Source organism: Micromonospora sp. DT233, assembly GCF_049841815.1.
GTDB lineage: Bacteria > Actinomycetota > Actinomycetes > Mycobacteriales > Micromonosporaceae > Micromonospora.
In genome coordinates this window covers 547,120-589,786 of sequence record NZ_JBNCLB010000004.1, presented here as the reverse complement: position 1 = coordinate 589,786, position 42,667 = coordinate 547,120, and the positions used below count along the sequence as shown (strand labels likewise).

The following is a 42,667-nucleotide window of genomic DNA, read 5'->3' as shown; positions in this document are numbered from 1 at the left end:
GGAGCGGGAGCGGGAGCGGGAGCGGGAGCGGGAGCGGGAGCGGGAGCGGGAGCGGGAGCGGGAGCGGGAGCGGGAGCGGGAGCGGGGTGGGAACGAGCGCCTCGACAAGCTGCTCGTCGGGCCGGCGAGGGCGCGGTCTGTCGGGGCTCACCTACGCCCCGCCAGCACGAAGGCGACGGCGTCAGCGCAGGTTGCAGCTACCCTCTGAGCTGGTTGCGCACCCAGAGGCCCCGCAGCTCGCGTCCCCACGCGAGAGGGAGTTGATCTCGCGTGGCTATCCACGAGAAGTGGTGTCCGAGGGGGGACTTGAACCCCCACGCCCTATACGGGCACTAGCACCTCAAGCTAGCGCGTCTGCCATTCCGCCACCCGGACTTACTGAAGCTCGTGCAGTCTATCGTGTCGGCCGTAGGTGACCCAACCACCCTCCGGCCGCCCCGTAGGGCCGCACGGGGCATTACTGTACACGGCCGAGATGGATCATGCACATCACCTTCCGACCCGCACGTTTTCCCAGCTCAGAGGCCATTTGACTCGACCGAGACCTCCACCACCTCGATCATGATCGACACAGCGGGTGGCGGCGGCCCGCCCAGCCGGGCAGCATTGCTGGCGTGTCCCAGCCCTCTCCCCTGGCCGACCTCCAGCACCGGGTCCTCGCCCAACGCTCCGCCGGCGATCTCGCCGGGGCGCGCCAGCTGCTGGAGTACGCGCTCGACTCCTTCCGGGCCGGCTACCCCGAGGACCATCCGGAGATGCTGCGCGGCGCTCACCTGCTGGCCCGCCTGCACCGCGAGGCCGACGACCTGACCGCCGCGCGGCGCGTGCTGGAGGAGGCCCTCGCGGCCGGCGAGCGGCGGTGGCATCCGGCGGACCCGCTGATGCTCGCGCTCTCGGCCGATCTCGCCTCGCTCTCCGCGGAACTGGGCAACCGGCACGAGGCCCGCCGCCACTACTCCCACGTCGCCAGCGCCGGGCCCGCCGTGCTCGGGGCGGACCATCCAGCGGTACGCGAGGCGCGGCACTACCTGGGCGGCGACGCGCCCACCCTGGCGGCACCCATCCCGCCGCCATCCGCACCGCCAAGACCGACACCCGCACCGCAGCCACCGCCGCCGGCGCCGCACCAGCCGACCATGGCGCCCCCGCCTCCGGCACCGGTCGTGTCACCTGCGCCGCCGAGCCCCGCGCCGTCGCCACGTCAGGCACCGGTCTCGCCGACCCCGCCGCCGAGCGCCGCACCGGCACCGCCCCCGCAGGTCGCCCCATTCGCCGCACGGCCGGTCTCCGCCCCGCCACCACCCGCCCCGCCCACCACGCCCGCACCGATCGACCCGAGACCACAGCCGTCGCCCCCGCCCACCCCGGCCGGCGGCTGGGACAAGCCCACCATTCAGGTACGACAGATCGACGCGCTGCTGCGCGAGGAGACCGGGCAACCGACCGGCACGCGGGCCGCGCCGGTCAGCAGTTCCCCAACCGCCCCCACCGCCAGAACGCCGGTGAGCGGCCTCCCCTCCAACGCCCACGCCCCGGTCAGCGGGCCACCCGTGAGCGCGCCACCCGCCACCAGGCCCCCGGTGAGCGGCGTGCCTTCGGCCCACGCCCCCGCGAGCGCCCCGCCAACCAGCACCCCGCCGGCAAGCGCCCCACCCTTCACCCCTCCGCCGCCGGCCAGCGCCCCACCGTTCAATCCCCCACCGACCAGCACCCCGCCGTTCAGCGCGCCGCCGACCGGCGCGTCGCCGTTCAGCGGCCCGCAGGTGCCGCCCGGTGGGCTGACAATCCCCCCGTGGGACGGCAGCGCGCCCCCACCACAGCCACCGCTCCCGGCCGCCGACCCCACCCCATACCGCCCGCGCGGCCTGCCCACCCCGCAACCGCCGACGGCCGACCCCGCCACGGTCTACGGGTCGCCGCGTCCGTCCGCCGAGGAGCCGCAGCGGTGGGGCGACGACGACGGCTACCCGTCCCCGCAGGAGGCGTGGCAGACGACGTACCCCGAGGAGAAGGGCGGCGGGCGCGGCCGGCTGGTGGTCGGCGTCGCGGTGGTGGTGGCCCTGGTGGTCCTCGCGGTCATGGTCGTGGTGGCCGTGCTGGTCTTCGGCGGCGACGGGGCGGCGCCCCCGGCGGCCACGGCACCGGCCTCGGCGACGCCCGGCCCGAAGCTGAGCGGGGCCCCGCCGGGTGACCTGAAGCTGCGCGACGACGGCAGCTCCATCACGCTGACCTGGACGGATCCGTCCTCCGGCGCGGTGCCGGTGATGGTGGCCGGCGGCCGGGCGGGCAAGCAGTTGGGCGCGATGGCCACGGTGGACCCGGGGCACACCAGCTACACGGTCAACGGCCTCAACGCGCGGGTGGACTACTGCTTCACGGTGCTCGCGGTCTACTCGACCGACACCTTCGCCACCTCGGGGCAGGTCTGCACGCGGCGCGAGCCGGGTGAGTCACCGAGCTGACCGGTCGTCCACAGCGCACACGCTGGGTGTCCACAGCTTCGCGGCGCGGGTTTCCCCTGTCACAGCGTGGCCATATGATGGCAGCCGGCTCTGGGGAGGGTCGCCGGTGACCGGCGCGTCGCCTGGCACGACGACACAGGAGGCAGCCGCTTGTGACCACCATCGACGACGCCGTGAGCACCGAGCCTGCCGTGCCACGCCGCCGCTGGCGGGGTGGTCTGGTCACGATCGGCACGGTGGCGGCGTTGGTGGCCGCGATGGGGCTCACCGTCCTGGGGCTGGGCGCCGCCGACAACGCGGTGGCCAACTACGATTCCAGCAGTTGGCTGTGGAGCGCGACGCGCAGCGAGATGTCCCGGGTCAACGGCCTGACCGCCCGGGTGGACACCCGGGTGGAGATCCCCGGGGCCCGGCAGCACCCGATGCAGGTCACCCAGACCGACCGGCTGCTGATCCTGCGCGACCTGAACACCGGGCAGGTCAGCTCACTGGACCTGGCCACCCTCCAGATCACCGCGACCACCCGCACCACCCCCGGCCTGGGCGTCAACGTGGCGTTGCACGAGGACGCCGCCTTCGTGGTCGACGCCGTGCAGGGCGTGGTGCGGCAGCTCGACCCGCGTTCGCTGACGCCGGTCGGCCAGCCGGTGCGCTACCCGCCGGGCATCACCGGCGGGGCGTTCGACGGCAAGGGCCGGCTCTGGGTGGCGGTCCCGGCGGAGGGCACCGTCTCTGCGCTCACGGCGGCGAAGCTGTCGGCCGAGCCCGCCTCGGCCGCCCCGGCCGACGGCGGCGTCGACCCTCGGAAGATCGAGACGTACGAGGTCGCCGAGCCCAGCCACGAGTTGGTGGTCTCCACCCTCGACGACGGGGTGGCGGTGCTCGACCGCACCGCCGGGTCGCTGGTGCGGGTGCGTGGCGGCGAGGTCACCCGGACGCCGCTGACGACCGCCGGGCCGGGCACCCTGCCGACGCGCACCAGTGGGGCGAAGGTGCCGGTGACGGTGCCCAGCGACCGTACGGTGCACGTGATCGGCGCCGGTGGCGAGGAGCGGGTCTTCACGGTGCCGGGTCGGGGCGAGCGGCTCAGCGCCGCCGTGGCCTGGGCCGGCCGCTACTACTGCGCCGACGAGACCACCGGCACGATCTACGCCTTCGACGCCGGCGGGCAGCTCGTCGACACCATCGGCGGCAAGGGCTCGACCGGCCCGCTGGAGCTGGAGGTGCGGGAGAACCACCTCTTCATCAACGCGCCGGGCTCGTCGACCGCGCGGGTGGTCGACGACAAGCACCAGGTGCGCGAGGTCGACAAGTACGCCAACGACGTGCTCGGCGGCGACCCGCCGCCGGTGCCCCCGCCGCCGCCCCCGCCGAAGAAGCCGAAGGTGGGCAAGCCGGGCGCGCCCCGCGCCGTGACCGCGTCGGCCGGCAACGGGCAGGCGCGGGTGACCTGGCGGCCGGCCGCCGCGAACGGCGCGGCGATCGTCCGGTACGTGGTGCAGGGCGCCGGGCAGCGTCGGGAGGTGGGTGCCAACCAGCGGTCGGTGGAGATCACCGGCCTGACCAACGGTGAGACGTACCGCTTCTCGGTGCACGCGGTCAACGCCAAGGGCGACGGCCCGGCGCGCACCAGCAACCCGGTCACGCCGACGGCGGCGGTGCCGGACGCTCCGGCCGGTGTCACGGCCGAGGCCCGGCCGGACGGCACGGTGCTGGTGCGCTGGCCGGCCGCGAACGGCCAGGGCAACACCATCGCGGCGTACGCGGTGACGGCGACCTCGGCGGGCGCGAACGCCCCGGCCGGGCAGTCGCGCAAGACGGAGCTGGTGGTGCCGGCCGGCGAGCTGGAGTACGGCACGCAGTACGCCTTCACAGTGGTGGCGGTCAGCGACCGGGGTGCCGGTTCGAAGTCCTCCCCGGTGAGCAACAGCGTGGTGCCGTTCGCCGCGCCGGAGCGGCCGGTGCAGTTGCGGGCGGCGACGGTGCCGGACCGTCCGGGTGCCGTGGCGGCGCAGTGGTCCCCGGCGCCGGCCAACGGCCGGCCGGTGACGAAGTACCTGGTGGACGTGGGTGGCCGCACGAGTGAGGTGACCGACACCCGGGCCACGGTGGACGGCCTGGGCGACGGGCAGAACGTCACCGTGACGGTGAAGGCGGTCAACGAGGCCGGTCCCGGTCCGGAGGCCACCGCCACCGCGCGCACGGTCGCCGAGCCCCGGGTGACCGTCACCGGCTCGTCGGCGACGGCCACGGCGGTCACGGTGCGCTTCACCGTGGACGCCGGCGGCGGGGAGGCGGCCTGCACGGTCAGCGTGCCGGGTGAGTCGCCGGTGCGGGCGCGCGACTGCGAAAGCGCGACCGTGTCGGGGCTGACCCCGGGCACCGCCTACACGGCCACGGTGACGGCCAGCAACGCCGCCGGCAAGGGCAGCGTGACCCGACGGCAGGAGACCGACCCGTTGTACGGGATCGCGACCTGCCACAACGGCACCGGTGACGACCAGCGGACGTACTGCAACAAGGAGATCCCGGGCGAGCGCAACGGCAACGAGGTCTTCCGGGTTCCCCGGCAGGACAACGACGAGCAGGCCGGGTGGGCCAAGCCGGGCCGGCGACTGAAGGCGTTCTGCCGGGTGCGGGGCGATGATGTGGACTCCTACGTCTACAACGACGGCAAGCGGAGCACCTGGTGGGTGCGGGTGGAGTTCGACGGCCGGAACTACATTCCCTGGGCCTGGCTGAACCTCGAGGGCGGCGACGACATCGACGTCCTGCCCACCTGCTGACCACGCCCACCAGGCAAGGAGCACCACCGTGAACAGCCACGAACCGCTCACCCAGCCGGAGGTGCAGGGCTTCGCCGCCCTCGCCGCCCGGCTGGCGGAGAACGTCAACTCGGTGGTGCTGGGCAAGCCGCAGGTGATCCGGCTGGCGCTGACCGCGCTCTTCGCGCAGGGGCACGTGTTGCTGGAGGACGTGCCGGGGGTGGGCAAGACCACCCTGGCCCGGGCGATCGCCGCGACGGTCGAGGGGCGGTGGCGGCGCATCCAGTTCACCCCGGACCTGCTCCCCTCCGACGTCTCCGGCGTGACGATCTTCAACCAGGCCACCCGGGGTTTCGAGTTCCACCCCGGCCCGGTCTTCGCCAACATCGTCATCGCCGACGAGATCAACCGGGCGTCGCCGAAGACCCAGTCGGCGCTGCTGGAGGTGATGGAGGAGCGCACCGTCACCGTCGACGGGGTGCGGCACCCGGTGCCGCAGCCGTTCCTGGTGGTGGCGACGCAGAACCCGGTGGAGATGGACGGCACCTACCGGCTGCCGGAGGCGCAGCTCGACCGCTTCCTGATGAAGCTCTCCGTCGGGTACCCGGACGAGGCGGTCGAGGTTGAGGTGCTGCGCGGGGCCACGGTCCGCTCCCCCGAGGCGCTGACGGCGGTCACCGACACCGAGACGATCGGCGAGCTGGTGCGGGTGGCCCGCCGGGTGCACATCGCCGAGCCGCTGTACGCGTACGCGGTCCGGCTGGCCGCCGCGACCCGCAGCCATCCGCAGGTGCGGGTGGGGGTGAGTCCCCGGGGGGTGATCGCGCTGACCCGGGCGGCCTGCGCGTACGCGCTGATCGACGGGCGGGGTTGGATCATGCCGGAGGACCTGAAGGCCCTGGCCGAGCCGGTCTTCGCGCACCGGCTGCTGCTCACCTCCGACGCGCAGGTGCGCGGGGTCTCCGCCGCCGAGGTGCTGCGCCAGGCCGTCGCCTCGGTGCCGGTGCCGCTGCCCTCGGGTCAGGTCGTACCCGCCCCGGCCCGGGGCTGAGGCGGGCCACAGAGACGTGGGGATCACCGCCCGGGGCGCCGGGCTGCTCGTCGCCGCCGTGGCGCTGCTCGGCGCCGGGTTCCGGTTCGCGTACCCGGAGCTGACGCTGCTCGGCGCGGCGGCGGCCGTGGCGGTGGGGTACGCCCTGCTGGTGGCGCTCTGGCGGCCCCGGTTGGCGGTGACCCGGCACGCCGACCCGGACCGGGTATCCCGGGGGGAGCCGGCCCGGATGACGGTGACGGTGCGCAACACCGGGCGGCTGCGGGCGGCGAACCTGCTGGCCGAGGACCGCTGCGGCGAGCGGCGCGTGCCGGTGCCGGTGCTGCGGCTGCGCCCGGGGCGGGACACCACGGTCGGCTACGACGTGCCGACCGACCGGCGGGGGGTGGTGCCGGTCGGGCCGCTGCGGGTGACCCGGCGGGATCCGCTGGGGCTGGTGGCGCTGGGTCGGTCGTACGCGGGGACGGTGCCGGTGTGGGTGCACCCACGCATCCACCCGCTGACGGCGGTGCCGACCGGGGCGGGGCGCAGCCTCGACGGCCAGGTGGACGCCGTGCCGCAGGGGTCGATCACCTTCGACTCGCTGCGCCAGTACGTGGTCGGCGACGAGCTGCGCCGGGTGCACTGGCGCACCAGCGCCCGGGTGGGCGAGCTGATGGTGCGGGAGAACGTGGACACCAGCCTGCCCCGGATCGTGGTGCTGTTGGACGACCGGGCCGCCGCCCACCCCGACCCGGAGTCGTTCGAGTCGGCCTGCGAGGCGGCGGCGTCGGTGCTCGCGGCGGCGCTGCGCGCCGCCCTGCCGGTGACGTTGCTGCTGGTCGCGGCGGATCGGCCCGCCGAGGCGGAGGCGGGCACGCCGGGCGGTCGGTTCGCGGGCGCACTGCCCGGCCGGTTTGCGGGCGCACTGCGTCGCCGGCTCGCGGGCCGGCTGCCCGCCCCGATCGCGGAACGGCTGCGCGGCCCGGGTGACGCGTCGGGGACGGGTCACGCGTCGGGGCCGGGGCACGCGTCGGGGCCGGGGCAGCCGGACGAGGCCGGCAGCGGGCCGCTGGACCGGCTCGCCGCCGCGCGGCTGGCCGCCGGGGACGCCGATTCGGCGCTGCGGGCGGCGACGACCCGGCTGCGCCAGCAGCGCCTCGGCGACACGCTGGTCTTCCTCACCGGGCCCGGTGGCCGGAGCGACCTGGGGCAGTTGGGCGCGCTGCGCGGGGCGTACCCGTCGATCCTGGTCGGGGTCTTCGGGGCTGCGGAGCCGACGCCGGCCGACGCGACCGGGATGCGGGTGGTGGACGCCGCCGACGGGGCGGCGTTCGCGGCCGAGTGGGACGGGGTGCGCCGGTGGTGAGGGTGCTGCGGGCGGCGCCGCTGCCGTTGGCGCTGGTCGCGTCGGTCGCGCTGGTCGGGATGGTGCTGGGCCGGGTGTACGCCGGGAGCACGCTGGCCTGGCTGGTGGCCGGGGCGGCGGCCGGCTCGGTGCTGGTCAGCGTGGCCGCCCGGCGGCTGCGGTCCTGGCTGGTGGCGCCGCTGTCGGTGGCCGCCCTGGCGGGCTACGTGGCGTGGTCGCTGCGGCTGACCGCCGACGCGGCCGGGCTGCCGGGGTCGCTGGCCGAGGTGTCGGCGGACGCGGCGCGCAACGCCATCCCCCGGCTGTTGACGGCGATGATCCCGGTCGAGCCGACCCCGGACACGGTGCTGGTGCCGCTGGTCGCGGCGTGGTTGGCCGGGTTGGCGGCGGCGGAGGTGGCGCTGCGGGCCGGCCGGGTGCTGCTGGGTTTCGTCGCCCCGGCGCTGCTCTACGCCGGGGCGGTGTACGTGGTCGGGCCGAACGCCGACCCGGCGGTCTGGCCGACGGTGGCGTTCGCGGCGGTCGTCGCGGTCGGGCTGGCGGTGCCCGCCAAGGGGCCGGGTCCGTCGGCCCCGGACCCGACCGCCGGGCTCGCGCCGGGGGTGCGGGCGGCGGTGCGGGTACGTCTCGCGGCGAGCGCCGCCGCCGGGCTGGCCGTGGTGGTGGGGCTGGCCGCCCTGCTCGGCCCGGCGGTGGCCGCCCGGGTCGACGACCGGCCGGTGGACCCCCGGCGGTACGTGGAGCCACCCCGGGTGGAGTCGCTGGACGAGAACCCGCTGATCCGGATCTCCGGCTGGGCGCTGCGCCCGGAGCAGAAGCTGCTGGAGGTGACGACACAGCGTCCCGACGGCGGTGCCGGACCCGGTGACCAGGGCCGGTCGGTGCGGATCCGGCTGGCGGTGCTCAGCGACTACGACGGGGTGACCTGGCGGGTCGGGGCGACCTACCGCAACGCCGGGCGGATCCTGCCGGCGGAGGTGCCCGAGCCGGGCGCGAGGGTGCAGACGGTCCGGCAGGAGATCACCGTCGCCGAGCTGAGCGGTCGACTGCTGCCGGCGGTGGCCACCCCCCGCGAGGTCAGCGGCGCTCGGGTGGCGTACGACCCGCAGACGGGGACGCTGATCCGGCCGGAGGGGCTGACGCCGGGGCTGCGGTACACGGTCACCTCGGCGGAGCAGCGGCCGGACGACACCCTCCTCGCCATGGCCGACGTGCCGGCCGGTGCGGAGGTGGCCCGGGTGCTGCGGGTGGCCGACGGGGTGCCGGACCCGGTGCGCCGGTTGGCCGCCCAGCTCGCCGAGGAGAACGGGGCCCCGTACGCGCGGGCGGCGGCGATCGAGCAGTTCCTCGCCGAGCACTACCGGATGGTGGCGGACGCGCCGAGCGGACACGCGTACCCGAATCTGAACTTCTTCCTGTTCGGGCCGCGCAACGGCGGCGGGCAGCGCGGCACGTCGGAGCAGTTCGCGGCGGCGTTCGCGGTGCTGGGCCGGCTCACCGGGCTGCCCACCCGGGTGGTGGTCGGGTTCTCCACGGCCGGGGACGGGCCGGTCCGCGCGGCCGACGCATTCGCCTGGCCGGAGGTGTTCTTCTCGGAACTGGGTTGGGTGCCGTTCGATCCGCTGCCCCGCCCGGACGACGAGCCGCGCCCGGTGGAGGAGGACTTCCGCCCCAAGCCGGAGGATCCGCCGCCGTCGGAGGTGCCGGAGCCGACCGTCGAGCCGACCGCGACGCCGCAGCCGGTGGCCGGGCCGGCGCGGCCGGTCGCCTCCGCCGGGCCGTCGACGGCGCTGCTGGTGACGATCGGTGCGGGCGGGGCGGTGCTGCTGGTGGTGGCCGTGCTGCTCACGCTGCTGTCGTTGCGCCGGGCGCGCAGTCGGGCCCGGCTGGAGCGGGGTGACCCCGGCCAGCGGATCGCCGGCGCCTGGCGGGAGGTCACCGACGCGCTGCGGCTGGCGGGCCGGCCGGCCGGCGGCGACCTCTCCGCCTCCGAGGTCGCCGCCGACGCCCACCGGGCCGTCGCCGGCACCGGCCCCCCGTTCACCCCGGCTGCCGGCGCTGGCCCCCCACTCGCCCCGGCCACCGGGACAGAGGCCGAGGATCTCGGCGCCCGGCTTGAGGAGTTGGCCGGTCTGCTCAACCGGACGGCGTTCGCCCCGGGCACGTCCACCGCCGAGCAGGCCGAGCGGGCCGTCGCGACCGCCAACAACTACGTTGCTGCGCTGCGCGCCGGCCGCCCCTGGTGGGGCCGCCTGTTCTGGTCGGTTCGGCCCGGTCCCCTGCGCTGGCCCCGCTGAGCGCCCAACGCCCAGGGCCCGTCCAGGGCCCATCAGGGATTAGTCACCACAGCGGCGTGCCGGTGATGTTCCACGTAGCGGAACCCTTGCCATCGTTGTTGATGTCGTAGGTGATCTTCGCGTCGGCCGACCAGTGGCCCTGCCAGCTGTAGCTGATCCACGGCGTCCAGCAGACCTCATTGGGCAAGTTGGCTGGCCGCGGACCGTTGACGTACGCCTTCAGGTCGCAGGTCCACCGAGACATCACCTGGTCTGCGCTGGTCTCGGTGTCACGCCGCTCGATAGTCACTTCGATGCTGTAGGCGTCGAACCGGACACCGGCCACGGGAGGGACAAGGTCCTCGAAGTCCCAGTAATTCAATGACCTGGCGTCGGCCTTGCCGTCATCGAATGACCGGAAGCAAAGCATCACGTGGTGGACCACATCCGGTTTACCCGGCAGGGCAAACGTCTTGCTCTGCACATTTTCATTGCACCGCTGGCCGTTGTCAGCCGCTGCGGGCGAGGCGGGAACCAGGGACACGACCGCGACCGTCAAGCTGGCGGCCAGCGTGGTCAAGATCATTTTCGTCAGTCTCCTACGCACATCAGCTCCTTGTGGGGGTGGTTCGACACATTTCGGTATCGACAGGGCCGGCCCCGTACTGTCGCTACGGCGGCGGGCCGGTGACGACACTAATTTCCGGATAAACGGGGTGCGTCATCTTGGCGACTGATTCTCTTCCGCAACCACAGCGGCAACCACCTCGGGCGCCTACTGCAGTGGTTGCACGGGTCCACCCCCCAGACGCCCTTCGTTCCGGGCGCGGTCACCGCGGAGCAGGCCGTTCCAGCCGCGAGTGGGAATTTGCACTCGCAGTGCACTTGCCCCCGGGGCCCAGGCTGCTTAGCGTCGCACCATGCCTGATTCCTGGACCTTCGCCGTGACACGCGACGACCTGCGCCGGACCACGCTCGTCGAGGGCGTCACACCCACCCTGGTCGGGGGCGAGGCACTGTTGCGGGTGGACCGCGTCGGCCTCACCGCCAACAACGTCACCTACGCGGTGCTCGGCGACTCGATGCGATACTGGGAGTTCTTTCCGCCCGCCCCCCGTGGACTCGGGCCGGAGTGGGGTCTCCCGCCGCTGTGGGGCTTCGCCGAGGTGGTCGCGTCGACGGTCGCGGGGGTTCCGGTGGGGCAGCGGGTCTACGGCTACCTCCCGCCGGCCGGCCACCTCGTGGTGCGTCCGTGCCGGGTGGACGCCTCCGGGTTCCGTGACGCCAGCGAACACCGGGCCGACCTGCCCTCGCCGTACAACGGATACCGGTCGACCACGGGCGATCCGGCGTACCGGGCGGACCAGGAGGACCTGTTGGTCCTGTTCCGGCCGCTCTTCTTCACCTCGTTCATGCTCGCCGACCAGGTTGTCGACAACGACTTCTACGCGGCGACGTCCCTGGTGGTGTCGTCGGCCTCCAGCAAGACCGCGTACGCCGCCGCGTACGAACTGCACGGCCGGGGCGCGCGTCTGGTCGGGCTCACCTCGCCGGGCAACCTCGCCTTCACCCGGTCCCTCGGCTGCTACGACGAGGTCGTCTCCTACGCGGACATCGGCGCCCTCGACGTCGTGCCGACCGCCTATCTCGACCTCTCCGGTGCCCCCGCCACCCGCGCCGCCCTGCGGCGGCACCTCGGCGACCGCCTGGTGCGGGACATCGCCATCGGCCTCACCACGCAGACTCCGAACGCCGACGCCGCCGACGAGGTGTTCTTCGCCCCGGTGCAGATGCGCAAGCGGCGCCTCGACTGGGGCCGGGAAGGGCTCGATCGGCGGTTCACCGACGCGTGGCGGCGCTTCACCGGGTCAGTAGGCGGCTGGCTCGACGTCCGAATCGATGTCGGGCCCGCCGCCCTGCAACGCGCCTGGCCGGAGGTGCTAGCGGGTCGCACGCCTCCGCGCGTGGGTCAGATCATCCAGTACTGACAGTGGTGTCTCCGCGGTCGCCTACCGCACTGGTCGGGCGGCGCCACCGGCAGGGCACCGGCCCCGTCCCCGCCGCCCGCCGTCGCACCGGCTGACTACGATCGACCGATGGCACCCCGTGAGCAGCTCCGGCGACGACTGCCCGAGGCGCCCGCGATGGTGGTCGACGCCGCCGTCGCCTGCGGGATCATCGTGGTCACGGCGTGGATGGGCCGCGACTACCAGATGCCCGGGTTCCGCGAGTTCGACGGCACCGCCCTGGCCGTGACCTGCCTGGCCAACTCTCCGCTCACGCTGCGCCGCCGGGCCCCGATGGCCGTTCTACTGGCCTGCTGCGCTGGCGTCGCATGGTTCCTCGCCATGGGCTACGTGCCCAGCCTGAACCTCTTCGGACCCCTGCTCGCGATGTACACCGTGGCGGCTACCCGCCCCATCGGCAAGATCCTGCCGGGGGCTGCCGCCACCGCCGCAGTGGTCCTCTACAGCGGCGTGGTGGTCGGGGTCTACACGCCGTGGGCGGCGCTCGCCCAAGCGGTCGTGGCGACCATGGTGGCCTGGCTCTTCGGCGCTGGGGCCCGACGGCTGGCCGACCGCAACAGGCAGCTGATCGCCCTGGCCGAGGAACTCCGCCAGGAACGCGAGGCTCGGGCCCACAGCGCGGTCGTGGCGGAGCGGGTCCGGATCGCCCGCGAGCTGCACGACGTGGTCGCCCACCACATGTCGGTCATCTCGGTGCAGGCCGGCCTCGCCCGGTACGTGCTTACCACCGATACGACGACGGTGGGTACGGCGCTGGACACCATCGCCGGCAGCAGCCACGAGGCGTTGGAGGAAATGCGCCGGATGCTCGCCCTGCTTCGGGTCTCCGACACCGATGTGTGCGACGAAACCAGCGCCCACGACCCCGCACCGGGGCTGGGCCGGCTCGGCGATTTGGTCGAGCGGGTCAGGGCCGCCGGCATCGAGGTCGGGGTGACGGTCGCCGGGTCACCCCGCCCCCTCCCGCCAGGGGTCGACCTCTGCGCCTACCGGGTGGTGCAGGAGTCCCTGACGAACGTCCTCAAGCACGCGCACGGTGCCCAGGTGTACGTGACGCTCGACTACGGCCAACCGGGGAAGTTGGCCATTGGGATCGCCGACGACGGGCCGGGTGCTGCTGCGGGGCAGGTGAGCGGGCATGGTCTCGCCGGCATGCGCGAGCGGGCCAGAATCTACGGCGGAACCGTGCACGCCGGCACCGCCCCGGGTGGCGGCTTCGCCGTCACCCTCATCCTGCCCGTCGGAGTCGTCCCGGCCGACAGGCATGAGGTGGCTCTCACCGACCACGGTCACCGGCCTCGACCCGGCCGGCCGGGTCGCCCTGGCCGGGGCGGACCAACCCCGACTCGTACGCCAGGACCACCGCCTGCGCCCGGCTGGTCAGGTCGAGCTTCGCCATAATTCGGTTCAGGTGAGTCTTGACGGTCGCCTCGGCGATCACCAGGCGCTCGGTGATCTCCGAGTTGGTCAGGCCCGTGCCGACCAGCCGCAGCACCTCCCGCTCCCGTCCGGTGAGGACGTCGAGCTCCGGCAGCGCCCGGGGCCGCGACGCGGCGGAACCGGCGAAGGCCTCGACGAGGCGGTGGGCGACTCGGGGCGTGAAGAGCATCTCCCCGCGCGCCACGGTCGTGACGGCGGCGAGCAGGCGTTCCGGTGGGGTGTCCTTGAGCAGGAAGCCGGAAGCCCCGGCCCGGAGCGCTTCGTAGACGTACTCGTCGGTGTCGAACGTGGTCAGCACGAGGACGCGGGGCGGATCGTCGCCGCCCGCCGCGATGATCTCGCGGGTGGCCTCGACTCCGCCGACACCGGGCATCCGGAGGTCCATCAGGACCACCTGGGGCCGGGTCGCGGCAGCCACGGCCACCGCCTCGCGGCCCTCCGCAGCCTCCCCCACCACCCGGATTCCTGGTGCCGCCCGCAGCAGGGCGACCAGGCCGGCGCGGATCAGCACCTGGTCATCGACGACGAGAACCTCGACCGACGCACCGCTGTGCACCATGAGCCCCCTGCCCTTTTGGTTCGACGCCAAAAATCGGCAGGCATGAGCGTACGGCCACCGAGCTCGCCGAGGTCGGGCCAGCCGTGACGCCGACCGGCGGCGCGCTGGCCACGCGAACACGATCCGCTCGATCATGACCGCTATGCCGAAGTCCTCAGGAGCGCAGGCGGCGGACGAGCTTGCGCAGGCCGGACTGCCAGCCGTCGGGATCCTCCGCCCGGCGTCGGGCGTAGTCGGCGACCTCCGGGTGCGGCAGGATCAGGAAGCGCTCCTCGGCGAGGCCGGCGACCACGGTGTCGGCGACCTGGTCGGCGGTGAGCACCGGCCCGGACGCGGCGATCACCCGGGCAGCCAGGTGGCCGGTGGCCAGCCCCTCGCTGAGCATCGGCGTGTCCACCCCCTGCGGGCAGAGCGCGCTGATGCGGATGCCCTGGTCGCGGTAGGTGATGGAGAGCCACTCGGCGAAGCCGACGGCCGCGTGCTTGGTGGTCGCGTACGGGGCGTCGCCGACGGAGGTCAGCACGCCCGCCGCCGAGCAGGTGTGCAGCAGGTAGCCACCGCCCCGGGCCAGCATCGCCGGGAGCACCGCGCGGGCGGCGTAGACGTGGGAGAGCACGTTCACCCGCCAGAGCCGGTCCCAGCCGGCGTCGTCGACCTCCAACCCACCGGCGGAGGCGACGCCCGCGTTGGCGCAGAACAGATCGATCCGCCCGTACCGCCGCTCTGTGTCGGCGACCAGCGCGCGGACCTGCTCCTCGTCGGCCACGTCCAGCTCGACGGGGTGGGCCACCGGGCCGATGCCCTCGGCGACCGCGCGGGCCGCCGCGACGTCGAGGTCGGCCACCACCACGGCGGCGGCGCCCTCGGCGGCGAACCGGCGGGCCATGGCGGAGCCGATGCCGCCGGCCCCACCGGTGATCACCACGATCCGGTCGGTCAGGTTCACCTCGGCTCGCCTCCGCCCAGGCGCGTGATCAGGTCACCGAGCGCCGCCGCGCCGCCGGCCGCCAGCTCGGGGGTGGGGAGCAGGGCCAGCACCGGCACGTCCACACCCGCGTCGGCGTAGCGGCGCACCTGGTCGCGGCATTCCTCGGGCGATCCGTGCAGCACCAGCGCGTCGACGATCTCGTCGGGCACGGCGGCCCCCGCGCCGCGCCGGTCACCGGCCGCCCAGGCCCGCCACATCGGATCCAGCGCCTCCGCGCGCCCCAGCCAGCGGTGGAACTGCGCGTACGCGGGGACGGAGAGGTAGCTGGTGATCAGCCGGCGGCCGAGGGCGCGGGCGTGCCCGGCGTCGGAGGTCGGGCAGACGAAGAGCCGGGCCACCACCTCGAACCCGTCGCGCCGCTCGCCCAGCTCGGCCAGGACGGTCGGCACGTCGGCGGCGGCGAGCCAGTTGAGGATCACCCCGTCGGCCTCGGCGGCGGCCAACCGCAGCATCCCCGGGCGCAGCGCGGCCAGCAGCAGCGCCGGCGGCACGGCGGGCGGCCGGTCCAGGGTGAACCGGCGCACCGCGAAGGTGTCGTACGCGCCGTCGACGGTCTGCCCGGACAGCGCGGCCCGCAGGAAGCGCAGCACGTCCCGGGTGCGCTTGAACGGCTCGTCGAAGGACACGGCGTTCCAGTCCCGCACCACCACCGGCGAGGACGCGCCGATGCCGAGGGCGAACCGGCCGGGGGCGGTCTCGGCGAGCGCGGCGGCGCTCATCGCCAGCAGCCCCGGCCCCCGGGTGAAGGCGGGGGTGATGGCGGTGCCCAGGCGAAGCTCCGGTTGCCACGCCGCGGCGAGCGCCAGCGGGGTGAACGCGTCGGTCCCGTTGACCTCCGACGACCAGACGTCGGTGAAGCCCGCCCGGTGCAGGGCCGCGTAGACGGTGGCGTGCTCTGCCAACGGAATGCCGCTGAGCGGCACGGTCATGCCCCATCGGTTCGTCATCGGTCGATCCTGACGGCTGCCCGCCTCCCCGGCAAGCCCTCCAGCCCCCGGACCGGCGTCACGCCCGACCCACCGGGCCGGGCGTCGCGCTCACCCGCCGAAGGTCGGCCAGCGGATTCCGGCGGACTCGGTCACGGTCCGTTCCCGGTCGATGAGCGGCACCCGGCCGGTGGCCTTGCCGACCAGCGTCAGCCGGTCCCAGCCGAGTTCCGTCGGGACGACCCGACCACCGGTGAGCAGCGGAGCGACGGCCTCGGCCGCCGCAGGCGTCAGCCACGGCTCGCGGCCCAGGGCGGCGGCCAGGTCCAGGCCGTGCACGCCGACCTCCACCACCCGGGTCACCAGGAAGTCGGTCAGGGTCATGGCGTCGCCGTGCCGGGTGCGGACCAGGCGACCGGCGGGCTGCCGGGCCACCGCCTCGTCGGTCGAACGCCAGGCCCGGTCGAATCCGGCGGCGACCGCCGCCGGGTCGGGCAGTTCGCGGGCGGACCGGCGGGCGCTGTCGATGCGCGCCCGGTCGACCTCGGGGGCGAACTTGGCCGCGCCAAAATAGCCGGCGGCGTCCACCTCGGCGCGGGGCGGGGCCGGCGCGGCGAGCATGTCGACGAGCCGCCCCGCACCGGTGGCAACGTGCGCGACGAGGTCCCGTACGGCCCACGGTGGGCAGTCGGTCGGCCGGTCCAGGTCGGCCGGCTCGAGGCCCCGCAGGACCCCGCCCAGGGTCGCGCACTCCGCGCGAAACGCCGCCCGTATCGACACCACGATCCTCCCCCACCCAGCCACCGTCACCTTCTCACGACCGACCATCTCTCCACCCCGGCTCCGACCCAGCATCTTCGGGGAAGATGCGCGGATCTTGACCATTCGACGCGTGGGGATGCAGGGACGGGGGTGAGAGCCGGCGGTGTACGGGGAGGCGGCATGTCAGAGATCCGGGGTGGGCGAGGGCTCAGCCCTTGATGCGGGGCACCAGGCGGTGCACCATGACCAGCACCAGCGCCGCGACGATGGCCATGGTGCCGGCGATGCCGGCGGCGCTGCCGGCGTAGCCGATGAAGAGCGGGCGGCGGCCCATGCTCTCCGGGGCCAGCCGGGGCAGGTCGACCAGCCAGGACAGGGCCAGCGCCGACGCGACCACGGCGAGGGTGCCGCCCAGGCCGAGCACGATGGCGGCGACGCGATGGGCGTCGGCGCTTTCGACCTGTGCCTGTTCCCGTTGGGTCACCAGCAGCAGCAGGCCGGCCAGCGCCGCCCAGACCCCGACCACCAGGAAGGCCGCCACGGCGTCGCTCGGGCGGTGCCAGCCGGCGGAGAGGGTCGCCACGCCGGCGATGGCCGCGTACGCGGCGCCGATGAACGCGCCGAGGACCCGGACCTTGCGCGGGAGCACCAGGATCAGCGCGAGGGCCACGGAGGCCGCCACGGCGGTGTGCCCGCTGGGCAGGCTGTTGCCGGCGCCGGTCCGCTCGGGGTCGATGCCGAACTCGGGGCGGATGAGGAAGTGTTTCAGCAACTGGGTGGTGACGTTCGCGCCGGCGATCAGCAGGGTGGCGGTGATGGCCAGCGCCAACCGGCGGCGGATCAGCGCGATGAAGCCGATCACCGCGGTCGCCACCACCAGCGACAACACCGACATGGTGTTGAGGATGCGGTTGACCGGCGCGGCGACGGTGTCCTGACCGATCTGGTTGCCCGTCAGGGCGACCGTGTCGAGCCACTGGCCCAGCTCGGTGTGCAGGGCGGCACGCCACACCACGATGAAGGCGGCCGTCTGGGCCAGGGCCAGTACGACCAACCAGACTGCCGTCCAACCTCTCGCCGTCGCGCGCACCCGCACACCGTAGCGGCCTGCCCCGGAGCGTCTCCCGGTGGCCCACCGACATTCTGGCGTTAGTTTCTGACATCCTCTCCGCCCTGAAGCTGAACGACGGCGGTTCCCTCCACGCTGCGCGTGGAACACGCAACGTCCGGGTGGGTTACCGCTTCACGGCGCGGTGCCGGGACGAGTCCCGGTCTTACCTGCGCCCCACGGTCGTTGAGGTCCGCCCGTCCGGCGGCCCTGATGTTCTTCGCGGCGTTGACGTCCCGGTCGTGGTGGCTGCCGCACGGGCAACTCCACGACCGGACGTTCAGCGCCAGCTTGTCGCCGACCCGGCCGCAGTCGGAGCACATCCGGGTGGACGGGAAGAACCGGTCCACCCGGGCGAACGTGCGCCCGTACCTCGCGGCCTTGTACTCCACCATGGCGGTGAAGCTGGCCCACCCGGCGTCGTGCACGCTCTTGGCCAGCCGGGTCCGATCGAGACCGCTCACAAACTGTGGTCAGGCTCGTACTTCGCCCGCTCCCCGGGCGGGGCACCGCCGAGTATCGTGCGTCAGTACATCGAACAGCAGAACCGCCCGGCCTAAGGCACCGCTCAGGCCTTGGCGGCCCGCACAGCGCGGGCCTTCACCCCGGCCTGAAGACCGGAGCACTGGCCCACATCCCGGTAGCGGATTCACAGGAGGTTGCCGGTGACCGCCACCCCTGGGCCCGAGGGGCCGCCCACCTGTCCACCGCCGCCCACCTGTCCACCGCCGCCCGCCAGTGCGCCGCCGCCCGCCAGTGCGCCGTCGCCGACGGGCTCCCCGGAGTCGCTGGCGGATCTGCTCGGCGGCCGGCGGGGCGCGATCGACGCCACGCTGCCGCCGGTGGCGTTCGCGGTCGGCTGGTTGTCCACAGGCAACTCGCTGGTCGCCGGGGTCGCCGCCGCCGTGCTGACCGGCACCGCCGTGGCGCTATGGCGGCTGCGCCGGGGGCACCGGCCGCGCTCGGTGCTGGTCGGCCTGCTCGCGGTCTGCGTGGCCGCGCTGATCGCGCTGCGCACCGGACGGGCCACCGACTTCTTCCTGCTCCAGGTGCTCTCGAACGCGGCCAGCGCGCTGGCCTGGGTGGTCAGCATCGTGCTCCGTTGGCCGCTGCTCGGCGTGGTGGTGGGCACCGTGCTGCGCCAGCGGGGGCGGTGGCGGCGTGACCGGGCGCTGCTGCGGGCGTACTCGCGGGCGAGTTGGGTGTGGGCGGCGACGTACGTGCTGCGGGTGGCGGTCTTCGTGCCGCTCTACCTCGGCGGGCAGGTGGTGGCGCTGGTGGTGGCGCGGGTCGCGCTGACCTGGCCGCTGGTGGCGGCGGCGCTGGCGGTGAGCTGGCCGGTGATCCGCCGGTCGCTGCCCGCCGGGCACCCGGGGCTGCGACACCCGGTGACCGCGCCCGGCACCCATCATGACCAGCACGCATAAGGAGAGGCCGCCACGGGGGGAGCGGCCTCTCTGGTGACGTACGTTACTCCGTGGACGAGCGTCTCGTGATCCCTCGACTGTCACTTTTTCCGGCACGTTTTCGCGGCAAGTTCGGCTTCGGGCGGTAGGGCGGTAGGGCTCTGAGACGGTAGGGCGGGCCGACCACCGTCGACCGGTGGCCGGCCCGCCCCGGCCCGACCGTGGGGGTCGGGCCGTCCGCCGGCCGGGCTCTGACGTTCCCCCGGGCCCGGCCGGGCTCCGGGTGGGCGGGCCGCGCCGCCCACCCGGAGGATCGGGTCACCCGTTCGGGAAGAGGTTTCCGTAGTCGGCGTACGCCATGGCTACGTCGGCCTGCGCCCAGAACCGGTGGTAGTTGAACGTCGGCTCCGCGCCGCCGTCGAGGTAGGCCTGCACCTTCGGCCAGTCGGGGTCGTTCTTGTAGAAGGACCGGATGTCGAGGAAGCTCTTGCCGGCGGCGATGGCGTCACCGTTGGGCATCTTCCCGGTCCAGCCCGGCGGGACGTAGAGCCCCTGGCCGTCGGCGGCGTTGTAGACGTCGTCGAAGCGCTTGTAGTCGCCGCGCTTCTCCGGCATCGAGACGCCCTTGGCGTCGGTCGCCGCGTAGAGCGCGTCGAGCAGGCCCTTGGCGGTGGTCTTGGCCGCCGCGTTGCCGGACTTCGCCGCGTACGCGATCAGGGTCCGGGCGTAGGCGGCGGCGACGCCGACGTCCTGGCCCTTCACGGTGACCTCGACGTGCAGGTTGGTGTTGGGCTGCGGGTCGCTCGGGTTCCAGTTGGTGGGCTGGCCGGTCCACTTCATGTCCGACGGGATGGACCAGTTGGTGCCCACGGTGGTGTTGGCGATGGCCCACGGCACCCACTTGTCGAGCAGCGCCTTGGCCTTGGCGTTGCCGGTCTGCAGGTACAGCTCGGCGATGCGCTGCATCGACCAGGCCTGCATGCCGAACCACTGGTTCGACGGCGGGTCGTTGTAGACCGGGTCGACGTCGTAGAACATGCCGTAGAAGGTGGCGGTGCCCGACGGGGGCTGGGCGTAGCTGCCGTCCCAGCTGTTGGTGGCGCCGCCGGCGATGCCACCCTCGGCGGACTGCAGCCAGGTGTAGAACTCCAGCTGCCGGTCGAAGCTCTTCTGCCAGTCCGTCACCGCGGTCGCCGACTGCGGCTTGAGCTCGGGCACGTTGGTCAGCGCCCAGGCCGCGAACGGGTTCTGGTAACCGAAGTGGTTGTGGCTGGAGCCGATGCGCCACGACCAGTTCTGGCTGGTGTCGTACGCGCCGCCCCAGGCGTAGTACCAGGACATCAGGTAGTGCGCCGAGTCCTTGCCGGTGCCGGCGGGGCAGGTGGAGGCCCCGACGCAGTTGCCGATCTTCTTGAAGTACTTGTCGAACATCGCGTACCGCAGGTAGTCACCCATCTTCGCGGCCTTGGCCACGGTGGCGGCGACGTCGGCCTGCTTGCCCTGCTCCTTGGCCCAGGTCAGGGCCCAGTACGCGGCCTGCACGGCGCGAGCGTCCGCGTCGGGGGCGTTGGTGTACTTCCACTGCTTGGCGGGGGCGCCGGAGTCCTTGACGAAGAGGTCGAGGTAGCCGTACTGGCCGCCGTGCTTGAAGGTGTCGCAGGACGGCTGCGGGATGGTCTCCCAGACCGACTCCTGGGTGCCGCGCTGGAAGGTGTTGATGTACGCCGGCTTGGTGGTGCCGTCGCCGCAGCGGCCGAAGCCGTAGGTGTTGTCGACGTCCATCAGCCAGTGCATGCCGTAGATGTCGCCGGTGCCGTAGGTGGACTGCAGCTCCGAGCGGAGCGGGTCCTGCCCCACCGGGACGCTTCCGTTGAGCGCCGAGGGGTACTGGCTGGGCAGGTTGTACTCCGCGGCGTACTGCGGGGTGCCGGCGGAGCCGGCGGTGGGCTGGTCGGCGTGCGACGGGATGATGTACTTCTCCATCACCGTCCAGGCGTTGTTGAACGGGGCCCAGTTCTGGGTGACCCGGCCGTACTGGGCCTCCAGCCACAGCCAGAAGCTGAACGCCTCGGAGGTGGTCTCGTGGCCGTGGTCGGGCGCCTCGACGATCAGCGTCTCGATCGAGTGGTAGGGCACCCCCTCGGGGCTGAAGTACCCCGAGTTCTTGATCTTGCCGTACTGGTCGAGGAAGCGCTTGATGTAGGTGTTGTCCCCGCCGGGGGCGTCGTTGTCGATCTCCGTGGCGGCGACGGCCAGGGAGGCCAGGCCGGTGCCGGTGGCGGTGATCGTGGCGGTGCCGCCGGTGGTGTCGGAGTCCTCGGCCGCGGCGACCGTGACGGTGACCCCGGTGTTCCAGTTGGCCGAGGTCAGCGTGGCCGTGGCCGGGCTGACCGTGATGTCGGTGTCACCGGTGCGGGTCAGCGTGACCGGCACGCTGGCGGTGGGGGCCGCGCTGAGCTTCAGGTTGAAGGTGGCGGTGCCGCCCTCGTTCACGCTCACGGCCGACGGGGTGGCCACCAGCTGGGGCCCGGAGGCGGCCGCGACGGTGAACGCCTTCTCGGCCACGCCGATGCCGTTGGCGTTGTCGTAGGCCTTGGCCTGGACGGTGTAGCTGCCGGCCGGCAGGTCCTCCAGGGTGTAGGCGTACGGCGCGCTGGTGTCGGTGTTGACCAGCAGGCCGTTGCGGTAGAACTCGACCTTGGCGATCGTGCCGTCGGGGTCGCTGGCGGTGGCGGTCAGCGGCACGTCCGCCGGGGCCTCGAACGGCCCGGTCGGCACGCCGAGGGAGACCGTGGGCGGCTGGTTGGAGGGGGTGCCGTTGCAGGTCACGCCGTTGAGGGTGAACGCGGTCGGCTTCGGGTTGCTGCCGGAGTAGCTGCCGTTGAAGCCGATGGTGGTCGACGCCCCGGTGCCGAGGTTGCCGTTGTACGACTCGTTGGTCGCGGTCACCTCGCTGCCGGACTGGCTGAACTTGGCCTGCCAGCCCTGGCTCACCCGCTGGGTGCTGTTGGGGAACGTCCACTTCAGCGACCAGCCGTTGATGGCGTCGCCCAGGTTCTTGATGGTGACATTGGCGGTGAAGCCGCTGCCCCAGTCGTTGGTGGCGTAGACCACGTCGCAGGCCGGTGCGGCCTGCGCGGCGCTCGCCGGCAGGGCTACCCCGCCGACGACCAACGTGGCGGCGGCGAGTAACGCCGTCCGGCGACGTCTTGCCAGGAGTCTCATGTGCGCGGTGTCTCCTCGGACCAGGCCGGGGCCGTGGGGCCCCGGCGGGGCGCCTCCACGTGCGGGTCGCACGGGGGGACGGAGGCGCTCGGAATGGTGGTCGATCCGGCCCGGTCGGGGTGCGGCGGGGCGGGCGTCGAGACCCGACGTCCGTCCTGCTGGGGTGCCGTCCGGATGGACCGGATGCCCTCGGCGACCCGCGCTCACGCGAGCTGGCTCCTCGTCGCGGTGTTCGACAGTGTGGCATGGAAGCGCTCCCACAACAAGCCGCGCCAACAGAGAAGCAGCTAGATGTTTCGATCTCGTTCGGGGTCTTTCACAAACCCGTGACGGGCGTTACAGTCGCAACATCGGCCGATGGGAGCGCTTCCATCGACGATGGTTCACAGAGTTTGTCAACCGGGGGCGTCGTGCCCGCGACGTCCCCGGTGCACCACCCCGAGGGCTGACGGCGGGCCAGCCCGGACGCCGCCGCCAGCCACCACCCACCGGCAATGGAGGGAGGTGGAACCAGAGCCACTCGCGTGGCCCGGCTCCCGCGCGACACGCACGACAGGACGCCAATTCCATCCGTGCGTGTGTGCAACCAAAGGTGGGGACGGGGGTTGCCCTCCCCCGTCCCCACACTAAACCCCCTTCCATGATGGGAAAAGAGGCCGACGGGTCAGGCGTCGCACGCCACCCGGCCGGCCTCGCTCGCTGTTGGCGCACGGCGGCGCAGCCTCACACCCCCGCCGACCGCGTCCCATCACCCCCGCCGCACCCGGCCCCGCCGGACCTTCCCGCCCCGCAGAGCCGACCGCGCCGCGGTCACGGTCGGCCGCTCCCGCCTGCCTTATGATGGGAGCGCTCCCGGCCGGTTGCGGCGGGCACCCACCACAAGGAGAACGCCCCATGTCGATGCTCACCCCGCGGCGGCCCAACAGCCACGCCGCACCCTCCGCCAGCGCCAGCGCCGCCGACGCGGGCCTGCACTCCGGCACCCCCGCGACCGTCGGCGACCCGGCCGCCGGCGGCGGGACCGGGTCGGACCCCGACACCGCGCCCACCGGCGGGTCCGAGGGTCCGCTGCGCTTCCCCGCCGGCTTCGGCTGGGGCGCGGCCACCTCGGCGTACCAGGTCGAGGGCGGCGCCAAGGAGGACGGCCGGGGCGAATCGGTCTGGGACACCTTCAGCCGTGCCCCCGGCCGGACCCGCAACGGCGACACCGGCGACGTGGCCGCCGACCACTACCACCGCTACGTCGAGGATCTCGACCTGATGCGCGACCTCGGGCTGCGCAGCTACCGCTTCTCCATCGCCTGGCCGCGCGTGCAGCCGGACGGCACCGGAGCCCCCAACCAGCGCGGCCTGGACTTCTACCGCCGGCTGGTCGACGGGCTGCACGAGCGGGGCATCTCCCCCATGGCCACCCTGTTCCACTGGGACCTGCCGCAGGCGTTGCAGGACGCCGGCGGGTGGGAGAACCGGGACACCGCCTACCGCTTCGCCGAGTACGCCGAGGCGGTCTTCCGCAGCCTCGGCGAGGCCGTGCCGGTCTGGCTGACCATCAACGAGCCGAAGACCGTGGTGCAGAACGGCTACCTGATGGGCCACCACGCCCCGGGCTTCCAGGACCCGCAGGCGGCGTACCTGGTCGCCCACCACCTCCAGCTGGCCCACGGCCTGGCCGTGCAGGCGCTGCGCGCCACCGGCCCGGGCCGGATCGGCCCCGCGCTCAACCTGCACCCCAGCTACCCGGCCGACGACAGCGCCGAGGCCGCCCGCGCCGCACACCTACACGACGGGTACGAGAACCGCCTCTACCTCGACTCGATCCTGCGGGGCAGCTACCCGGCCGACGTGCTCGCCGACCTCGGCGGCGACAGCCGGATGGTCCGGGGCATCGCCGACGGCGACCTGGAGATCATCTCCTCGCCCATCGACCTGCTCGCCGTGCAGTACTACACGCCGTACTACGTCACCGGCGACGGCGGCACCGTCATGCGCTGGCCCACCTCGCAGGCGGACTGGCAGCAGATCTACCCCGACGGCATGTACGACATCCTGACCCGGATCACCCGCGAGTACGGGCCGGTCCCGCTGACCGTCACCGAGAACGGCCTGCCGCAGGCCGACACCCTCTCCGCCGACGGCACCGTCGACGACGCCGGGCGGATCAGCTTCCTGCGCGACCACATGGCCGCCGCGCACCGGGCCGTCTCCGAGGGGGTGCCCCTGGAGAGCTACCACGTCTGGTCGCTGCTGGACAACTTCGAGTGGGCCGAGGGGTACGACCAGCGCTGGGGCCTGATCTACGTGGACTACCCGACCCAGCGCCGGGTGCCCAAGCGCAGCGCGCACTGGTACCGCGAGGTGATCCGGGCCAACGGCCTGTAGTCCCCCGCGTCCGGGTGCAGTTCTTGTCGTCAGGGCGGCAAGAACTGCACCCGGAGGTGACCTCGGGGTCAGCGGGGCAGCGCCTGCTGCAACTCGGCCCGCAACGCCGGGGTGAGCTTCTCGCCGGCCTGCTTGGCCAGCCGGGCCATCTCGTAGCCCACCACGCCGATGTCGGCCTCGCTGCCGGCCAGGGTGGCCAGGATCGAACCGTCGCGAATCTGCATCACCAGGAAGTAGCCGCGACCCATCTCGACGACGGTCTGCTTGACGATGTCGCCGTCGAACATCTGCGCGGCCCCGGCGGTGATGCTCATCAGCCCCGAGGTGACCGCGGAGAGCTTGTCGGCGTGGTCGCGGGGCAGGTGGTCGGAGATCGCCACCAGCAGCCCGTCGGACGACACCACGATCGCGTGCAACACGCCGGGCACCCGCTGCGCGAACCCGCTGACCAGCCAGCTCACGTCCTGGGCCTCCTGGCTCAAGGTCATCACTGTTGTCCCCCTTCGGTGGCGCCGCCCTGCGGCGGCAGGAAAATCTCGGTGGTCTCCTCCGCCTCGGCCCGGCGGACCCCGCTGTACAGCCGGGCCAGCATGCCGCCGACGGCATCCGGGTCCGGGTCGTCGCGCCGGGCCTGACGGACCGGCCGGGCGGGCGTCGTCACGGCGGAGAGCTGCGCCATCGGCACCCGCACCGGCAGGCCGCGCTCGTTGACCCCGCCGGTGACCGGCACGGCCGGCGGCGTCGGGGCCGGCGGGGCGGCGCTCGCGGCCGGAGCATCCGGCGACCACCAGACGCTGCCGGTGGGCGCGGCCTGCCGGCCGGCCGGCGCGAAGACGTCCTCCGCCCGCACCGGCACCGCCCGGGGCTGCCGCGGCGTGCCGCCGCCGCGCGGAGGCCGCCCGGCCACCGGCACATCGTCCGGGCCGAACGGCCCGGCACCGGTCACGCCCGAGGGCCCCGTGCCGGCGACGCCCCCGCGCCCGGTGCCGGTGGCCTCCGGCGCTGCCGAAGCGGGCGGTGCGGCGGCGGAGAGCTCCGGCCGGCCGGTGATGGCGACCCCCGACGGCCGGGCCCCGCCGAGCCGCGCGCTGCTGAGCATCCGCCGCGACGCCGGCAGGCCCTGCTCGGCCGTCGCGGCGGTGGTGAGCAGGGCCGCCGGGATCCGGACCAGGGCCACCAGCCCGTTCTGGCGGGGATGCAGCCGCACCTCGACCGCGTGCCGGGCGGCGAGGTGGCTGACCACGAAGAGCCCCATCCGCTCGGACGCCGCGACGTCGGCGGCCGGCGGGGCGGCCAGCACCGCGTTCGCCTCGGCCAACGCGGCCGGGGACATGCCTAGGCCCTGGTCGGTGATCTCCACCAACGCGCCGAGGCCGTCGGGCCGGACGGTGACCAGCACCATCGTGTCGGGCCGGGAGAAGGCGGTGGCGTTCTCCAGCAGCTCGGCGAAGAGGTGCACCAGGTCGCCGATGACGTGCCCGACGACGTGCAACTCCTCGGCCTGCTCGCGGTGCACCCGCTGGTATTGCTCGATCTCGGCGCTGGCGGCCAGCAGCACAGCGCCGAGCCCCACCGGCCGGTTCCACCGTCGGGTCGACTCGCTGCCGGCCAGCACCAACAGGCTCTCGTCGTTGCGCCGCATCCGGGCGGCCAGGTGGTCGAGCTTGAACAGGTTCTCCAGCTGGTCCGGGTCGCTCTCCTCGCGTTCCAGGCCGTCGAGGAGTTCGAGCTGGCGCTCCACCAACACCTGGCTGCGCCGGGCCAGGTTGACGAACATCAGGTTGACGTTGCGGCGCATCGTCGCCTGCTCCACCGCGACGCTGACCGCGCTGCGGTGCACCGCCACGAACGCCTCGGCCAGCTCACCGATCTCGTCCAACGAGCGGACCACCGCCGGAGGCACCTCGATGTCGCTGACCCCGCCGTCGACCTGCCGCAGTCGTTCCAGGGCGTCGGGCAGCTCGATCTTGGCGATCCGCAGCGCCTGGCCGCGCAGCAGCCGCAACGAGCGGGCGACGGAGCGCCCGACCAGCAGCGAGATCAGCAGGGCGACCAGCAGCACCGCGCCGATCGAGCCGACCGCCAGCAGGGTGGCCCGCAGCTGGCCGGAGCTGGCGTCGTCGGCGCGGGTCACCGCGTCGCCCAGCACGCCGGCCTCCAGCCGCCGCAGCACCTCCTGACGCTGCTCGCCGGCCGCCCACCACTGGTCGGCGGGCAGCGGCTGCGGCGCGGTGCCGCCCACGGGCAGGCTGCGCTCCTCCAGCCCGGTGGCGGCGGCGAACGCCGGGTCCGCCAACGCGTCGTCGTAGCGGCGGATCTGCTCGTCGGTGGCGGCCACCCGGAACGCACCGAGCGCGGTGAGCTGCTGGGCCCGCAGGTCGGTCAGCGCGACCTGCGCCTCGACCCCGTAGCGGCTGGCGCGGGCGGCGGCGTAGAGCTCGGCGCGGATCCGCGAGGAGAGTTCCTTGACCCGGGCCAGGTGGACGTAGCGCAGCACGGCGTCGTTGAGGGCCCGCTGGCTCGCGCCGGGCGAGGGCTGGGCGAGCAGCGTCAGCAGCGCGTCGACGGCCCGGTGGTAGTGGCTCAGGATCGTGTCGCTGGCCAGCACCGCCGGGGGCACGGCCGCCCGGATGTAGACGACCTGGTCGTACGCCTCCAACACCCGCGAGTACGCGACCCGCCAGGCGGCGTCGGTGTCGGCCAGCGGGCCGGCCGCCTGTCGCAGCTCCGCCACGGCGGTGTCACTGGCGGACTGCAACGGCTTCAGCGCGGCGGCCGAGGCGTCCCGGTCGGCCTGCCCACCGACGCGGCGCAGATCGGCCAGCTCGCCGGCGGTGCGGTCGCGCTCGCGCTGGATCTGGTGCACCGCGTCGGTGATCTCCCGGCCGATGCCGACCTCGCGGGCGAAGTCGCTCAGCGCGGTGGTGCGCCCCACCAGCCCTCGGGTCTGCACGCCGGCCAGCACCAGGAAGGCCACCGAGGGAATGACGAGCACGGTGACGAGTTTGGTCCCCATCCGCCAGTCCCGCAGCCGGAGCGGGGAACGGCGACGGTGGGGCACGACGCGGACGTCGAACCGGCGACGGCGGTTCGACTCCCCGCTCCCCGCCGGGTCGGGACCTACGCTCACCATGCCTCCTAGGTCCCTCGCGTCCGCCGCGTCGGGGAGCGGGGTCCATCAAACCAGTCAGGCCGGCCCTGTCAACGGGCCAAGCTGAGTGGTAGCTCAGGAAGGATACCGAGGAACGCGCGGACCTGACGGGGTCGGTGAGGGCGACTCGTCCGTCCGGCCGATGGTCAGCAGCTCGACGGGGTCGCTCAGCCGCCCCAGTGCCACCCGCGCCGCCCCGGTCGCGCCGATCTCCGGGTCGGGTTGGAAGCGCACCGACCGGGGCGTCAGGGCGGCGGCGAACGAGTTGCGCCACCACGCGGAAGCCGCCAGCGCTCCCCCACCCAACACCACCTCCACCGGACCTTCCAGTGTCGACTCCAGCTCGGCGAGGTCGTCGGCGACCAGCCCGCAGACGCTGGACATCAGGCCGGCCAGGATGTCGACCGCGCCGGTGCCGAGGCTCAGCCCGCTCAGCGCGCCCGCGCCGGCCGGGGCGTGACCGGGCGGCCGGTCCCCGCCGAAGCGGGGGTTGGCCGCCGTGCCGCCGCCCGGCGGGATGCGGGCCAGCGCGGCCTCCAGCTCGGCCCCCGCGGGGACCCGCAGCTCGCGGGAGGCCCAGGCGAAGAGGTTCCCACCGCTGGAGTAGGCGGCCCCGGTGACGATGTGGTCGTGGTCGACCCGGTAGCGCCACAGCCCGTCGGGCAGGGGCGGCAGCTCGCCGCCGGCCGGCACCCGCTGCACCAGGCGCACCGCCGCCGAGGTGCCGACGGTCACCGCCGCCCGGGAGGCGTCCACGCAGCCGGAGCCCACGTTGGACGCCGCGCCGTCGCCCACCGGCGGCGTCCAGGCCGCGTCGGCGAGCTGCGGCCAGCGGCGGGCGTGCTCCGGGCGCAGCCGGCCCCGCCAGTCGTCGCCGGCCAGCTCGGGCAGTTGCCCCGGGGTCGCGCCCGCCAGCTCGCACGCCTCGGCGTCCCAGCGCATCGTGCGCAGGTCGAGCAGCCCGGTGCCGGAGGCCTGGGACACCGACATCGGTGCGGAGTCCAGCAGCGCGTGCAGCACGTACTCCACCAGGCCGACGAAGCGGGCCGGCGGGGTCGCGCAGCGCTGCCGCAGCCAAGGCAGCCGCACCGACCAGTAGCAGCGGTGCGACCAGGTGCCGGTGCGTCGGTGGTAGGCGGAGGGGTCGGCCGGCCCGGTCGAACCCGCCATCGGCTCGGGGCGGGTGTCCAGCCAGGTCAGCACCGGCCCCATCGGCTCACCGGAGCGGTCCAGCGGCAGCACCGAGTGCCACTGGGCGGAGGCGGAGACCAGACCCACGTCGCGCAGGTGCCCGCCGGCGGCGAGCTCGTCCAGGCACTCGATCAGGCAGGCGAGGTAGGCGGGGCCGTCCAGGGTGCCGGTGCCGTCGTCGTCCACGGTGGGGTGCACCTTGCGGCGGGCCAGCGCGCCGGGCAGCGGGGCCGCGTCGGCGTCGAGCACGAGCCCGCGTACGGAGGAGGTGCCCAGGTCCAGGGCGAGGATGTTCATCGCCGAACACCGTACCCGGCGGCTCGTGCCGGGGTGGTCCCGGAACGCGGGACGCCGCCCCCGGCCGGCGGCCCGACGCGTAGGGTGGTCGCATGCTCGCGCATCCGACCTGCTGGTGGCCCGCCGACCCGGCGGCCCACTCCCGCGCGTAGCTTCCCCACGCGGCCGCCCCACGAGGCGGTCGCCGGTTTCCTCCCGGCCCACCAGGCCGCCGCCGACGGCGCCGCCCGGCCACCAGGAGAACCGATGACCCGCCCGCACGACCTGCTCGCCGCCGTCGCCGACGGCGTCGACCCCGGCCCCTTCGCGCTCGTGCGCCGCGAGGGCGCCGAGCACCTGGAGCTCTTCACCGGCACCGTACGCCCGGTCGACCGGCTCGCCGACGTCCCGCTGCCCGACGGCCCGGCCGGGCCGCGCACCCTCGCGCTGGTGCCCTACCGGCAGCTCGCCGAGCGCGGGTTCGACTGCGTCGACGACGGCGTGCCGCTGGAGTGCCTGGAGATCACCGGGCACACCCGGTTGCCGCTGGCCGACGCGCTGGCCGCCCTGCCCGACGCCCCGGTGGACGCCACCGACGCCGGGTTCGACGTCGCCGATGCCGAGTACGCCGAGACCGTCGCCCGGGTGCTGGCCGAGGAGATCGGCCGGGGCGAGGGGGCGAACTTCGTCGTCCACCGCGCCGCGCGCGCCACCGTCGCGGGCTCCCCGCTGGTCGCGGCGCTGGCCGCGCTGCGCCGGCTGCTGCTGCGCGAACGCGGTGCGTACTGGACGTTCGTGGTGCACACCGGCACCCGCGTCCTGGTCGGGGCCAGCCCGGAGCGGCACGTCAGCGTCGACGACGGGTTGGTCATGATGAACCCGATCAGCGGCACCTTCCGGCACGGCGGGACGGCGGACCAGGCGGCGCTGCTGCGCTTCCTCGCCGACCCGAAGGAGATCGACGAGCTGTCCATGGTGCTCGACGAGGAGCTGAAGATGATGGCGCGGGTGGCCGAGCGCGGCGGGCAGGTGGTCGGCCCGTACCTCAAGGAGATGTCGCAGCTGGCGCACACCGAGTACCTGCTGGCCGGGCGGAGCACCCTGGACGTGCGGGAGGTGCTGCGGGAGACCATGTTCGCTCCCACCGTCACCGGCAGCCCGATGGAGAACGCCTGCCGGGTCATCGCGCGGTACGAGCCGGCCGGGCGGCGCTACTACGCGGGGGTGCTGGCCCTGCTGGGCCGCGACGAGACGGGCCGGCAGACCCTCGACGCGCCCATCCTGATCCGTACCGCCGAGATCTCCCCCGCCGGTGAGCTGCGCGTCGGCGTCGGGGCGACCCTGGTGCGCCACTCCACCCCGGCCGGCGAGGTGGCGGAGACCCACGCGAAGGCCGCCGGGGTGCTGGCCGCCCTCGGCCTGCGCCCGGACGCCGCGCCGGCCGGTCCGGGCCCGCTGCCCCGGCTGGCCGACGACCCCCAGGTACGGGCGACGCTGGCCGCCCGCAACGCCCCGCTGGCCCGGTTCTGGCTCGACCAGCGACCCGCCGGGGCGGTGGCGCTGCCCGGGTTGGCCGGCCGCCGGGCGTTGATCGTCGACGGCGAGGACACCTTCACCGGGATGCTCGCCCACCAGTTGCGCGCCCTCGGGCTGGCCGTCGAGGTGACCCCGTGGCACCGATCCGTCGCCAACGACGCGCCCGATCTGGTGGTGGCCGGCCCCGGACCGGGCGACCCCCGGGCGGTGGAGCAGCCGAAGATGGCGGCCCTGCGGGGCCTGCTGGCCGCCCGCCTCGCCGCCGGGGCGCCGACCTTGGCCGTGTGCCTGAGCCACCAGCTCCTCGCCGGGTTGCTCGGGCTCGCACTGCGCCGCCGGGACGCGCCGTACCAGGGATTGCAGCGCGACGTCCCGGTCTTCGGCGTCGACCGGAGGGTCGGGTTCTACTCCACGTTCACCGCCGTCGCCGACGCCGACCGGGTGACCACCGCGTACGGGCCGGTGGAGCTGTCCCGGGACCCGGCCGACCGGGCGGTGCACGCGCTGCGCGGGCCGGGCTTCGCCGGGGTGCAGTTCCACCCGGAGTCGGTGCTCAGCCGCGACGGCCTGGCGGTCCTGGCCGACCTGCTGGGGCACCTGCTGGCGGTCCCGCCGGGCCACCCGCCGCTCGCCACGCCCGCCGGCACGGCGGCGCTGACCCCGGGGCCGCTCGACCGCGACTAGCGACGACGAGGCCGGCGCTCCCACCCCCCACCTCCATGATCATGAAGTTATTGCCATTCGCCCGGCGTGTCGGCGGCAATAGCTTCATGATCACCCGAGGGAAGGGGGGTGGGGTGCGCGGTCGGGGTGGCGAGTTGGTCGGGGTGGCGTCAGCCGGTGGCCGACATGCCGCGCTTGAGCGCCGAGGCGATCAGCACCGCACGCTTCGTGGTCAGCGCGGTCGCGCCCAGCGCCACAGCGTCCGGCGGGTTCTCGCCGTTGTTGCTGGTGTGCGACGCGCCGTACGGGTTGCCCGCGACGAACTGGCTCGGCTCGGTGTAGCCGGGGGTGACCACCACGCCGCCCCAGTGGTAGAAGACGGTGAGCAGCGACAGCAGCGTCGACTCGTGCCCGCCGTGCGCCGTCGCCGTCGAGGTGAACGCCGAGTAGACCTTGTTGGCCAGCGCCCCCTGCGCCCAGAGCGGGCCGGTGGTGTCGATGAACTGCTTGAGCTGCGCGGCGATCATGCCGTACCGGGTGGGAGCACCCATGATCACCACGTCGGCCCAGGAGAGGTCGTCGGGCTCGGCCTCCATCACGTCCTGGGTCTCCAGGCGGTGCGCCTGCCACCCCGAGTTGGAGCGAATCGCCTCGTCCGGCGCCAGCTCACGCACCTTGCGCAGCCGAACCTCCGCGCCGGCCTCACCGGCCGCCTCGCTTGCCGCCTGGGCCATCTGGTACGTGATGCCGGTCGCGCTGTAGTAGATCACCGCGACCTTGATCTGGCCGTCCATCAAGTGTCCCCTCCTCGTTTCGGGTCAGCCGCGAAACCTACCCGGTGACCCCTTCGACAAACGCCGGGGCGCCGCGCACCGACCGGGGTGCGGCGCGGCCTCGGGGCGGGTCAGTCGTCCAGCTTGTCGCGCAGGTCGTCGACCTGCTGCTCCAGCCGGTTTACGGCCTTCTCGTTGTTGGCGAAGGTGCTGATCCCGGCCGCCAGGGCCAGCCCGAGCAGCACCGCCAGGATGCTGAGCACCAGCCCGCCGATGGCCACCCCACGGCCGGTGACGCCGGGCCGACGGGCCATCTTCAGGCCGAAGACGCCCAGGATGATGCCGATGATGCCGAGTATCAGCCCGATGGTGGCCAGAATCGCGGTCAGCGTGCTGAACAGCGCGGCGACCCCGAACACCAGGGAGAAGGCGGCCGCGGCGCTGGTCTTGGCCCCCGTGCCGCCCCGGGCCGGCCGCCGGCCGGTGGTCGTGCCGGCACCCCGGGCCGGCTCGTTTGACGCGGTCATCCCACACCTCGCTTCCGTCGCCTGCTTCCGTCGCCTGCTTCCGTCGCCTGCTTCCGTGCCGCCGCATCCCCGCTCCGCGCCCACCCATGCCCCGCCGCGCGGCCCTTCCCCGTCGATCATGGAGTTGGGGTGCCGGATTTCGCCCGCCGTGAGGCTTTCCCGGCCCCCACGACTCCATGATCGACGCAGCTGTGGGGGTTGGGGTGCTGCTGCTATTCGGGGAAGGGCGGGGGAATGTGCTTCCCGGGGGCCGGGTAGCCACGTCGTGACCCGCGAGAGAGAGGAACGAGACATGCGACTGACCGAGCAGCAGATCCGTTCGCTGTACGGACAGGATGTCCAGGACCGCTCGGGTGCGAAGATCGGCAGTGTGGGCCAGGTGTGGGCCGACGCCGTCGGCGAACCGACCTGGGTCAGCGTGAAGACCGGGCTCATGGGCCACCACGAGTCGATGGCCCCGCTGGAGGGGTCCCGGATGGAGCAGGGCAAGCTCGCCCTCGCGTACGACAAGGCGACCGTGCGCGGTGCGCCCAGCGTGGAGACGGGCACGGACGAGCCGCTGGATGCCGACCAGCTCGCCCAGCTCTACGCGCACTACCAGCTCGAAGAGCCGAGCCAGCCGCAGCGGCAGCCGGCGGACCGGGCGGAGGTCACCCGCTCCGAGGAGCGGATGCGGGTGGGCACCCGCAGCGAGCCGGCCGGCGCGGCCCGGCTGACCAAGCACGTCGTCACCGAGGACGTGCACACCACCGTCCCCGTGGAACACGACGAGGTGCGGATCGAGCACGAGCCCGTCGCGGCCGGGGACCGCAGCGCCCGGGCCGACATCGGCGACGAGCAGCGGGAGATGCAGCTGCGCGCCGAGCGGCCGGTGGTCAGCAAGGAGCAGGTCCCCGTCGAGCGGGTCCGGCTGACCAAGGACGAGGTCGTCGAGGAGCAACCCGTCGACGAGCGGCTGCGGCGGGAGCAGGTCGAGGCGAACGTGCCGGAGCCGGCGCGTCGGCGCGGCTGACGACGATCGGCACGACGATTGGCACCGTTGGCGACGGTCGACGCGGCTGACCACGGTCGGCGCGGCTGAGGACGACGGTCGACGGCACCGGGCGGGTGGGTCCCACGGGATCCGCCCGCCCGGCGCGCATGGTTGGCGACGCCGGGTGTCGGTGTGTTGTCGGTGGGTGGTTCTATGCTCCCCGAAACGACGGAAGGTGCCTGCCGTGGAACTCACCGGAGCAGACGCGCTCGCGCTGCGGATGAGCAGCCTGCTGCTGCGCCCGCATCCCACCGCCCGCCCCGCCGACGTGGCCGGGGTGGTCGAGTGGTTCGGCGCGATGCAGGCGCAGGACATGGCGAGCGGGCTGTGGTCGCTGGGCATGCGGCTGCCCGGGTCGACCCAGGCCGACGTGGTGGCGGCGTTGGAGCGGCGGGAGGCGCTGCGCACCTGGCCGATGCGGGGCACCGTGCACCTGGTGCCCTCGCGAGACGCCCGCTGGATGCTGGAGGTCACCGGCGTCCTCGCGCTGGCGGGGGCGGAACGGCGGCGGGCGTTCCTCGGCCTGAGCGAGGCCGACGCCGACCGGGCCGTCGACGTGCTCGGCGCGGCGCTCGCGGGCGGCGGCCGGCTGACCCGCGCCGAGTGCGTGGCCGCCCTGGAGAAGGCCGGCATCGAGGGCGCCGGGCAGCGCGGCTACCACCTGCTGTGGTACGCGGCTCAGCGCGGCGTCACCTGCGTCGCCCCGCACGTCGGCACCGAGCAGACCTTCGTCCTGCTCGACGAGTGGGTGCCGCAGCCACACCGCCCCGAGCGCGACGAGGCGTTGGGCATCCTCGCGCTGCGATACTTCCGCAGCCACGGCCCCACCACCAGGAAGGACTTCGCCGGTTGGACGGGGCTGAGCGCCGCCGACGCCAAGCGGGGCATCGCCGCCGCCGGAGCCGCGCTGACCACAGTCACGGTCGACGGGGTGGAGTCGGTGGTCGACCCGGCCCTGCTCGACGCGCCCCGGCCTGCGGTCGACGACGTGCACGCCCTGCCCGGCTTCGACGAATACCTGCTGGGCTACAAGGACCGGGCACTGATGCTCCTCGACCCCGCGCACAAGCAGGCGATCATCCCCGGCAACAACGGCGTCTTCCGGTCGACGGTGGTGCGCGGCGGCCGGGTGGTCGGCACCTGGAAGCGCACGCTGGGCAAGACGAAGGTGAAGGTCGCGGTGGAGCCGCTGGCCGACCTCGACGCCGCCGCCCGGGGCAGGGTCGACGCGGCGCTCGCGGCGTACGCCGGGTTCCTGGGGTTGCCGCCGGCCGTCGAGTGGGCCACCGTCTGACCGGGCCGCCATGGCGGGCACGGCGTGGTCGTTCTCGCCGGCCCGGGAGCGAGGCGGTTGGTCCCCATCGCCCCGCCACTCGGCACGATCACGGACCTGCCGCGCGCGCTCGAATCCACCGGGGCTACCGCCTCGTGAGCCCGATGGTGGCGGCGAGGCGGGTCACGTCGGCGGCGGCGGTGCCCGAGCGGATGACGGCGGCCAGTGCGGCGTGGGCGGTGGGGCGCGTGCGGAGCTCGGCGGGGGCGATGGCGTCGGCGGTGATCAGGGCGCGGCCGGCGGCGTGCGGGTCGCCGAGGTCGAGGTGGGCGCGGCTGATGTCGATGAGGTGGGCGGCGCGGTGCTCGGCGGGGAGCCGATGCCAGCCGTCGTCGCTGGTGGCCTGCCGGTGGATGGTGACGGCGCGTTGGTGGTCGCCGAGGCGGGTGGCGGTCAGGGCACGGGTCAGGTCGACGGCGGTGGGGCCGAAGGCGTACCCGTCGTGGTCGTTTCGCTGCCCGGCGGCGCTACTGTAGGCGAGTTGGGTGGCGCGGTCGGTGAGGTCGTCGGCGGTGGGGGCGTCCCCGCTGGTGGCGGCGGCGAGGGCGGCTTCGAGGAGCAGGGTGCCGGTCAGGGCGGGTTCGTCGGGGAGGAAGACGCGCGCGGGCGTCAGGTCGAGTTGGTGTACGGCGGTGTGGGCGGCGGTGACCGCGAGTCGGCTGCGGCGCAGGGCGCGCAGGGCCTGGGCGAGGGAGATGGCGGCGAGGCCGGTGCGGTGGGGGTCGCCGGTGGCGGCGGTCATCGCGCGGTCGGCGGCGAGCCAGGCAAGATGCGGTTCGCCGAGTTTCACCATGAGCTGGGCGGTGAGCCGGTAGACGCGGACGAGCAGGTCGGCGGCGGGTTGGCTGCCCGGCGGGGCGTGGTGGCGGGCGTAACGGGTCTGGTCGAGCAGATCGGGCAGGGCGCGCAGGACCTGAGGGTGGTTGCCGTTGCGGTAGGCGGCCCAGGCGTATCCGGCCTGGGCGTCGAGCTGGGTCAGCGGCGGGTGCTCGGGGCTGGCGGGGGCGGCGTGGCGCGCCAGTGCGGCCCGGATCTGTTCGATGTCGGCGCGGGTGTCGGTGGCCGGTGCGGGTGGGTTGGTGCCGCCGAGCAGGATGGCCGGGGTGACGCCGAGGGCGGCGGCGACGGTGTTGATGACGGAGAGCCGGTCGAGGACGCGTACGCCTCGTTCGATCTTGTCGACCCAGCTCTTGGACTTGCCGACGCGGTCGGCGAAGACCTGTTGGCTCATGCCTCGGCCGGTGCGTAGTTCGGCGATCCGCCGCCCGATCGGCGCGTGCTTTCCGGCCTTCCGCCGACGCGGCCCGGTCATCGGTGGCTCCGGGTCGGTGGCGGGGTGGGCTGGGTGGACTCGCCGCAGCGGGGGCACCAGCGGGACTTGACCCGGAACGCGAGGAGCCCGAGCAGGAACCCGGGCACCAGGCCACCAAACACGACCGACACCACTTCGGAGATCACCAGAGGTCTCGGTTTCCGGCGTGACCGGCTCTTACTGCAATCACGGAGGTGATTAGCCAGCGGCCGCCGACGGTTAAGTAGGCGGACGGTCCGCAGCGCTCCTGGCCGACTGAGTCGGAGTGTAAGCGAGCGACAGCAAGCTCCTGCATTGGGCACTCCTGCTAGGTGTTGGCACCTCGGACCCTCGTACCGACCGGCTCTCGCCAAAGAACTTGGTCGGCGCGAAAGGCCCTCCCTTGAGGACCAACCCTGCCAGATTGTCAGCAGACAATCAAGATGTCCGCTGACACGAGCCTAGCTAACTCCCCCGTCAGCGGGGAACGTATAGATCAATTCGTACGATTCCGCATCAAGCACCATCAGAGACACCTCCACACAGCGATCCCCGGCGTAGGCGTACCTGGTGATCTCGAAGACCAGACTGCCCTCTCTGCGCAGTGCCAGCCCTTCTCGGCCGTCCACCCCGCTGATCTCCTCCGGCGTGGCGGCGCGGCTTACGACTCGCTCCACGAACCTCGTCGGCTCCAACCCCTGCTCCGCGAGCCGGGCGAACGTTCCACCAGGCCCAGTGTCGGTGTGCTCGATGCGAGTGCCACGGGTCAGGTCTGTTGGAAGGTAGGCGGTGGCCAGTTGGACGGGACGTCGGCCCCGTACGTACCGGCGATACCTCGACAACACCACGTCCCCAGGTCGCACCCCGAGAGCTTCGGCGACCTGCGACGGGGGCACGACGTCACCCACTGTGACGTCCACAGCCTGGGGCGGATCAACAGAATCATGCGCCTGGATCGACAGTCCACGCCCCCACTGCTTCGACGCCAGCCTCCCCGGCGAAGTCCGAGGGATGCGGCTCGCGCGCACATAGCTGCCGGAACCCCGGCGCGACTCGATCAACCCTTCGGCGCGCAGGCGATCGATGGCCTTCTCGGCGACACCCCGCGCCACGCCCTCTTCACTGCTGGCGAAATCACGAAGGGTAGGTAGCTTCGCACCAGCCTCGTAGCCCTTGGCACCTTCCTTGATCCTGCGCCGTAGTTCGGCAGCGAAGCTCTCGGCAGTGTGCTTCTTCGGGCCACTTGCGTCGTTCATCGGATTCTCCAACTGTCGCCTGACAGAAGGTTACTGGCGAGACAGTTGCGCCACCTAAGCGACCCGAAGCGCTCGGGGCACTTTATCATCTTAAGATAAATTATCTGTCCGAAGACAATTTCGGCTACGGAATGCACCCATTTCGACACGGAGGGTTCAGGCTTGCCGTCGCCGCAGCCACAATAGACAGGCAGGTGCCGACCTGCGTCTGACTGCGGCAGCAAAGCCGGCCAGGGCGGCAGCGGGTCGCCAACGGCGCTCAGGTAGCCCATCGGGGAGAGCGTCCCATCCGTCCGTCGCGCGACGTCCGGCCAGGCGGGAAGGCTGTGCGGGACGCTATGGAGCTGATTCGTTGACGACATCAGACGGGCTGCGTATCCCTGGGCTGGGACCGGTTCCCAAGTCGGATACGGCTTTCCCCCCGATTCCTTTACGACATCAGCTCCAGATAGCGCCGAAGAGGCATCCCCCTCCTTCTCAACCGTCGGCAGCCTCAAGAGCTAACCGGGATTCACCGCTGCCTTGCCCTCTCCTGAAGCAGGAAAGGCATACACCAGCTCGTACGCCTCGGCGTCGAGCACCAGCAGTGACACCTCGACGCAGCGGTCGGCGGCGTAGGCGCATCTGGCGAGCCCGGCGAGCACTGCGTCAGTACCATCACCGCTGCATCAGGACGCTCACAACGCGCTCGAGCAACCGACTTGAACTCGCGGGCATTGGAGGGTGCGGTGCCGGTCTTGGTATGGCTGTTCGGCGGAACGCGCGTCATCGTCGGGGCTCTCGTCGGAACCGTACTGATCTGCGATGGTGTCCTGCTCGACTTCCGCCTGAACGCCATCATCGACCAGCGGGTCAGCGAGGGAACGGCGGTTACCGGCCGGATCGTGCAGGCGGACCGCTTCCGCGTGAGCCGCTCCAGCTCGGTGACCCGGATGACCGTGGCGTACTCCGTGGACGGGGTGGCGTACCAGGAGCGCTTCTCCAGTGAGCTCGACGGGGGTCGCCGTCGCGCCGGGGAGGAGCTCACGGTGTACGTCGACCCGGACGATCCGGCCAAGGCTGCCACAGCCGACGGGTACGCGACGGAGGATCTGCTGCTCCAACTGCCCATTCTGCTCGGGGTCGCCGGTGGCCTGGCGATCGTGGCGGCGCTCGTGTGGATCAAGACGGGTCGCCGCCCCGGTTCCGAGTGACCGAGCGGTTCGGGGCGAGCGGCGACGGGCGGGACCGGTCCCCCCAAGTCGGGTACGACCTCCGCCCCCGATTCGTTTACGACATCAGCTCCAGATAGCGCCGAAGAGGTATCCGCCCACTCGTACGCCTCGGCGTCGGGCCCGCTCGGTGACACCTCGATCGGCGGTCGGTGGAATAGGCAGCCGGCCACCCCAGCCACGGTGCCCAGCGGCGGCCCCGCGCCGCCTCGGGTCAGTGCGCGGACAGGAACGTCGACAGTGCGGCCGCCGTCTCGTCCGGGCGTTCCTCGGCGAGGAAGTGCCCGCAGTCCAGCGCGCGACCCTCCACGCCGTACGCCTCCTGCGCCCAACTCTCCGGCACGTCGTACGACGCGCCGAGGCCGCGCTCGCTCCACAGGACCAGCAGCGGGCAGGCGATGCGCCGGCCGGCGTCGGCCGCGTCGTGGCCAGGTCCACGGTCGCGCCGGCGCGGTAGTCCGCGCAGCTCGCCCGGACGGTGTCCGGGTCGAAACAGCGGTGGTACTCGGCCACCGCCGCCGGGTCGAGCGCGTTGCCGTCGCCGCGCCACTCGTCGAGGGTGTGGTCCAGGTACCGGTGCGGGTCCGCGCCGATCAGGCGCTCGGGCAGGCCGCCGGGCTGGACGAGGAAGAAGTAGCGCCAGGCCGCGGTGGCGCGCGCCTGGTCGAGCACGCCGTAGACCAGCCGGGTCGGCACGATGTCCAGCACCGCCAGACCGGTGACGGCCGCCGGATGGTCCAGCGCCATCCGGCGGGCGACCCGCCCGCCCCGGTCGTGCCCGACGACGGCGAAGCGTCGGTGCCCCAGCGCCGCCATCACCTCGAGCTGGTCGCGGGCCATCTCCCGCTTGCTGTACGCGACATGCCCGGCATGGGGCGCGGGTGCCGGGCTGTCGCCGTAACCGCGCAGATCCGTACAGATGACGGTGTTTTCCCGGGCGAGCCGGGGTGCCACCCGGTGCCACATGGCGTGCGTCTGCGGGTACCCGTGCAGCAGGAGCAGCGGCGGCCCGTTTCCGCCGACCACCCCGTGGATCGTCGTGCCGTTCACCTGCCGGTCGAATGCCTCGAATCCCGCAAAGAGCGCCACGCCCGCTGCGTTACCCGCCAGCGGCACCGGCTAACGGGGAGCCGGACGCGGGAAGGGCCCCCGGCGGTGCCGGGGGCCCTTCCCTACTTCAGGCGTGCGCGGGTCAGACGCGGGTGACGCGGATCGCGTCGGCGATGACGTAGCCGGTGCTGCCCGACCAGCGGCTGACGCCCACCTTGTTGGCGTCCCCGGCGGTCAGGGTGAAGGTGCCCAGCGAGCGCCAGCCCCCACCGTTGGTGCTCTGGTTGACGTTGACCGTCTGGTTGCCGCTGCTGGTCGCCACGACGTACGGCGTGGAGGTGTTGTAGCCGGCCACGCCCGGGTACCAGGCCTCCACCCGGTAGGTGGCGGTGGCCGGGATGTTCACCTTGTACCAGGCCACGTCGCTGGACGAGACCGGGTTGGCGTACCGGTAGTCGGCGCCGTAGCGCTGCGCCGAGTACGTCGAGGTGGCCCAGTTGGCGCTGGCGGTGAAGCGGCCGGAGGTGCTGTTGTCCACGATCGTCGACCAGGAGGTCGGCGGGGGCGTGGTGTCGCCGCCGGTGACCAGCTCCATGTAGCGGGTCCAGTTCCAGTTCGGACCGGGGTCGGTGTGGGTGGCGCCCGGCACCTGGTTGTGCCCGATGATGTTGTTGCGGCTCTTCGGGATGCCGTACTTGTCGCAGAGGAAGCGCGTCAGCGTGGCCGACGCCCGGTACATCGCGTCGGTGTACCAGGAGGCGTTGTCGACGTAGCCCTCGTGCTCGATGCCGATCGACTGGGTGTTGTAGGTCCAGTTGCCGGCGTGCCAGGCGATGTCCTTGTCCCGCACCATCTGGGTCACCGCGCCGTCGGAGGAGCGCAGCAGGTAGTGCGCGCTGGCGCCGGCGGCGGGGTTCTGGAACCAGCTGATCGAGCCGGCGTAGCTGCCCTGCATGGTGTGGATGACGACGTAGTTGATCGGGTACGCCGACTCGCGGCTGGAGGCGGTGTAGTTGGACGTGCTCGCCGCCACCCAGGCCGCCGGGCCGTAGTCGGTGCTCTGGGTGCCCATGTCGGCGCTGCCCAGCGGTGCCACATTGGCGTACTCGCCGCGCTGCGGCGCGACCGGGCGGGGGGCCACGGTGACCTGGCCGGCGGCGGTGGCGGCCTGGAAGCCGGTGCCGAGCAGCTCGTACACGGCGTCGGCGTAGAGCCGGGCGGTGGCCTTGTCCGACGAGCCACCGTAGCGGGCGATCAGGCCGTACCACTGGTTGACGTCGTCGCGCTGGGCCTCGCTGAGCCCGGCCTGATCGGCGTACGAGCGCAGCACCGCCGCCGCGCCGGCCACGTTCGCCGCGTCCGAGGTGCGCAGCGCGGTGCGGTCCAGTCGGGCCCGGCTGACGGCCTCGTCGAGGGTCCGGACCTTCGGGTTGCTGGTCAGGTGCATGATGCCGTACCCGCCGGAGGCGCTGGGCTCGCCGTGGTGGCCGTCGAGCCGGGTCTCGGCGTACCCGAGGGCGGCCAGCAGGTCGCGCGGCACGTCGGACCGGACGGCGGCCCGGTCGAAGGCGGCGGCGAGGGTCTCCGCGCTCGGCTGGGGCGCGGCCTGGGCCGGCTGTCCGGTCAGGCCGATGGTCAGGATCATCGCACCGCCGAGCAGTTGGCTCACCCGACGTGTGGGTCTCCGAACAGTCACCGTCACTCCTCGTCGACTACAAGGGCGACTGTGATCAAGTCACCCGGATCGCCGCACCATATATCGCGACATCCGTCTATGTCGAGAGCTTGCATCGGAGGCGTCGATGCTGAAGACTTCCTTCACCGGAGTGCCCTCCGGAGCCGATTCGGGCGTGGTCACGTCACCCGACCGGGTTCCGTGACGAATTCTCAGATATACGGACAAACCTCTCGCATTAGCGTGGGCTCAACGCGTCGGACGACAGGCGGAAGATCCTCTTGGTCGAAGGCTGGCGCGCCCCGCGATCGAGAGGATACGGACGATGCGCGACCTGTCTCGACGAAACCTGCTCCGCACGACGGCGGCCGTCGGTGCCGGGGCGGTCATCCTCCCCGGCCTGCTCAGCGGCGGCGTACCGGGCCTGGCGGCCGACGGCCCGGGTCCCTCGGCCAACGCGAAGTTCCCGCCGGCCGAGCTGACCGGTCGCATCGTCCACCCGCAGAGCCCCGAGTACCCGAGCGCCAGCCTCGGCTGGGACGAGCTCTTCGTGCGCTACCCGCTGGTCATCGTCTTCGCCCAGGAGACCGGGGACGTGGTCAACGCCCTCACCTGGGCCCGGCAGCACGACGTCGCGCTACGGGTACGCAGCGGCCGGCACAGCCTCGAGGGCTGGTCGAACGTGGACAACGGCATCGTCATCGACGTCAGCGAGCTGAAGTCGGTCCGGATCGACACCACCGCCCGCACCGCCAGGGTCGGCGCGGGGCTCAACCAGTTGGAGGCGGTGACCACGCTCGGGGAGCACGGTCTCGCGGTGACCACCGGCACGGAGGGCAGCGTGGGCCTCTCCGGCGCCACCCTGGGTGGCGGCTTCGGCTTCCTCACCCGCTACCTCGGCATGGCCTGTGACAACCTGATCGGGGCGGAGATCGTCGTCGCGGCGGGGGCCGACGGCGCGAAGGCAATCGAGGTGGAC

The 42,667-nt window shown here is 73.3% G+C and carries 31 protein-coding genes, 1 tRNA gene and 2 pseudogenes (1 of these 34 cut by a window edge); 16 read left to right on the top strand and 18 right to left on the bottom strand.

Going from position 1 to position 42,667, the window contains the following annotated elements; translation table 11 throughout:
* The coding region (locus tag ACLQ2V_RS13715; RefSeq protein WP_425718807.1) for a hypothetical protein at nucleotides 1-208 on the top strand (208 nt) is incomplete at its 5' end.
* Between the two features lie 80 nt (nucleotides 209-288).
* Here ACLQ2V_RS13715 and ACLQ2V_RS13710 read toward each other — a convergent pair.
* A tRNA-Leu gene (locus tag ACLQ2V_RS13710) sits at nucleotides 289-375 on the bottom strand.
* 239 nt (nucleotides 376-614) lie between these two features.
* On the opposite strand from ACLQ2V_RS13710, the gene ACLQ2V_RS13705 reads away from it, so the two are divergent.
* The 5 genes from ACLQ2V_RS13705 to ACLQ2V_RS13685 all read left to right on the top strand — a co-directional run bounded on the left by ACLQ2V_RS13705 (nucleotide 615) and on the right by ACLQ2V_RS13685 (nucleotide 9,923).
* Nucleotides 615-2,462 (top strand): hypothetical protein, encoded by a 1,848-nt coding sequence (locus ACLQ2V_RS13705; RefSeq protein WP_425718806.1) that lies wholly within the window; start codon nucleotides 615-617, stop codon nucleotides 2,460-2,462.
* 152 nt (nucleotides 2,463-2,614) lie between these two features.
* Nucleotides 2,615-5,248, top strand: coding sequence for a fibronectin type III domain-containing protein (locus tag ACLQ2V_RS13700; protein WP_425718805.1), 2,634 nt, complete (start codon nucleotides 2,615-2,617; stop codon nucleotides 5,246-5,248).
* Nucleotides 5,249-5,276: 28 nt separating this feature from the next.
* Nucleotides 5,277-6,278 carry an AAA family ATPase gene (locus ACLQ2V_RS13695; RefSeq protein ID WP_425718804.1) on the top strand — a complete coding sequence of 334 codons (1,002 nt, stop codon included), beginning with the start codon at nucleotides 5,277-5,279 and terminating at the stop codon, nucleotides 6,276-6,278.
* Between the two features lie 16 nt (nucleotides 6,279-6,294).
* Nucleotides 6,295-7,626: a DUF58 domain-containing protein gene (locus ACLQ2V_RS13690; protein WP_425718803.1), complete on the top strand. Its 1,332-nt coding sequence runs from the start codon at nucleotides 6,295-6,297 to the stop codon at nucleotides 7,624-7,626.
* Nucleotides 7,620-9,923, top strand: coding sequence for a transglutaminaseTgpA domain-containing protein (locus tag ACLQ2V_RS13685; RefSeq protein WP_425718802.1), 2,304 nt, complete (start codon nucleotides 7,620-7,622; stop codon nucleotides 9,921-9,923). The genes ACLQ2V_RS13690 and ACLQ2V_RS13685 overlap by 7 nt, the downstream gene beginning before the upstream one ends.
* A gap of 43 nt (nucleotides 9,924-9,966) precedes the next feature.
* On the opposite strand, the gene ACLQ2V_RS13680 is transcribed toward ACLQ2V_RS13685, so the two are convergent.
* On the bottom strand, nucleotides 9,967-10,488 hold the full coding sequence (locus ACLQ2V_RS13680; RefSeq protein WP_425718801.1) for a hypothetical protein: 522 nt from the start codon (nucleotides 10,486-10,488) through the stop codon (nucleotides 9,967-9,969).
* Between the two features lie 334 nt (nucleotides 10,489-10,822).
* On the opposite strand from ACLQ2V_RS13680, the gene ACLQ2V_RS13675 reads away from it, so the two are divergent.
* The gene (locus tag ACLQ2V_RS13675; protein ID WP_425718800.1) at nucleotides 10,823-11,890 is read left to right on the top strand and encodes a DUF2855 family protein; all 1,068 of its coding nucleotides are present in this window, start codon (nucleotides 10,823-10,825) and stop codon (nucleotides 11,888-11,890) included.
* A 108-nt stretch (nucleotides 11,891-11,998) separates the two neighbouring features.
* Nucleotides 11,999-13,159, top strand: a pseudogene (locus ACLQ2V_RS13670) (sensor histidine kinase); the annotation flags it as partial.
* Nucleotides 13,160-13,205: 46 nt separating this feature from the next.
* Here ACLQ2V_RS13670 and ACLQ2V_RS13665 read toward each other — a convergent pair.
* The 6 genes from ACLQ2V_RS13665 to ACLQ2V_RS13640 form a co-directional block, all read right to left on the bottom strand.
* On the bottom strand, nucleotides 13,206-13,928 hold the full coding sequence (locus ACLQ2V_RS13665; protein ID WP_425718799.1) for a response regulator: 723 nt from the start codon (nucleotides 13,926-13,928) through the stop codon (nucleotides 13,206-13,208).
* 154 nt (nucleotides 13,929-14,082) lie between these two features.
* The gene (locus ACLQ2V_RS13660; RefSeq protein ID WP_425718798.1) at nucleotides 14,083-14,874 is read right to left on the bottom strand and encodes an SDR family oxidoreductase; all 792 of its coding nucleotides are present in this window, start codon (nucleotides 14,872-14,874) and stop codon (nucleotides 14,083-14,085) included.
* The gene (locus ACLQ2V_RS13655; RefSeq protein ID WP_425718846.1) at nucleotides 14,871-15,845 is read right to left on the bottom strand and encodes an LLM class F420-dependent oxidoreductase; all 975 of its coding nucleotides are present in this window, start codon (nucleotides 15,843-15,845) and stop codon (nucleotides 14,871-14,873) included. Before ACLQ2V_RS13655 ends, ACLQ2V_RS13660 begins: the two co-directional genes overlap by 4 nt.
* A gap of 108 nt (nucleotides 15,846-15,953) precedes the next feature.
* Nucleotides 15,954-16,670 (bottom strand): maleylpyruvate isomerase N-terminal domain-containing protein, encoded by a 717-nt coding sequence (locus ACLQ2V_RS13650; RefSeq protein ID WP_425718797.1) that lies wholly within the window; start codon nucleotides 16,668-16,670, stop codon nucleotides 15,954-15,956.
* 142 nt (nucleotides 16,671-16,812) lie between these two features.
* Nucleotides 16,813-17,700 carry a phosphatase PAP2 family protein gene (locus tag ACLQ2V_RS13645; RefSeq protein WP_425718796.1) on the bottom strand — a complete coding sequence of 296 codons (888 nt, stop codon included), beginning with the start codon at nucleotides 17,698-17,700 and terminating at the stop codon, nucleotides 16,813-16,815.
* A gap of 53 nt (nucleotides 17,701-17,753) precedes the next feature.
* Complete coding sequence (locus tag ACLQ2V_RS13640) at nucleotides 17,754-18,176, bottom strand: RNA-guided endonuclease InsQ/TnpB family protein (RefSeq protein ID WP_425718795.1); 423 nt, start codon at nucleotides 18,174-18,176, stop codon at nucleotides 17,754-17,756.
* A 3-nt stretch (nucleotides 18,177-18,179) separates the two neighbouring features.
* On the opposite strand from ACLQ2V_RS13640, the pseudogene ACLQ2V_RS13635 reads away from it, so the two are divergent.
* Both ACLQ2V_RS13635 and ACLQ2V_RS13630 read left to right on the top strand, forming a co-directional pair.
* Nucleotides 18,180-18,272: pseudogene (locus ACLQ2V_RS13635) on the top strand (IS200/IS605 family transposase); the annotation flags it as partial.
* 237 nt (nucleotides 18,273-18,509) lie between these two features.
* Nucleotides 18,510-19,139, top strand: a complete 630-nt coding sequence (locus ACLQ2V_RS13630) for a DUF3159 domain-containing protein (RefSeq protein WP_425718845.1) — start codon at nucleotides 18,510-18,512, stop codon at nucleotides 19,137-19,139.
* 297 nt (nucleotides 19,140-19,436) lie between these two features.
* On the opposite strand, the gene ACLQ2V_RS13625 is transcribed toward ACLQ2V_RS13630, so the two are convergent.
* A complete protein-coding gene (locus ACLQ2V_RS13625; protein ID WP_425718844.1) occupies nucleotides 19,437-22,334 on the bottom strand; it encodes a glycoside hydrolase family 48 protein in 2,898 nt (965 codons plus the stop codon).
* Nucleotides 22,335-23,237: 903 nt separating this feature from the next.
* Here ACLQ2V_RS13625 and ACLQ2V_RS13620 point away from each other — a divergent pair.
* Complete coding sequence (locus ACLQ2V_RS13620; protein WP_425718794.1) at nucleotides 23,238-24,722, top strand: GH1 family beta-glucosidase; 1,485 nt, start codon at nucleotides 23,238-23,240, stop codon at nucleotides 24,720-24,722.
* Nucleotides 24,723-24,790: 68 nt separating this feature from the next.
* Here the strand turns inward: ACLQ2V_RS13620 and ACLQ2V_RS13615 are convergent, their stop codons facing one another.
* The 3 genes from ACLQ2V_RS13615 to ACLQ2V_RS13605 all read right to left on the bottom strand — a co-directional run bounded on the left by ACLQ2V_RS13615 (nucleotide 24,791) and on the right by ACLQ2V_RS13605 (nucleotide 29,361).
* Nucleotides 24,791-25,213 (bottom strand): roadblock/LC7 domain-containing protein, encoded by a 423-nt coding sequence (locus ACLQ2V_RS13615; protein ID WP_425718793.1) that lies wholly within the window; start codon nucleotides 25,211-25,213, stop codon nucleotides 24,791-24,793.
* The gene (locus ACLQ2V_RS13610) at nucleotides 25,210-27,855 is read right to left on the bottom strand and encodes a sensor histidine kinase (RefSeq protein ID WP_425718792.1); all 2,646 of its coding nucleotides are present in this window, start codon (nucleotides 27,853-27,855) and stop codon (nucleotides 25,210-25,212) included. Before ACLQ2V_RS13610 ends, ACLQ2V_RS13615 begins: the two co-directional genes overlap by 4 nt.
* 93 nt (nucleotides 27,856-27,948) lie before the next feature.
* Entirely contained in the window at nucleotides 27,949-29,361 is a 1,413-nt protein-coding gene (locus ACLQ2V_RS13605) for an FGGY family carbohydrate kinase (RefSeq protein ID WP_425718791.1), read from the bottom strand.
* Nucleotides 29,362-29,607: 246 nt separating this feature from the next.
* Between ACLQ2V_RS13605 and ACLQ2V_RS13600 the strand changes: the two genes are divergently transcribed.
* A complete protein-coding gene (locus ACLQ2V_RS13600; protein ID WP_425718790.1) occupies nucleotides 29,608-31,560 on the top strand; it encodes a chorismate-binding protein in 1,953 nt (650 codons plus the stop codon).
* A gap of 149 nt (nucleotides 31,561-31,709) precedes the next feature.
* Here the strand turns inward: ACLQ2V_RS13600 and wrbA are convergent, their stop codons facing one another.
* Entirely contained in the window at nucleotides 31,710-32,333 is a 624-nt protein-coding gene (gene wrbA, locus ACLQ2V_RS13595) for an NAD(P)H:quinone oxidoreductase (protein WP_425718789.1), read from the bottom strand.
* Nucleotides 32,334-32,443: 110 nt separating this feature from the next.
* The gene (locus ACLQ2V_RS13590) at nucleotides 32,444-32,839 is read right to left on the bottom strand and encodes a hypothetical protein (protein ID WP_425718788.1); all 396 of its coding nucleotides are present in this window, start codon (nucleotides 32,837-32,839) and stop codon (nucleotides 32,444-32,446) included.
* Nucleotides 32,840-33,131: 292 nt separating this feature from the next.
* On the opposite strand from ACLQ2V_RS13590, the gene ACLQ2V_RS13585 reads away from it, so the two are divergent.
* Complete coding sequence (locus tag ACLQ2V_RS13585) at nucleotides 33,132-33,851, top strand: YsnF/AvaK domain-containing protein (protein ID WP_425718787.1); 720 nt, start codon at nucleotides 33,132-33,134, stop codon at nucleotides 33,849-33,851.
* A 241-nt stretch (nucleotides 33,852-34,092) separates the two neighbouring features.
* The gene (locus tag ACLQ2V_RS13580; RefSeq protein WP_425718843.1) at nucleotides 34,093-35,166 is read left to right on the top strand and encodes a winged helix DNA-binding domain-containing protein; all 1,074 of its coding nucleotides are present in this window, start codon (nucleotides 34,093-34,095) and stop codon (nucleotides 35,164-35,166) included.
* A gap of 124 nt (nucleotides 35,167-35,290) precedes the next feature.
* On the opposite strand, the gene ACLQ2V_RS13575 is transcribed toward ACLQ2V_RS13580, so the two are convergent.
* Both ACLQ2V_RS13575 and ACLQ2V_RS13570 read right to left on the bottom strand, forming a co-directional pair.
* The gene (locus ACLQ2V_RS13575; protein ID WP_425718786.1) at nucleotides 35,291-36,517 is read right to left on the bottom strand and encodes a helix-turn-helix domain-containing protein; all 1,227 of its coding nucleotides are present in this window, start codon (nucleotides 36,515-36,517) and stop codon (nucleotides 35,291-35,293) included.
* Nucleotides 36,518-36,957: 440 nt separating this feature from the next.
* The gene (locus ACLQ2V_RS13570; RefSeq protein WP_425718785.1) at nucleotides 36,958-37,752 is read right to left on the bottom strand and encodes a GntR family transcriptional regulator; all 795 of its coding nucleotides are present in this window, start codon (nucleotides 37,750-37,752) and stop codon (nucleotides 36,958-36,960) included.
* Between the two features lie 728 nt (nucleotides 37,753-38,480).
* Between ACLQ2V_RS13570 and ACLQ2V_RS13565 the strand changes: the two genes are divergently transcribed.
* Nucleotides 38,481-38,945, top strand: a complete 465-nt coding sequence (locus ACLQ2V_RS13565) for a DUF3592 domain-containing protein (RefSeq protein WP_425718784.1) — start codon at nucleotides 38,481-38,483, stop codon at nucleotides 38,943-38,945.
* 84 nt (nucleotides 38,946-39,029) lie between these two features.
* Here ACLQ2V_RS13565 and ACLQ2V_RS13560 read toward each other — a convergent pair whose 3' ends face one another.
* A complete protein-coding gene (locus tag ACLQ2V_RS13560) occupies nucleotides 39,030-40,052 on the bottom strand; it encodes an alpha/beta fold hydrolase (RefSeq protein ID WP_425718783.1) in 1,023 nt (340 codons plus the stop codon).
* Nucleotides 40,053-40,155: 103 nt separating this feature from the next.
* On the bottom strand, nucleotides 40,156-41,709 hold the full coding sequence (locus tag ACLQ2V_RS13555) for an N-acetylmuramoyl-L-alanine amidase (protein ID WP_425718782.1): 1,554 nt from the start codon (nucleotides 41,707-41,709) through the stop codon (nucleotides 40,156-40,158).
* Between the two features lie 304 nt (nucleotides 41,710-42,013).
* Here ACLQ2V_RS13555 and ACLQ2V_RS13550 point away from each other — a divergent pair, with 304 nt between their 5' ends.
* On the top strand, nucleotides 42,014-42,667 hold the 5' end (the start) of the coding sequence (locus tag ACLQ2V_RS13550) for an FAD-binding protein (protein WP_425718781.1). Its footprint extends 846 nt past the window's final position; 654 of the gene's 1,500 nt are visible here — the first part of the coding sequence; the start codon lies at nucleotides 42,014-42,016; its stop codon lies off the right edge, out of view.

What these genes read in the sequence shown, in the direction of transcription:
- ACLQ2V_RS13680 (WP_425718801.1), bottom strand. Translation starts at nt 10,488, where the DNA reads ATGATCTTGACCACGCTGGCCGCCAGCTTGACGGTCGCGGTCGTGTCC.
- ACLQ2V_RS13675 (WP_425718800.1), top strand. Translation starts at nt 10,823, where the DNA reads ATGCCTGATTCCTGGACCTTCGCCGTGACACGCGACGACCTGCGCCGG.
- ACLQ2V_RS13665 (WP_425718799.1), bottom strand. Translation starts at nt 13,928, where the DNA reads ATGGTGCACAGCGGTGCGTCGGTCGAGGTTCTCGTCGTCGATGACCAG.
- ACLQ2V_RS13655 (WP_425718846.1), bottom strand. Translation starts at nt 15,845, where the DNA reads ATGACCGTGCCGCTCAGCGGCATTCCGTTGGCAGAGCACGCCACCGTC.
- ACLQ2V_RS13650 (WP_425718797.1), bottom strand. Translation starts at nt 16,670, where the DNA reads ATGGTCGGTCGTGAGAAGGTGACGGTGGCTGGGTGGGGGAGGATCGTG.
- ACLQ2V_RS13620 (WP_425718794.1), top strand. Translation starts at nt 23,238, where the DNA reads ATGTCGATGCTCACCCCGCGGCGGCCCAACAGCCACGCCGCACCCTCC.
- ACLQ2V_RS13610 (WP_425718792.1), bottom strand. Translation starts at nt 27,855, where the DNA reads ATGGTGAGCGTAGGTCCCGACCCGGCGGGGAGCGGGGAGTCGAACCGC.
- ACLQ2V_RS13605 (WP_425718791.1), bottom strand. Translation starts at nt 29,361, where the DNA reads ATGAACATCCTCGCCCTGGACCTGGGCACCTCCTCCGTACGCGGGCTC.
- ACLQ2V_RS13600 (WP_425718790.1), top strand. Translation starts at nt 29,608, where the DNA reads ATGACCCGCCCGCACGACCTGCTCGCCGCCGTCGCCGACGGCGTCGAC.
- wrbA (WP_425718789.1), bottom strand. Translation starts at nt 32,333, where the DNA reads ATGGACGGCCAGATCAAGGTCGCGGTGATCTACTACAGCGCGACCGGC.
- ACLQ2V_RS13590 (WP_425718788.1), bottom strand. Translation starts at nt 32,839, where the DNA reads ATGACCGCGTCAAACGAGCCGGCCCGGGGTGCCGGCACGACCACCGGC.
- ACLQ2V_RS13585 (WP_425718787.1), top strand. Translation starts at nt 33,132, where the DNA reads ATGCGACTGACCGAGCAGCAGATCCGTTCGCTGTACGGACAGGATGTC.
- ACLQ2V_RS13580 (WP_425718843.1), top strand. Translation starts at nt 34,093, where the DNA reads ATGAGCAGCCTGCTGCTGCGCCCGCATCCCACCGCCCGCCCCGCCGAC.
- ACLQ2V_RS13575 (WP_425718786.1), bottom strand. Translation starts at nt 36,517, where the DNA reads ATGACCGGGCCGCGTCGGCGGAAGGCCGGAAAGCACGCGCCGATCGGG.
- ACLQ2V_RS13570 (WP_425718785.1), bottom strand. Translation starts at nt 37,752, where the DNA reads ATGAACGACGCAAGTGGCCCGAAGAAGCACACTGCCGAGAGCTTCGCT.